Annotated in this window: 42 protein-coding genes (1 of these 42 running past the window's edge); 23 read left to right on the top strand and 19 right to left on the bottom strand. The window is 43.3% G+C overall.

The features are described 5' to 3' along the window. The first annotated feature begins 212 nt into the window (after positions 1-212). From lepA to typA, 8 genes are all read left to right on the top strand, one after another. A complete protein-coding gene (lepA, locus tag R0123_RS06095; protein WP_323841872.1) occupies positions 213-2,012 on the top strand; it encodes a translation elongation factor 4 in 1,800 nt (599 codons plus the stop codon). 56 nt (positions 2,013-2,068) lie between these two features. Further along, positions 2,069-3,169, top strand: a complete 1,101-nt coding sequence (gene lepB, locus R0123_RS06100; RefSeq protein ID WP_323841873.1) for a signal peptidase I — start codon at positions 2,069-2,071, stop codon at positions 3,167-3,169. A 38-nt stretch (positions 3,170-3,207) separates the two neighbouring features. Further along, entirely contained in the window at positions 3,208-3,984 is a 777-nt protein-coding gene (gene rnc / locus R0123_RS06105; protein ID WP_323841874.1) for a ribonuclease III, read from the top strand. A gap of 132 nt (positions 3,985-4,116) precedes the next feature. Next, a complete protein-coding gene (gene era, locus R0123_RS06110) occupies positions 4,117-5,112 on the top strand; it encodes a GTPase Era (protein ID WP_323843450.1) in 996 nt (331 codons plus the stop codon). Positions 5,113-5,245: 133 nt separating this feature from the next. Next, the gene (gene recO, locus R0123_RS06115; RefSeq protein WP_323843451.1) at positions 5,246-6,013 is read left to right on the top strand and encodes a DNA repair protein RecO; all 768 of its coding nucleotides are present in this window, start codon (positions 5,246-5,248) and stop codon (positions 6,011-6,013) included. 24 nt (positions 6,014-6,037) lie between these two features. After that, positions 6,038-6,790: a pyridoxine 5'-phosphate synthase gene (locus tag R0123_RS06120; protein WP_323843452.1), complete on the top strand. Its 753-nt coding sequence runs from the start codon at positions 6,038-6,040 to the stop codon at positions 6,788-6,790. Positions 6,791-7,077: 287 nt separating this feature from the next. Beyond that, positions 7,078-8,304, top strand: coding sequence for an OmpA family protein (locus tag R0123_RS06125; protein ID WP_323843453.1), 1,227 nt, complete (start codon positions 7,078-7,080; stop codon positions 8,302-8,304). A 283-nt stretch (positions 8,305-8,587) separates the two neighbouring features. Continuing rightward, positions 8,588-10,432 (top strand): translational GTPase TypA, encoded by a 1,845-nt coding sequence (typA, locus tag R0123_RS06130; RefSeq protein WP_323841879.1) that lies wholly within the window; start codon positions 8,588-8,590, stop codon positions 10,430-10,432. A gap of 48 nt (positions 10,433-10,480) precedes the next feature. Here typA and mutM read toward each other — a convergent pair whose 3' ends face one another. Further along, positions 10,481-11,377, bottom strand: a complete 897-nt coding sequence (mutM, locus tag R0123_RS06135; RefSeq protein ID WP_323841880.1) for a bifunctional DNA-formamidopyrimidine glycosylase/DNA-(apurinic or apyrimidinic site) lyase — start codon at positions 11,375-11,377, stop codon at positions 10,481-10,483. Positions 11,378-11,402: 25 nt separating this feature from the next. Continuing rightward, positions 11,403-13,775, bottom strand: coding sequence for a bifunctional (p)ppGpp synthetase/guanosine-3',5'-bis(diphosphate) 3'-pyrophosphohydrolase (locus R0123_RS06140; RefSeq protein ID WP_323843454.1), 2,373 nt, complete (start codon positions 13,773-13,775; stop codon positions 11,403-11,405). Between the two features lie 531 nt (positions 13,776-14,306). Between R0123_RS06140 and R0123_RS06145 the strand changes: the two genes are divergently transcribed. Then, on the top strand, positions 14,307-16,031 hold the full coding sequence (locus tag R0123_RS06145; protein WP_323843600.1) for a DEAD/DEAH box helicase: 1,725 nt from the start codon (positions 14,307-14,309) through the stop codon (positions 16,029-16,031). 60 nt (positions 16,032-16,091) lie between these two features. On the opposite strand, the gene rlmD is transcribed toward R0123_RS06145, so the two are convergent. From rlmD to R0123_RS06165, 4 genes are all read right to left on the bottom strand, one after another. Next, positions 16,092-17,507 (bottom strand): 23S rRNA (uracil(1939)-C(5))-methyltransferase RlmD, encoded by a 1,416-nt coding sequence (gene rlmD, locus R0123_RS06150; protein ID WP_323843455.1) that lies wholly within the window; start codon positions 17,505-17,507, stop codon positions 16,092-16,094. 142 nt (positions 17,508-17,649) lie between these two features. Continuing rightward, entirely contained in the window at positions 17,650-19,152 is a 1,503-nt protein-coding gene (locus R0123_RS06155) for a tripartite tricarboxylate transporter permease (protein WP_323841883.1), read from the bottom strand. 10 nt (positions 19,153-19,162) lie between these two features. Continuing rightward, on the bottom strand, positions 19,163-19,615 hold the full coding sequence (locus R0123_RS06160) for a tripartite tricarboxylate transporter TctB family protein (RefSeq protein ID WP_323841884.1): 453 nt from the start codon (positions 19,613-19,615) through the stop codon (positions 19,163-19,165). A gap of 72 nt (positions 19,616-19,687) precedes the next feature. Beyond that, complete coding sequence (locus tag R0123_RS06165; protein WP_323841885.1) at positions 19,688-20,710, bottom strand: tripartite tricarboxylate transporter substrate binding protein; 1,023 nt, start codon at positions 20,708-20,710, stop codon at positions 19,688-19,690. Between the two features lie 375 nt (positions 20,711-21,085). Between R0123_RS06165 and R0123_RS06170 the strand changes: the two genes are divergently transcribed. Further along, complete coding sequence (locus tag R0123_RS06170) at positions 21,086-21,820, top strand: sulfite exporter TauE/SafE family protein (protein WP_323843456.1); 735 nt, start codon at positions 21,086-21,088, stop codon at positions 21,818-21,820. Between the two features lie 141 nt (positions 21,821-21,961). Here the strand turns inward: R0123_RS06170 and R0123_RS06175 are convergent, their stop codons facing one another. Together R0123_RS06175 and cysM are read right to left on the bottom strand one after the other, a co-directional pair. Beyond that, positions 21,962-22,738 carry a 3'-5' exonuclease gene (locus tag R0123_RS06175; protein WP_323841887.1) on the bottom strand — a complete coding sequence of 259 codons (777 nt, stop codon included), beginning with the start codon at positions 22,736-22,738 and terminating at the stop codon, positions 21,962-21,964. Positions 22,739-22,819: 81 nt separating this feature from the next. Next, positions 22,820-23,743 carry a cysteine synthase CysM gene (cysM, locus tag R0123_RS06180; RefSeq protein ID WP_323843457.1) on the bottom strand — a complete coding sequence of 308 codons (924 nt, stop codon included), beginning with the start codon at positions 23,741-23,743 and terminating at the stop codon, positions 22,820-22,822. Between the two features lie 126 nt (positions 23,744-23,869). On the opposite strand from cysM, the gene R0123_RS06185 reads away from it, so the two are divergent. From R0123_RS06185 to R0123_RS06205, 5 genes are all read left to right on the top strand, one after another. Then, on the top strand, positions 23,870-26,827 hold the full coding sequence (locus R0123_RS06185; protein WP_323843458.1) for an ATP-binding protein: 2,958 nt from the start codon (positions 23,870-23,872) through the stop codon (positions 26,825-26,827). A gap of 123 nt (positions 26,828-26,950) precedes the next feature. After that, a complete protein-coding gene (gene purL, locus R0123_RS06190; protein WP_323843459.1) occupies positions 26,951-30,895 on the top strand; it encodes a phosphoribosylformylglycinamidine synthase in 3,945 nt (1,314 codons plus the stop codon). Between the two features lie 233 nt (positions 30,896-31,128). Further along, positions 31,129-32,382: a sodium/glutamate symporter gene (gltS, locus tag R0123_RS06195; protein WP_323843460.1), complete on the top strand. Its 1,254-nt coding sequence runs from the start codon at positions 31,129-31,131 to the stop codon at positions 32,380-32,382. Positions 32,383-32,685: 303 nt separating this feature from the next. Continuing rightward, positions 32,686-35,550: an excinuclease ABC subunit UvrA gene (gene uvrA / locus R0123_RS06200; protein ID WP_323841892.1), complete on the top strand. Its 2,865-nt coding sequence runs from the start codon at positions 32,686-32,688 to the stop codon at positions 35,548-35,550. 163 nt (positions 35,551-35,713) lie between these two features. Then, positions 35,714-36,424, top strand: coding sequence for a single-stranded DNA-binding protein (locus R0123_RS06205; RefSeq protein WP_323843461.1), 711 nt, complete (start codon positions 35,714-35,716; stop codon positions 36,422-36,424). Positions 36,425-36,557: 133 nt separating this feature from the next. Here R0123_RS06205 and R0123_RS06210 read toward each other — a convergent pair whose 3' ends face one another. Then, positions 36,558-37,709, bottom strand: a complete 1,152-nt coding sequence (locus R0123_RS06210; protein WP_323843462.1) for a glutathionylspermidine synthase family protein — start codon at positions 37,707-37,709, stop codon at positions 36,558-36,560. Then, the gene (locus R0123_RS06215) at positions 37,706-38,317 is read right to left on the bottom strand and encodes a hypothetical protein (RefSeq protein WP_323843463.1); all 612 of its coding nucleotides are present in this window, start codon (positions 38,315-38,317) and stop codon (positions 37,706-37,708) included. Before R0123_RS06215 ends, R0123_RS06210 begins: the two co-directional genes overlap by 4 nt. A gap of 212 nt (positions 38,318-38,529) precedes the next feature. Here R0123_RS06215 and R0123_RS06220 point away from each other — a divergent pair, with 212 nt between their 5' ends. From R0123_RS06220 to ccmE, 3 genes are read left to right on the top strand one after another with little or no spacing between them, the layout of a single operon-like run. Beyond that, positions 38,530-39,312, top strand: coding sequence for a heme ABC transporter permease (locus R0123_RS06220; RefSeq protein ID WP_323843464.1), 783 nt, complete (start codon positions 38,530-38,532; stop codon positions 39,310-39,312). 33 nt (positions 39,313-39,345) lie between these two features. Beyond that, positions 39,346-39,567, top strand: coding sequence for a heme exporter protein CcmD (gene ccmD, locus R0123_RS06225; RefSeq protein WP_323841897.1), 222 nt, complete (start codon positions 39,346-39,348; stop codon positions 39,565-39,567). A gap of 42 nt (positions 39,568-39,609) precedes the next feature. Then, positions 39,610-40,101, top strand: a complete 492-nt coding sequence (gene ccmE, locus R0123_RS06230) for a cytochrome c maturation protein CcmE (RefSeq protein WP_323843465.1) — start codon at positions 39,610-39,612, stop codon at positions 40,099-40,101. 161 nt (positions 40,102-40,262) lie between these two features. On the opposite strand, the gene betA is transcribed toward ccmE, so the two are convergent. Further along, on the bottom strand, positions 40,263-41,978 hold the full coding sequence (gene betA, locus R0123_RS06235) for a choline dehydrogenase (RefSeq protein ID WP_323843466.1): 1,716 nt from the start codon (positions 41,976-41,978) through the stop codon (positions 40,263-40,265). 38 nt (positions 41,979-42,016) lie between these two features. Next, complete coding sequence (gene betB / locus R0123_RS06240) at positions 42,017-43,498, bottom strand: betaine-aldehyde dehydrogenase (protein ID WP_323843467.1); 1,482 nt, start codon at positions 43,496-43,498, stop codon at positions 42,017-42,019. 349 nt (positions 43,499-43,847) lie between these two features. On the opposite strand from betB, the gene betT reads away from it, so the two are divergent. After that, the gene (gene betT, locus R0123_RS06245; RefSeq protein WP_323843468.1) at positions 43,848-45,869 is read left to right on the top strand and encodes a choline BCCT transporter BetT; all 2,022 of its coding nucleotides are present in this window, start codon (positions 43,848-43,850) and stop codon (positions 45,867-45,869) included. Positions 45,870-46,021: 152 nt separating this feature from the next. On the opposite strand, the gene R0123_RS06250 is transcribed toward betT, so the two are convergent. From R0123_RS06250 to R0123_RS06270, 5 genes are all read right to left on the bottom strand, one after another. Beyond that, on the bottom strand, positions 46,022-46,453 hold the full coding sequence (locus R0123_RS06250; protein WP_323843469.1) for a hypothetical protein: 432 nt from the start codon (positions 46,451-46,453) through the stop codon (positions 46,022-46,024). 157 nt (positions 46,454-46,610) lie between these two features. Continuing rightward, positions 46,611-47,450, bottom strand: a complete 840-nt coding sequence (locus R0123_RS06255; protein ID WP_323841903.1) for a MetQ/NlpA family lipoprotein — start codon at positions 47,448-47,450, stop codon at positions 46,611-46,613. Positions 47,451-47,662: 212 nt separating this feature from the next. Continuing rightward, positions 47,663-48,352, bottom strand: a complete 690-nt coding sequence (locus R0123_RS06260; RefSeq protein WP_323843470.1) for a methionine ABC transporter permease — start codon at positions 48,350-48,352, stop codon at positions 47,663-47,665. Next, positions 48,342-49,403 (bottom strand): methionine ABC transporter ATP-binding protein MetN, encoded by a 1,062-nt coding sequence (metN, locus tag R0123_RS06265; RefSeq protein ID WP_323843471.1) that lies wholly within the window; start codon positions 49,401-49,403, stop codon positions 48,342-48,344. The genes R0123_RS06260 and metN overlap by 11 nt, the downstream gene beginning before the upstream one ends. 162 nt (positions 49,404-49,565) lie before the next feature. Continuing rightward, a complete protein-coding gene (locus tag R0123_RS06270) occupies positions 49,566-50,519 on the bottom strand; it encodes a D-2-hydroxyacid dehydrogenase (protein WP_323843472.1) in 954 nt (317 codons plus the stop codon). 267 nt (positions 50,520-50,786) lie between these two features. Between R0123_RS06270 and rapA the strand changes: the two genes are divergently transcribed. From rapA to R0123_RS06285, 3 genes are all read left to right on the top strand, one after another. Further along, a complete protein-coding gene (rapA, locus tag R0123_RS06275; RefSeq protein ID WP_323843473.1) occupies positions 50,787-53,648 on the top strand; it encodes an RNA polymerase-associated protein RapA in 2,862 nt (953 codons plus the stop codon). Positions 53,649-53,681: 33 nt separating this feature from the next. Beyond that, complete coding sequence (locus R0123_RS06280) at positions 53,682-54,032, top strand: hypothetical protein (protein WP_323843474.1); 351 nt, start codon at positions 53,682-53,684, stop codon at positions 54,030-54,032. 66 nt (positions 54,033-54,098) lie between these two features. Further along, entirely contained in the window at positions 54,099-55,607 is a 1,509-nt protein-coding gene (locus tag R0123_RS06285) for a YifB family Mg chelatase-like AAA ATPase (RefSeq protein WP_323843475.1), read from the top strand. An 80-nt stretch (positions 55,608-55,687) separates the two neighbouring features. Here the strand turns inward: R0123_RS06285 and R0123_RS06290 are convergent, their stop codons facing one another. Beyond that, the gene (locus R0123_RS06290) at positions 55,688-56,368 is read right to left on the bottom strand and encodes a phosphoglycolate phosphatase (RefSeq protein WP_323843476.1); all 681 of its coding nucleotides are present in this window, start codon (positions 56,366-56,368) and stop codon (positions 55,688-55,690) included. A 433-nt stretch (positions 56,369-56,801) separates the two neighbouring features. Between R0123_RS06290 and R0123_RS06295 the strand changes: the two genes are divergently transcribed. Continuing rightward, positions 56,802-57,344, top strand: a complete 543-nt coding sequence (locus R0123_RS06295) for a porin family protein (RefSeq protein WP_323841911.1) — start codon at positions 56,802-56,804, stop codon at positions 57,342-57,344. Positions 57,345-57,407: 63 nt separating this feature from the next. Here R0123_RS06295 and minE read toward each other — a convergent pair whose 3' ends face one another. Next, positions 57,408-57,671, bottom strand: partial view of a cell division topological specificity factor MinE gene (gene minE, locus R0123_RS06300; RefSeq protein ID WP_323841912.1) — the 3' portion only. Its footprint extends 12 nt past the window's final position; the window shows 264 of its 276 coding nt (coding positions 13-276); its start codon lies beyond the right edge, outside the window; its stop codon occupies positions 57,408-57,410.

A 57,671-nucleotide genomic window follows, 5' to 3' on the forward strand; every position in this document is an offset into this window, starting at 1 on the left:
CCTTCCCGAACTCAGAAGTGAAACGTCTTAGCGCCGATGGTAGTGTGGTTCGCCCATGTGAGAGTAGGTCATCGTCAGCACCTTATTTAGCCCCCTTCAACGGTTGTTGGAGGGGGTTTTTGGGGGTGGGGTTGATCTTTTTGAAATGACTGTGCTTTTTTATTAAAAAGCTGCTACAATATTCCATTACCATTCTTAGATTTTTTTATATCATGACAGACCTTTCTCACATTCGTAATTTTTCGATTATTGCTCATATTGACCATGGAAAATCAACCCTTGCCGATCGCTTTATTCAGGTGTGTGGTGGACTCTCTGACCGTGAAATGCAGGCTCAGGTGCTTGATAGCATGGATATTGAGAGAGAGCGTGGTATCACTATTAAAGCACAATCAGTGACCTTGTGTTATCATCATCCTAACGGACAAAAGTACCAGCTTAATTTTATTGATACGCCTGGCCATGTGGATTTTAGTTATGAGGTATCTCGTAGTTTGGCGGCGTGTGAAGGAGCGTTGCTTGTCGTGGATGCGGCACAGGGTGTGGAAGCACAATCAGTGGCCAACTGCTATACAGCTGTTGAGCAAGGACTGGAGGTTTTGCCTGTTTTAAATAAAATTGATTTGCCACAAGTTGAGCCTGAACGAGTTATTGAAGAGATTGAGGATATTATTGGTATTGAGGCAGTTGAGGCACCACGAGTATCAGCAAAGACAGGCCTGGGTATAGATGAATTGTTGCAAACCTTGGTAGAAAAAATACCTGCACCAATAGGTGATAGAGATGCACCACTACAAGCTTTGATTATTGATTCTTGGTTTGATAATTATCTTGGGGTGGTCTCCCTTGTCCGTGTGCGCGAAGGCGAGGTGCGTACTGGTGATAAAATTTTTGTCAAGTCAACAGGTGAGAGTCATCAGGTAGCAAGTATTGGCGTGTTTACACCAAAGCGTCTTGAAACGGGTATCTTGCAAGCTGGAGAAGTTGGATTTATTATTGCGGGCATTAAAGACATTCAGGGTGCACCTGTAGGTGATACCATTACACTGGCAAAAACTCCAGAGGTGAAAAATATTCCTGGTTTTCAAAAGATAACGCCTCAGGTTTATGCAGGAATGTTTCCAATTGACTCAAGTGATTTTGAAAAATTTCGTGAGGCTTTGCAAAAACTACAAATTAATGATGCAGCATTGTTCTTTGAGCCTGATACTTCTGATGCACTTGGCTTTGGTTTTCGTTGTGGTTTTTTAGGAATGCTACACATGGAAATCATTCAAGAGCGATTGGAAAGAGAATACGGTCTTGATTTGATCACCACCGCACCATCAGTTATTTATGAAGTAATGAAGAAAAGTGGTGAAATCGTTTATGTTGATAATCCATCTCGATTGCCTGATGTTGGGATAATTCAAGAATTTCGTGAACCAATTGCTCGTTGTCATATTTTGGTGCCACAAGAGTATTTGGGTAATGTGATGACACTTGCTATTGAGCGTCGTGGTGTTCAGGTGGATATGAAATTTATGGCACGCCAAGTGCAAGTTGTCTTTGATATTCCGATGGGCGAAGTGGTCATGGATTTTTTTGATAAATTAAAATCTGCCAGCCGTGGTTTTGCCTCTCTTGATTACGGTTTTGAGCGTTATCAGGCAGATAAACTATCTCGTGTAGATGTATTGATTAATGGTGAGAAAGTAGATGCTTTGGCGATGATTTGCCATCAAGAGCACGCGCGTCGCCGTGGCAATCAACTTGTTGAAAAGATGAAAGAGTTGATTCCTCGCCAAATGTTTGATGTGGCGATTCAGGCAGCGATTGGCTCACAAATCATTGCCCGTTCAACTGTCAAAGCGATGCGTAAGGATGTTTTGGCTAAGTGTTATGGCGGTGATGTCAGCCGTAAGAAAAAACTGCTTGAAAAACAAAAAGCAGGTAAAAAGCGTATGAAGCAAGTTGGTTCGGTAGAAATTCCGCAAGAGGCATTCTTGGCGGTGTTGAAAGTTGATAGTTAATTTGGTTTATTATTGTGTTGAATGCTAAAAGCATTTAAAGTAAAAGGGGTGATTTTGTGGATTTTGACATTAATTTGATACTTGTGCCTGTTACGCTGGTTTTTTTGTTGGTGTGGCTTGTGGACAAGTTTATGTTAAAACAGCATGGTGCAGCTAAGGCTATCGATGATCGAGCTAAATTTGTTCAAAATCAGCTTGCATTGAGCAAAAAAACTTTGCAAGATGTCTTAAATCAGCAAGGCATTGTGACTGATGCTGATGATTTTATGCCGAATGAAAATGCCTCTCAGGATGTCATCAAAGCTCACCAGTCTTATCAAATTGCCAAACGAGATGCGTTACTCATCAAGGCTGACCAAGAGGTGGTTGGTGAGAACGCATTGGTTCGTTGGGCGTATGAATTTTTGCCGATCTTACTGGCGATCGTTGTTGTCCGTTCTTTTATTATTGAGCCGTTTAGTATTCCATCAAGCTCAATGGTGCCAAGCCTGCATACAGGAGATTTTATTATAGTAAATAAGGCATCTTATGGGCTGCGTCTGCCACTCATCCACACTAAGATTTTAGATACAGGCACGCCTAAGCATGGCGATGTGGCAGTATTTCGTTATCCAGCTCAGCCAAATATTTATTATATTAAACGGGTTATTGGGCTGCCAAACGATACCGTTTCTTACAAAAATGGTGTATTGAGCATTAATGGAGAGGTGGTTGCTACAGAAAAAACAACGCATCAAATGAATGAGCAATTTATTGCTAAGTTATTGCCTGCTAGAATCAATAATCATACATTTACTGATGAAGAGCGTATTAGATTTGGGCACGAAGAAGAGCAATATGCCCACTATTATCAAGAAAAATTGGGCAATCATCAGTATCTGGTTCGCTATCTTGGTGATATCAATGCTTCATTAGGTGGTACATTTTTACAGCAAAACTCTCCAGAGCTTATTGCATCTGAAGGCCGTGAATGGACAATCCGTGTGCCAGAGGGGCAGTATTTTGTCATGGGCGATAACCGTGATAGTAGTCAGGATTCCCGTTATTGGGGCTTTGTGCCAGAAGCGAATTTGTCAGGGAAGGCGACTTATATTTGGATGCATAAAGATGCGGGTCTAAAATTGCCAAGTTTTGATAGAATGGGTGCGATTGACTGATGGCTGGGTTTTATTTGATGGATAATAATGGGTAGTAAATGACCGACTTAACCAAACCAAATGATAAGGCGTATAAATGTAGCATACTAGATAGGCAGCCGCATTTTGCTAATTTTGAGCAAGGGTTGCCCATCTTGTGTCAAAAGCTCGGTTATGTATTCAAGAATACCGATCATCTAAGAAGAGCTTTAACACATCGGTCTTATAATCCAAAAGTGAGTTATGAGCGTTTGGAGTTTCTTGGCGATGCACTGCTTGGCATGGTGATTGCTGAGGCGTTGTTTTTGCATTTTCCACATCATGACGAAGGCAAACTGACCCGAATGCGTGCGACTTTGGTACGCCAAGAGACTTTGGTGCAGATTGCTGAACGGCTTGAATTGTCTCGGCATTTGATTTTGGGAGTGGGAGAACGCAAAGGTGGCGGTCGTCATCGTGCGTCCATTTTAGCGGATGTGGTAGAGGCGATTGTAGCGGCGGTGTATCTAGATAGCGGTGGTGATATCAATTTAATCAAAGAAATGACAACAACTTGGTATGAATCGCTGATTTTGGAAGTTGGTGAAGAAAAAATACTCAAAGATGCCAAATCTCGCCTCCAAGAGTGGTTGCAAGGCAATCGCATGGCACTGCCAACCTATGAGCTTGATGAAATTATTGGCAACGCTCCTAGCCAGACCTTTGTTGTATCTTGTCATGTGCAATTAGATGGCATCAACCCGATTACACAAATGGGTGAATCTCGCAGAATCGCAGAACAAAAATGTGCCGAGTTGATGATTAACCAGCTCAATAAAGCCAAAAATTCTTCTTAGATCTACCATCATTTATGAGCGTTAACAAAATCCGCCTTTTAAAACAGGCGGTTTCGTGCTTTAATAGACTTGATATAAAACAATGATATGCCAGTTGCTTTTATAGATTGAAATTTAATAATAAGGAAAAATATGACTGATAACAACTCAATCGTAACTAATCATGATTTGATTGCATCATTTTTTGATCATCAAACACCGACCATTGCTGATGATTTTAAATCTGGCTTTGTGGCAATTATTGGTAGACCTAATGTTGGCAAATCCACCCTGATGAATCATTTGCTTGGTCAAAAACTCTCTATCACCAGCCGTAAGCCACAGACCACACGCCACCGAATTCATGGCATTTTGACCGATGAGCAGATGCAAATTGTATTTGTTGATACCCCTGGTATTCACGCCAAAGAGGTTAAAGCAATCAATGAACGCATGAATAAAGCGGCAGTGTCTGCTTTGTCCGATGTAGATTTGGTGCTATTTGTGGTTGATGGCCTGCAATGGCGAGAAGATGACCTGCTGACATTAGAAAAGCTGTCAGCAACGAGCTTGCCTGTGTTGCTGGTGATTAATAAGTCTGACACGATCAAAGAAAAATCGCAAATGTTGCCTGTGATTGAAAGTTTTAGTGAAAGTTTTGATTTTGCTGACATTGTGCCTGTTTCTGCACTGCGTGGGCATAATTTGGATAGACTAAAAGAAGTCATCGGTCGATTTTTACCTGTGCGCCCACCGATTTTTGATTCAGAACAGATTACCGATCGTTCTGAGCGTTTTTTAGCAAGTGAAATCATTCGTGAAAAAATCATGCGTCAATCAGGTGATGAAGTGCCATATGATCTAACTGTGCAGATTGATACTTTTAAAGATGAGCCTGCCCACAAAGACCCAGAAACAGGCAAATGGCGTAAGGCGGTAACTTTTATTGATGCGACCATTTTTGTAGAGCGTGCAGGTCAAAAAACCATTGTTATTGGCGATAGGGGCAGTCGTATTAAACAGGTTGGTATTGAAGCACGACAAGATATGGAAAAATTATTTGATCGTAAAATCATGCTCACGCTTTGGGTGAAGGTTAAAAAGGGCTGGTCAGATGATGAGCGAGCCTTGACCAGCTTGGGGTACTGACGCAAAAATATGGACGGTCAAGAAAACCATCAAACATAAAACAGCCACAAGTGTGTACTGCCATCACCATTAGGGTCGATGGCAGATGGCTTATTGATGATGAGTTTTTCATTTAAGAGATGCTAAAACTATAATGAGAAATGAAAAATTGATGGGTTATGTCCTGCACGCCAAACCTTATCAGGAAAAACGCGCGATTTATCAGTTATTTAGCCTTGAATATGGCTTGATGCAAGGTGTGGGTGTGCGCAGCATACCATCTTTTGTGCCACTTGAACTGTTTGTGACAGGCAAGAGTGCCTTAAAGACTTTTGCTCAAATTCAGCCCTCAGCAGATTTTGCCATGCTGTCTGTGGTGGGGCGTGTACAATACGCACTGCTTTATATGAACGAGGTGTTGCTTCGATTGCTTGCCATTGAAAACGCTTGCCCAATGCTTTGGCAGGTATACCACAATGAGGTGCAAAGTCTGCGTACACTTGGTAAGAAGGTGTGCATAGATAATGATGAGATGAAGGCTTCACTCAGACGCTTTGAGCGTGCATTATTTGATGAACTGGGTGTGGCGATAGATTGTCATCGTGATGGTTTGGGCGTGCCGATAAAGCCTGATGCGTATTATCGTTTTGTGCCTGAGCTTGGTTTTGTACTTGTATCATCAACGCTTATTCATCAAGCCAAGCATGATGGTAAAAGAGTTGGTCGCTTGGCGTATTTGGGTGCAGATTTATTACGCATGGGGCAAGCAGATGCTGATGTGCTGATTTATCATGAAAAATTAGATGAATTCGGCCAATTACAACGAGATGTGATGGATTATCTATTGGACTATAAGCCTTTGCACAGTCGTAAACTGTGGCAACAGAGTCTGATGTATCAAAATTCACAACCTATTGATTGATCAATTAATATATAAGGAATATTTATGGCGAATTCACCGCTATTAGGAGTAAACATTGACCATGTTGCAACAATAAGAAATGCTCGTGGTGTGAATTATCCATGCCCAATCCAGGCGGCACTTATCTGTGAACAGGTGGGGGCAGATGGCATTACTTTGCATTTAAGAGAAGATCGTCGTCATATCAAAGACGCTGATGTTTATGCAATGAAATCTTTACTTAAAACTCGCATGAATCTTGAAATGGCGGTTACAGACGAAATGCTTGCCATTGCCTTAGATGTCAAACCCGCTTGGGTGTGTCTGGTTCCAGAAAAACGCGAAGAGGTTACTACCGAGGGCGGGCTTGATGTGGTTAATTTGCCCAATTTGCTAGATTTTGTGAAAAAATTACAGTCGGCTGGGATATTGGTATCGTTATTCATTGACCCAGATTTGCATCAGATTGATATGGCAATAGCACTTAATGTTGATGCGATTGAATTGCACACAGGAGCATATGCACATGCAGATTTGGCTGATGATAAAAATGCCTTTGAAAGTGAATTGGCACGCATTAAAAAAGCTGTTAAATACGCCAAAAGCAAAACTGATAAAATGCTCATCAACGCAGGGCATGGCCTGACTCGTGATAATGTAGCACGCATTGCTCAGATTGATGGTATCCACGAGCTTAATATTGGTCATGCACTCATTGCTGATGCGGTATTCGTGGGTCTTGACCAAGCAGTCAGAGAAATGAAATCAGCCTTTGTGCGGGCGGTGGGGCATTCTTAAAAAAATGATGTGATCATGAAATGAGCGTTGATGATTTTAATCTTATTTATAGTTAAATAAACCAATCTGTTTGTAAATAATTGGCATATTTATGTAACATTGTGTATGAACAACTAAAAAAAAGTTGTTTTTTCTTAAAAATGTCGTTAAGCTAAGCATATCTACCAAAAAATTAGGGATTTTGGCACTAAATTTTGTTGGCATATTGAGCAACTTAGTGGTAGAATATGGCACAGTAATGTTGTGTTACATGATTGATGAAACTAACCATTCCTTTGGAGGAAGTTATGAAACTAAATAAAATTGCTCTTGCAGTACTTGCTACTGTTGCGACCGCTGCATCTGCTGGTGTAACTGTTAGCCCACTACTACTGGGCTATCAATACAATGACAAAGCTCAAGAAAAACAGCGTTTGGCTTTCCCTATTAATGCTGATAAGACTCAAGGTGGTGTTGCACTTGACAACAATCTATGGGTTGGTGCTGCATTGGGCGTTGAGCTAACTCCATCTTCTCAAATTCAAGTAGAGTATGGTGTTTCTAACACTGATGGAAAAGTATCACCAAATGATGCAAGAGCCTATGATGTAGAACAACAAACCATCAGTGGTAACCTTATCGTTGGTAGCAGCTACAACCCAAATACTAAGCTAAAACCATATGTATTGGTTGGTGCTGGTCAACAAAAAACCAAAGTTGAAGATCCAAAAGATAAAAGCAAAAAAATTCCTGAAGCCAAGGATACTATTGGTAATATTGGTCTAGGTGCTCGCTATCTGATTAATGATGCATTGGCTCTTCGTGGCGAAGTTCGTGGCGTTCACAATTTTGATAACAAATTCTGGCAAGGTTTGGCAACAGCTGGCCTTGAAGTAACCCTAGGCGGTCGCTTGGCACCAGCTCCTGTAGTTATCCCAGTTGTTCAGCCTGCCCCTGTTGTTGCAAAACCAGCTGCCCCTGTGCCTTTGGAAGATACTAAAGAAGATGTCCGTGTTGATGTTGATGCTGACGGTGTTTTGGATCATCTAGATGCTTGCGTAGGTGCGCCTGGCTCACAAATGAATTTGGTTGTTGACGCTCGTGGTTGCCCACAAAAAGTTAATGTAAATAAACCGCTTAATATCGCTCCACGCGTATTCTTTGATCGTGATAAATCTGAAATCAAAGCGCAGTATCGTGATGAAGTAGCAAAAGTTGCTCTAGCAATGCGTGAATTCCCAAATGCAACAGCTGTTGTTGAAGGTCATGCATCTAAAGACAGCAACCGTTCAAGTGCTAAATATAACCAACGCCTATCAGAAGCTCGTGCGAATGCTGTTAAATCAATGTTGGTAACCCAATTTGGTGTAGCACCAAGCCGCCTAAGTGCTGTTGGTTATGGCTTTAGCCAACCAATCGAGCCTAATTCTAATGATACCGAAGCAGGTCGTGTATTGAACCGTCGTGTGGTTGTAAAAACTACTGGTAACAAAACGACTACTGTTGAACAAACCAAAGATATGGTAATTCGTTAATCAATCTTTTGATTGGTAGTATCAAAAAAGAGCCGTTACTTATGACGGTTCTTTTTATTTTTTGATCAATCTTTCACTAAACAAAAAAGCATGGTATAATTGACGGCTTATTTTATTGTGATGAGCGGTTTAATTGATGTGTTTTTTCGCCATTTATCGCAATATTCGCTTTCTTTCAGTTTTATCACTTAGGTTATATGACTTAGCAAGTAATATAACCATCATGAAGGTTGGCTTTCCTACCATTTTTGCAATCAGCAACCCTATTTAAAAACGAGTATTTATGGCAGACAACATTAAGAATTTACGCAATATCGCCATCATTGCACATGTTGACCATGGTAAAACTACCTTGGTTGACAAGTTACTACAACAATCTGGTGCATTGGGCGAACGCTCTGGCGAGATTGAACGGGTGATGGATTCTAACGCCCTAGAAAGTGAGCGTGGCATCACCATCTTGGCAAAGAATACCGCAATCCGTTGGACAGACTCACGCACAGGTACTGAATACCGCATCAATATTGTAGATACTCCTGGCCATGCTGACTTTGGAGGTGAGGTTGAGCGTGTGATGAGCATGGTGGACTGTGTTTTGCTTTTGGTGGATAGCCAAGAAGGCCCAATGCCGCAGACACGATTTGTTACTCAAAAGGCATTCGCACGCGGATTAAAACCAATTGTCATCATCAATAAAATTGATAAGCCTGCCGCTCGTGCTGACTGGGTTATCGATCAGGTATTCGATTTGTTTGACAGTTTGGGGGCAACTGATGAACAGCTTGATTTTCCAATTGTCTATGCATCAGGTATTAATGGTATTGCAGGTCTTGAGCCAGACAACTTAGCAGATGACATGACGCCATTGTTTGAGACAATTGTGGATATTGTTGAGTCGCCAAAGGTTGATGTTGATGGGCCGTTCCAAATGCAAATTTCAAGTTTGGACTATAACAGCTTTGTGGGTGTGATTGGTGTGGGGCGTATTCAGCGTGGCTCGGTGAAAACAAACACTCCTGTTACTGTGATTGATAAAGATGGTAATAAACGCAATGGTCGTATCTTAAAAATCATGGGTTATCACGGTCTTGAGCGTGTTGATGTGGATTTTGCCCAAGCTGGCGATATTGTGTGTATTACTGGTCTTGATGGCTTAAATATTTCAGACACCATATGTGAACCCTCTAATGTTGAGGCGTTGCCTGCATTATCAGTTGATGAGCCTACGGTGTCAATGACTTTTCAGGTAAATGACAGTCCATTTGCGGGCAAAGAAGGTAAATTTGTTACTTCTCGAAATATTCGTGAACGCCTTGATCGTGAATTGATTCACAATGTGGCATTGCGTGTAGAAGACACCGACAGCCCAGAAAAGTTTAAGGTTTCTGGTCGTGGTGAGTTGCATTTATCGGTATTGATTGAAAATATGCGTCGTGAAGGCTTTGAGCTTGGTGTATCTCGTCCACAGGTCATCATGAAAGAGATTGATGGCGTGATGTGCGAGCCTTATGAAAATGTGACTTTCGATGTTGAGGAGCAACACCAAGGTTCGGTCATGCAAGAGATGGGTGAGCGAAAAGGCGAATTGACCAATATGGAGGTTGATGGCAAGGGTCGTATTCGTATTGAGGCGACTGTGCCGTCTCGTGGTTTGATTGGTTTTCGTTCAGCATTTTTGACCATGACATCTGGGACAGGCATCATGACATCAAGTTTTTCGCACTATGGTCCTGCCAAAGAAGGTGCGGTGGCAAAACGCCAAAATGGCGTGTTGGTATCAATGGTGACAGGTACTTGTTTGGGCTATGCACTGTTTAGCTTGCAAGAGCGTGGTCGTCTTTTTGCCAAGCCGCAGCTTGAAGTTTATGAAGGCATGATTGTTGGTATTAATTCTCGCTCTGACGATATGGTTGTTAACCCAACCAAGGCCAAACAACTGACCAACATTCGTGCGTCTGGCTCAGATGATGCAATCATCTTAACGCCTGCATTAGATTACACCCTAGAACAGGCTTTGGAATTTATTGAAGATGATGAGTTGGTGGAGGTAACACCAAAGTCAATCCGTATTCGCAAGCGTTATTTGACAGAAAATGAGCGTAAGCGTTTTGGTCGCAAAAAAGACTGACTGTTAAAAAACACCTTGTTTTATGCAAGGTGTTTTTTTATACCATGCTTATAGAGGCTGACAAACTGGGCAATAGACGCTTGCTCGTCCGCCAATTTTTTGATTTTCTAAAATTGTACCACAAGCAGTGCAGGGTTTGCCATGATGACTGTAGGCGAGCAAGGTCTGCTGAAAATAGCCTGTTTTGCCACTACCTACGGTAAAATCTTTTAAGGTGGAGCCACCTTTTTTGATGGCTTTTGCCAAGATGGTCTTGATATGAACAACCAAATCATTCAGCTGATCTTTATTGATTTGATTGGCAGGCTTGGCTGGGTGAATGCCTGCTAAAAACAGACTTTCGGTAGCGTAAATATTGCCCACACCAACTACCACCGCCTGATCCATGATGAGCGTTTTGATGGGTTTTGTGATGGCTTTGCCAAGCTTGGTATTGGAGCTGTTAATGTCATCAAGCCTGTGGATATATTGATAGAGGTAATCAGTATTAAAAGTGTCCTCCAGAGGCTCAGGCCCTAGGTGGTTTAAAAATTTCTCACGCATGCTGTCTTGATTATCAAGATGCGTGTCATTGTCCGCCCAAAGTATGATGCCAAAACGGCGAGGGTCGTGATAATGTAGAGCGACATCACCAAAACTGATGATGAGGTGGTCGTGCTTTCTGGGGGAGGGTTTGTTGTTAATCAAGTGTTGTTGTAGGCTGCCTGACATTCCTAAATGAATAAGTAGCACCTTATGGCTATTATCCGTATCATGGTGAAAATGCAAGAGCAGATACTTGGCACGGCGTTCAAGTTCATCAAGACGAAAGCCAATAAGGCTATCTAAATCGTGTGGCATCATGTAGCGTAGCTTTGGCTGATAGACATGAACAGCGGTGATGACCTGATTTAGTAGCGGTTCTAGACTTTTTTTGGTGGTTTCAACTTCTGGTAATTCTGGCATATCTAAACTTATTAATTGATGCTACTTAACTGATGCTGCGTCTGGCGTGTAAGACATTGGGCTGCTGTTCAATCTTGGCAAGCAGGCGTGATAAATGGGCGAGCCCTGCGACTTCAACATAAAATTTCATATGGCTGACCAATTCATCTGATGAGATGGTTTCGGCACGATGAATGTTGACTTTTTCTTTGTCAATGATGTTTACCAAATCTCGCAAAATTCCACGCTGATTATGAGCCTCTACAATGATTGTTACAGGTTGATATCGTCCAAAGCTCTCTTGCCAACTGGCTTTGACTTGGCGTTTTGGCTCTTTTTTGATGAGTCGTAGATATTCAGGACAAGCAGATTGGTGGATGCTTACGCCATTGGATAAGGTAACAAAACCTGCGATTGGTTCTCCATGTACAGGAGCACAACACGCTGCCAAGTGGATGGCAACATTATCTAACCCTTCAATTTCAATGCGATATTTATTGGGGCGAGCTGGCATTTTGATACTGATGCTGTCTTCATCAATCAGTGGCGTGCCAAGACTCAGACGGCTGATGATTTTGCCCATCAACTGCACTGTGCCAATATCTCCCATGACAAGTGAAATGTATAAATCGTCTTCGCTTTTGGCATTAAACTCTGCCAGATAATCGGTCAGCTTGACTTGACTTGGGTTGATGGATAGGCGGTCAAGCTCACGCAAAAGCATGGCACGACCCATCTCTATGTTTTTGTCTCGGTCTTGGCGGTTGAACCACAAGCGGAGTTTTGACTTGGCACGAGCGGTATGAATGTAGCCAAGTGATGCCACCAACCAATCACGATTTGGCTCACGGCTAGACTTGGTAATGATTTCAACTTGGTCGCCTGTCTTGGGTTGATGCGTCAATGGCACATAGCGACCATTGACACGAGCACCTTGGGCTCGGTTGCCCACTTCGGTATGCACATAATAAGCAAAATCTAAGACGGTAGCACCTTTTGGCAGTTCAGTAATGTCGCCATCACGACTAAACACATAGATATGCTCAGAATTGTCCAGATCTAGCTCTTCTTCGGTGTCGGTACCGCTTTCAATTTTATCATTGCTAAGTAGCTGGCGAAGTGAGCTGATTTTTTGAGTCAGGTAATCGTTTTTTTTGGCTTTTAGACCTTCTTTATAATTGACATGAGCTGCCTTGCCAAGCTCGGCCTCAAAGTGCATATCCATCGTACGAATCTGTACTTCTAGCGTACGATGGTTGGCAATGACAGCGGTGTGTAGACTTTTATAGCCGTTGGGTTTTGGGTTGGTGATGTAGTCATCAAATTGCTCTGGAATGTGTCGCCACAATCCATGTATAACACCAAGCGTATGGTAACATTCAGCATTGGTATCAACCAACACTCGTAAAGCCCGAATATCGTAAAGTTGGTCAAATGATAAATTCTTTTTTTTCATCTTTCGCCAGATGGAGTAGATGTGCTTGACTCGCCCAGAAACTTCCGCTTTAATCCCTGACTTAAAAAGTGCTTGGCTGAGTTCTTCTTGGACGGTCTTGATATAACTTTCTCGTTCGCTGCGTTTTTCAGACAGTAGATTGGCGATTTTTTTGTATTCTTCGGGGGCAAGGTAGCGAAAAGCAAGGTCTTCTAACTCCCATTTTAATTGGGCGATGCTTAGACGGTGGGCTAACGGTGCGTAAATGGTCATCACTTCACGAGCGACGCGTTTTTGGCGGTCTGGTGGGGCGAATGACAGCTCACGCATGGCGAAAGTACGCTCGGCAAGTTTAATCAGTACAGCACGCACATCGTTGGTGGTGCTAATGAGCATACTATAAATACTTGATAGCTGATCTCTTTGCTCACTCTCAAAGTAATCTTCAAGTCGCTTATTTTCTTCAATACTCTCAGAAAGTCGCCCCATTGCCAGTGTGTCTTCAATCAGATGAGCAATGTCTTGTCCAAAATGCTGACCGATGGTCTCAATGCTGACCAATTCTCGGCGTGCGGTGCGATATAGCATGGCAGCAACAAGTGCGTTTTCGTCTTGAAATAAATACGCCAAAATGTCCGCCATGCCAATCCCTGTGGCGTATGCACCAGAACGGCTGGCGTGAGGCTTGTTGGATTGGGTTCTTACAAAATCACAAGCTTGTTGAAGTAGGGGCAACTCTTGTTTGCCGATGCGTGCTGCTACGGCTGATAGCCATGTTTTAACATCAATGTCAGACTCACTGATGGTAGATGGAGTTTGTGTTTCGTCAGAATGATCCAGTGCGGTTTGTAATTTTGGGTGGGCAAGCTGAGCTTTAAAATCGGGGTGTAACTTTTGAGCCACTAGGCATGCTGCCAAAGTTGCACTATCGGTGTCTGTATTTTCGCCGTTTAACAGTGGTAGGGCTTCACGAATTTGTACCACAGCATGTCCTTTTTTGGGCTGGTTTTGATTGGAATTTTAAATTTCCGATGGGTATTATGGCATTTTCTGACCACTTTTTCAAAGCAAAATCCAAAAAAATGCACAGATTTTTCACAATTTATTTTGCTTAAAAATCACTTCTAAAATCTGTATTGTTGTGTTATAATCTTCGGCTACAACCTTGATACGCAAGGTTGTAATTTTAAAAAGATGACATCGCATTGTTTGATTTGAGTTGTATGCTTGTGTTTGGGCGTTTTTGGTTGCAAATCCGTCAGAAAAACACCTTTATCCGTGCCGTGTGGCAAATTCCTTTCCTACCGCGATGATTTTGATAGGCGAAACGCCCAATTCTACCCCGACAAAATGCCAAGGCATTCAGCCTTAAACTTGCCAGTTTTTTGGTGGCTTGTGTCTTTCTCATCTCGTGGTTTTAAAATATAAAGGTAAATAATGACTCAATCTTTCGATGCAGGCGTTCAAGACGCAATTCTTGGTGCGTCTAATGCCCAAGACAACCCTCAAGAAAATATGCAAAAGTCGCACAGTGAAGATGATTTGCTGACTTTTGAGCAACTCTCTCTTAGCAAGCCGATTTTAAAGGCTTTGACCAAAAGTGGTTATTCCAACCCCACGCCCATTCAGGCAGGTGCAATTCCGCACGCCTTAAATGGCCGTGATTTGCTATTGTCTGCCCAGACAGGCTCCGGTAAAACCGCTGCATTCGTACTGCCAATTTTGGATAAATTAAGCCGTGTAGAGCGTCTTGATAAGCATATTTATGCTTTGATTTTAACGCCAACTCGTGAGCTTGCTCAGCAGGTACATGAGAGCGTGCGTCGCTATGGAGACGGTTTGCGTGGTTTGTATAGCATTCCTTTGGTCGGCGGAGCTCCGTATAGCGGCCAGATTCGTGCACTTCGCAAAGGTGTGCAAATCGTCATCGCCACGCCAGGTCGTCTGATTGATCATATGAATGAAGGGCGTGTGGATTTGTCCAAGCTGGATATGCTTGTGCTTGATGAGGCTGACCGCATGCTTGATATGGGTTTTGCTGATGACATCAAAACCATTTTAGAGAACGCTCCTGAATCTCGCCAAACAGTGATGTCATCTGCTACATGGGACGGTGCAGTGGGCAAAATTGCTGAGAGTTTTACGACCAATCCTGAAAAAGTTGCCATTAAGGTGGAATCTGCTCATATTGAGGAGAGTGTGTATTTTTGTGATGATTTTCATCATAAGAATAAAATTTTACTTGAACTGCTTAATGATAAAGAGATTAATCAGGCGGTGATTTTTACGGCCACCAAGCGTAGTACTGAACAGCTGACAGATACTTTGGTTGATGCAGGACTAAAAGCTCGCTATTTGCACGGTGATTTGCCACAAGGTAAACGCAACCGTATCATCAGTGATGTTAAATCTGGCAAGTGTGATTTTTTGATTGCGACTGATGTGGCAGCTCGTGGCATTGACATTTCTGCCATCAGTCATGTGGTCAATTATGATTTGCCACGCCAAGTTGAGGACTATGTGCATCGTATCGGACGCTGTGGGCGTGCTGGGCGTACTGGTGTGGCGATGAACTTGTGTAGCTTTGATGACCGTGGACAGCTGCGTAACATTAACCGCTATCTAAAACGCACCATGAATGAATCGGTGGTGGAAGGGCTTGAGCCAAAGCGTGCATCATTTGAGCAAGAAGAGCGTCGAGCAAAAGGTGGTAGAGATGGGCGTGAGCGTCGTCGTGGCGGTCGAGATGGCCATCGCACTGAGCGTGGCTTTGGTCGTCGCAATGACCGTTCTGAGCGTAGTTTCGACCGTGAAAGTCGTGCTGACAGAAGTGCTGAGCGACCAGAACGCAAAGAGCCAAGATTTGAACACAAAGAACGCAACTTTGACCGCCCAGAGCGTCGTTTTGATAACAGTGGGCGTGGCTATTATCGCCAAGACCGTCAGGACCGCCCAGAGCGTGGCCATCGTGATGGCGAGCGTTCAGAGCGTTCTTTTGGTCGTGATGACAAGCCTCGTTTTGACCGTCAGCGTGATTTTGACCGCCCAGAGCGTCGCACCGAGCAGAAAAAAGAGCGTTTTGGTGCACAAAATGAACGCTTTGGCGAACATAAACGCAGTGAAAAATCGTTTGGTGGTAATGACAAGCCGTATTTTAAAAAGTCAAAGCCAGTTGAAGAAGTTTTTTTTGCCAAGCGACAAGCAAAAAAAGAGAAGCGTCGTTTTGGCAATGTGAATTGATATTTTGTTTATCCAAAAAAAGTACGCCTTGATGTGGGCGTATTTTTTTATGGATAAAACTTAAGTTTTCTCAAACCGTGCAATGCTTTCTACATGACTGGTATGACAAAACATATCCATGACACCTGCGTGTGTCAATCGGTAACCTTGCGTGACAATCAATGCGGTGTCTCGGGCGAGAGTGGCAGGATCACAAGAGACATAAACAATGCGTTTTGCATTGAACTTGCCTAAATATTTTACAACATCAATCGCTCCTGCTCGTGGTGGATCAATCAGTATGGCATCAACATCTTGTACCCATGGTTGTTCTGAGAAATCTTGGGTTAAATCTTGGGTGTAGAATGTGGCGTGGCAAATGCCATTGGCCTTGGCGTTCATGCTGGCACGCTCTACCATCTTTGTGCTACCTTCTACACCAATAACCTTTCCTGTTTTTCCCACATAAAGAGCCATTGGTAGGCTAAAATTTCCTAATCCACAAAATAAATCCAACACCTTTTCGCCTTGCTTTAAGTTAAGCAGTTTGCAGGCGAGTAAAATCATTTGGCGATTGACAGACAAATTAACCTGTGTAAAATCAAGTGGCGAGCATTCTAATGTCAGGTTCAATGATGGCAATTCATAAAATAGACCGCCTATGGGTGGCACGGTCTGAGAATTTGGCAAATCTTTGCCATCAATACGATGCACACTATTAATATCATTTGGTTGTAAGTACAGTTGCCAGCCGACGCTTTGACAAAAGGCAACCAAGATGGCTTTGTCTTTTTTGTTCAGTGGCTTGACATGGCGAAGAATCATCGCAACTTGTGATGTTGCATCGCCTGTGGTAAATTCTAGGTGCGTAATGCTACCTTTGCCAGCCAGCTCTTTGAGCGTGTGCTTTAAACTTGCCAAATGCTGATTGATGCGAATGTCTAAAATGGGGCAGTCGTTAATATTGGTCAGAAAGTTACTTGTGCGTTCACGAAATCCGACAATCAGTGTGTCATTTTTTGGTAAATATCGTACACCAAGCCGAGCTTTTGTGCGATAGGCGACACGCTCTCCTATCAGTGGTTGTAGCCAGTTGTCAGGCTGGGTATTGGCATGATGGCGTAAGTGATTAGCAAGGACAGATTGCTTGTGAGAGATTTGTTTATCTGCATCTAAATGCTGTAAGCTACAACCACCGCATACGCCAAAATGCTGACAAATCGGTGTTTGTCTGTCATTGCTTGCCTTGATGATGGCAACCGCTTTGCCTTCATCAAAAGACTTTTTGGTGTTGGTGATGACAGACTGTACGATTTCATTTGGCAAAGCAAAGTCGATGAATACTTTTTTTCCACGCTTGTCTGGCTGGTGTGATTCGTCATAACTGGCAATGCCTCGGCCATCATGCGTGAGTGCTGTGATGTGAAAACAAACGGCCGCCTCTGGCGTGTTGCTTGGTCTTTTTGGATAAGATTTTGAGTGGTGTTTGGGTTGCATATGCCTTGTTGGAATCAATTGAATCAAAATTTGTATTGAGGTGAATTATAGCACAAAAAGATTTTGCTAAAAATGACATAAATAAACAAGCCACCTCAAAGGTATGAAGTGGCTTGTTGAATCATTGCTAAGATGATAGCGTCTAGGCAATACTTTTTACTTTTTTCCCTGTTATGGCACGATAGATGGGCAGAGCAACCATAAGGGCTGCTAGCACCCAAAGCGTCATAGAAATCGGGCTTTGCCATAATATGCCTATCTCTCCTTGAGAGATGGATAGGGCACGGCGTAAATTTGATTCCATCAGTTCGCCTAAAACATAGCCTAAAATCAATGCTGATAAAGGAAAGTGTAATTTGCGTAAGAAATAGCCAAATACACCCAATCCAATCATAAGCACTAAATCAAAGATGGTGCTGTGAATCGAATACACTCCGACAAAACTGACGGCTGCGATGGCAGGAATCAAAATATAGTTTGGAATGTCTAATAATTTAGCAAAAAACTTCACCAAGGGAAGGTTCATTGCCAGCAAAATGATGTTGCCGATGAATAAAGAGGCGATCAATCCCCAAACAATATCGGGCTGTTCAGCAAAAAGCTGTGGGCCTGGTGTGATGTTATAAAGGGTTAATGCACCCATCATTACGGCAGTTGTTCCAGAGCCAGGCACGCCAAGTGTCAGCATGGGAATGAATGAGCCACAAGCCGATGCGTTGTTAGCAGCTTCTGGAGCAGCGATACCACGCAAATCACCATCGCCAAATTTGCCCGTGTTGCCCGCAATTTTGCGTTCATTAGAATAAGTCATTGCACTGGCTATGGTTGCTCCTGCCCCTGGCAAAATGCCAACAACAAAACCTGTAAGACCACTTCTGATGATGGAGCCTAAGCTGAACATGAACTCTTTGACATTGACCATGCTGCGTTTGCCTTGTTCTAAGGCCTTTTGTCCAGCACTGGTGTTTTCTAGCATGATGAGTATTTCACTGACACTAAAAAAACCAATCACAATCGTGGTAAATTGTATGCCATCTGCCAGATTGACTGAATCAAAAGTAAAGCGATAGACGCCTGTTACCGCATCAACGCCGACGGTTGCTAATGTCAAGCCAATCAAAGCAGCAATGCCTGTTTTGAGTGGAGCATCGCCCACCAAGCCACTTAAACAAGTGATGGCAAAAACCATCAAGGCAAAATATTCAGCAGGACCAAAAGAAATTGCCCAGTTTGCCAAGATGGGAGCAAATAACACCACACCAATGATGGCAAGCGTGGAGCCGATAAAAGAGCTGAGAGCTGATAACGATAAGGCAATGCCTGCTTTGCCTTGCTTGGCAAGGGGGTAGCCGTCAAGTGTGGACATGATGGCGGCGGCATCTCCTGGTACATTGATTAAGATGGCGGAGATTCTCCCGCCATATTCGCAGCCTAAATAAACCGCTGCCAGCAGTATCAACGCACTCTCAGGGGGTAGTCCTAATGCGTAGGCAATCGGCAACAAAATCGCCACACCATTAATAGGTCCCAATCCAGGCAACATACCTACGATGGTACCAATGAATGCGCCAAATAAAGCGATGAGTAGGTTTTGAGGTGTGGTTGCAATCTCAAAGCCGTGCATTAGAAAATTGAATGTATCCATATTAACTCCTTTATCCTAATATCGGCTCAAGTATGCCTGCAGGCAAACTGACTTCAAGTGGACCATTGAATAAAAAGTAGGTTGCAATTGCCATGATGGCTGATGCAACTAAGGCTTTTATCCAGTGGCCACCAAACAAAATACCAACAACCCAAGCCATCAAGGTGGTTGTGATGATATAACCTAATATTTCGAATAAGGTAGCGTATAATGTTAATACAATGGTGCATAAAACCAGATTTTTGATGATGGGTCGTGTCAGTCCTAGCCCACTTGGTTCACTCAATTTGCTTGGTTGTAATGTGATGGTGAGTGTTAAGATGATTAACAAAGCTAATAACAAGACAGGGTAAGGGCGTGGTCCAATGGGGTCATAAGCAATCGGTGCGTGATAGCCCCAAGCCATATATAAAAGCACCAATGCTACCAATGCCATCAAACCAGAAAAAATACGATTTGCCATAAAGATTCCTTATAAAAACCAATCTGGTTAAGATTGGTTTTTAGATATACTAATAATTGATCTGTTTTGGCGTTATTTGGCTGGTGTATCAACCAAGTGGAACTCTTTTGAAAGCTTACGGAGCTCTTCGGTGTTTTTATAGACATACTGGGTCAGTTCATCGCCAGTCATAGCAAACGGTAGCAACTCTCTTTGTGTACGCAACTCGGCAAACTTAGGATCTTGCAACATGCTATCAAACTGAGCCTTCCACCATTGATAAGAAGAGTCAGAGGCTTCAGGTGCCATGTAGTAGCCACGAATGACAGGCCATTGAATGTCATAGCCTTGTTCTTTGGCGGTTGGAATGTCTTTTAGGCCCTCACCTTCTAGGCGGTCTGAAGCAAAGACTGCCAAGACGCGTAGCTTGCCTGCTTTAACATGAGGCATGACCTCTGCCAAGCCTGCTGATACCACCTGAATATGATTACCCAAAACAGCGGTTACTGCTTCACCGCCACCTTCCATAGCGACATAGCCCATGTTGTTTGGATCGATTCCAGCAGATTTTGCCAACAAAGCAGTCTGCATCCAATCTTGCCCACCAACACTACCGCCTGCACCAAAGGTAACAGATTTTGGATCTTTTTTCAGTGCCTCTACCAGATCATTAAGATTTTGGTAAGGAGAATCAGCATTCACAGCAACCATGCCATAGTCTGTGCCAACAGCTGCCAGCCATTTAACATCTTTTTCGGTGAATTGGCCAAATTTGCCTTGAGCAAGATTTAGGATAGAACCTGTGGAAAATGCCACAATGGCATCGCCATTTTTACGGTCATTGGCAACAATTTTATTATAAGCAACCGCTCCTACACCACCTGGCATATAGGTAACACGCATTGGCTTGTCAATGAGTTTTAAATCTTGCAGGCCTGATTGTGCCAGTTTACAGGTCAAATCAAAACCACCACCTGGTTTGGCAGGGGCGATACATTCTGGGCGTTTTGGTGCTTGGACCGTGTCTGTGCTTTCTGCTTTTTTGTCGCCGCCGCATGCTGCAAGTAGCGATACTGATAAGGCAATCATGCCACATTTTAATGCTGTATTATTCATATTTTTGTCTATGACCTATTTATTTTTGCCAAGTCTTTATAAAATAAAGACGAAAAAACCCAACAAACAAAATCCATTACCTGTTTGGTTTGCTGGGCAATATCCATATTAGCTCCATCGTATGTACACACAAATGTTAGCTACATTTGTCAGATACATTTTGAAACTTTCAATATCATAACAGAAAGAAAAAAGCATTTGCAATGATAAATTGCAAAATTGTTTAAAATCATTTGCTTTTTGCTTGATTTGTCATTGGGGCTAAAAAATCAAGCAAGATTAGTAGAGCTTTTGGTGTTAGAATACTTGTATTGTCAGGTCATGAACCAAGTCATGAACTGTGGTAAGTTTGTTAAGTCAAAATGGGGGTATTTTATGCCAGAACACATATTCATGATACCTATTAACTTTTTCACATCAACAATGACTGCGATTACAGGTCTTGGTGGTGGTATGATTTTGGTGGGTTTGATGCCGATGTTTTTGCCAGCAGTGGCCATCATCCCTGTGCATGGTGCAACTCAGCTTGCCAGCAATATCAGTCGTGCATGGTTTGGGCGACAATATATTGATAAAACTTATCTTAGATCCTATATCATTGGCACGATTTTGGGGGCGGTAGTTTTTGGCGTGGCGGTGTATTTTGTGCATTTGGATTTGATTCCGCTGTTCATTGGTCTTTATATATTATTGACACAGTGGTCAAGCAAGTTCAATGAACTTTTAAAAGGTTTTGAAAATTTTTATGTGATTGGTTTTTTGCAAACGGGTATTGGATTGTTTGTTGGTGCACCTGGTCCCATGCACATGCCATTGCTCATGAAAAAGTATGGCGATAATCATGTTGTGGTGTCCACCGCTTCACTCATGGTGTCGTTTGTACATCTTATAAAAGTCATCATGTATGTACTGATGGGATTTGTGTTTTTTGATTATTGGCAGGTGGTTTTGATGATGATTGTCAGTGCCATCATTGGTTCATGGGTGGGGACTTGTTTGCGTCATCGTTTGCCGATGGTTTGGTTGAAAAGGGCGTTGCCTTGGATTTTGACCATCATTGCTGTCAAGATCATCATTGATAATGTGTTAAAATTGGGGTGGCTTGTTTGACCTTAATAAATGATTGCGTAAAGTTTGTAATTAAAGTTAAATTTTGTAAGAAATTTGCCATAAAACAACACTAAAAAAATAGCGGACAATACGCCCATACTTTTAAACGCTTGTACTTTTTAAGATAAAAACTTGCCTAATTTAATCTTGCCAAGACGCCAAAAATTGCTGATGGCGAACGCTTCCATCTTCGTTGGTCAGATTTGCTACAAAATTTTTGGTGTGCTGACTGAGCATCTCAACGCTCTCAATGTCGGTTTTTCCTGTTAAAATCAGCCACCTTAGATAAATCAGCCAAGTATTGAGCACATCGGATTCACAGTAGGTGGTCAGCCTTGTCCATTCGCCAGCTTGTACCATGGGCACGACTTGCGAACCGTCTGTATCACCCTTGCCAGCAAAACCACATAAGGCGGCAATGGTATCAAGTTTTTGCTTATTATAATTATTATGTAGTGACATTTTGTCCATCAAATCAATGTGCATTTCGCCATAGCGATACAGATAATCAGGCTTGTAGGCAGAGTTAAAAAGAGTGGGAGCACTGATTTTATGGTGCAAAGCACGATATAATAAGACAGGAATATCAAAACCTGATCCATTCCAACTAACCAAGGTTGGTTTTTTGGCAAAAGCACGGAAAAAGGTCGTTAAAATCTGTGCTTCACTCATCTCATTAAGCGATAAGGATTTAAGAGTAAGCTGACCATGCTCAATCCACAAAAATGACAAGCAGGCAATTTTATGCAAAGGCAACTGCATGAACTCATTGCCCACCTCTGCATAACGCAAGGCCGTGAGTGCGGTCAAAGCGTCATTATCGGATAATGCCTTTAACTCTGGATACAGCCGTCTGCCTGTGGAGACATCGGCGATGGTCTCAATGTCAAAAACTAAAACAGGGTTGGTTTGGTTCATATTATTCCTTTTGATTTGGTCATTGGCATTAAGCTTGGTTTGGTTTTATGGGTGTATCTTATGCTGTAAACACACCATCAATCATTCATCAGCCATGCCAAACAGCCCTGTGGACAAATAGCGGTCGCCACGGTCGCAGACAATAAAGGCAATGACGGCATTTGGATTTTCTTTGGCGATTTGGTGGGCTGCCCACGCAGCACCGCCTGACGATACCCCACAAAATATCCCTTCTTCTTTGGCAAGCCTTCGCATATATGTCTCTGCATTTTTTTGGTTGATATCCATGGTTAAATCAACCAAGGACGGCTCAAAAATCCCTGGTAGATACTCAGTAGGCCACCTACGAATGCCTGGAATGCTTGAATTTTCATCAGGTTGAAGTCCAATGACTTGTATGGCAGGGTTTTTTTCTTTTAAGAATCTACCAACGCCCATGATCGTACCAGTCGTTCCCATGCTACTGACAAAGTGTGTGATCCTACCTTGTGTTTGCTCCCAAATTTCAGGACCAGTGGTCAAATAGTGAGCCTCTTTGTTGTCATCATTATTAAACTGGTCAAGCACCACGCCCAATCCATCTGCTTGCATTTGTAGGGCTAAGTCTCGTGCCTCTTCCATGCCTTGTTCAACTTCAATTAAGGTCGCTCCATAAGCTGTCATGGCGTCTTTACGCTCTTGGGTAGAGTTTTTTGGCATGATCAAGGTCATCTTATAGCCTTTCATGGCAGCAACCATCGCCAAAGCAATGCCCGTATTGCCAGAAGTTGCCTCAATCAGTGTGTCGCCTGCTTTAATTTGTCCTCGTTGTTCAGCCTTGTCAATCATATTAAAGGCGGGGCGGTCCTTGACAGAGCCTGCTGGGTTATTGCCTTCTAGTTTGGCAAGTAAAGTTGCGTTTGTGTCATTAGCTAATCGTGAGAGCTTGACAAGTGGTGTTTTGCCAACACAATCAGCAAGGGTTGTGGTAGTAAGGGTTGTGGTGTGGGTAATCGGATTTGTCATAGAATTTTTTCGTATCTTAACAAGAAATTATACCAATTATAACACACTCTTTTTTTAAAAATCGCTCAAAAACCACCCAGAAATTGTGCTAAACTAAATTGGGCATTTTAAGCGTGATGATTTTTAATGAATAAATTACGATTTGGTTTAAAAAGTGCGTACGGACAGCTGATTTTGTTGGTGTTTTTGCCGATCGTGGTGCTGGCGATGGTTGGTGGCTATTTGGTGTTTAGCGAGGTGCGTCGTGCGGTCTTATCCGAGCAAGATGTATTAGCACAGGCGGTGCTTTTGCGTTATGAAAGTGCGGTTGAATCTAGTCTGGCTTGGCTTGGCACAGAGAATGAGTCGCTTGAAATTGATGCGATGATTGCCGATAAAGTGCTGTCGGTTGATGGTCAAAATCGTCAAGGTTTAGGTACGCTCAGTGGCGTGCTTGAAGGCATTCAACAAATGCGAAAACAACGAGTGCAACGCATCGCTGTGATGAATGATAAAGGCGAAATATTACAAGAATTGGGCGTGCAAGTGGGCATGCCTTGGGTGGATTTTAATGTCAATGCCGAGCATCAGCTACGCCTTAAAACCAATTTTGGTACAGCGTATGCCAAGCCTGTGATATCTGGCGGTAAGCGTTTTTGGCTATTTGTTGAGATGGATGATGAACCGTTATCCATCACTTATTATCATGTGTGGCTGGCGTTATCCATCACAGGTCTGATTACTGTTTTGCTATTGTTATTGATTTTAAACAGCTATTCAAAGCGTTGGATTGCTCCGATTTATGAAATGCGTCTGTATTTACAGCGTTTAGACGCTGACAATCTGTCCAGCCCTGTGCCAGTTCGTACCAATGGTGAGTTTTTGTTGTTACAACGAGATTTTTTGCAAGCATTAAAACGACTAGAAAATAGCTTTGCTGAGCTTAAAAACCACGCCGATGAGACAGAAAGAGACTTGCAGCAAGCCTTTGATGAGATGGAAATGCAAAACATCTCAATCCGTAATGCAAGAGATGCTGCTGTTTTAGCCAATCAGGCCAAATCAGCTTTTTTGGCAAACATTAGCCATGAGCTTCGGACACCCTTAAATAGCATTGATGGTTTTATTAATTTGCTGGCACGCAAACAAGGTCTGACCAGCGAGCAAAATTTGTATGTGCAAACCATCAAAAAATCATCAGCACACCTGCTGGCTTTGGTCAATGATGTGCTTGATTTTTCAAAAATAGAAGCAGGCAAGCTCATTCTTGACCGTCATGAGTTTGATTTGTATGCCACAATTTATGATGTGGTGGATATGTTGTCGCCTGCTGGGCTTGAAAAGCATCTACGCTTGGCGGTGTTATTTTATCATGATGTACCCACCAAAGTGGTGGGTGACAGTCTAAGAATTAAACAGATTTTGACCAATCTTGTGGGCAATGCCATTAAATTTACCGATACAGGTGGTGTGGTGGTACGAGTGAGCTTATCAGAGACTAAGGAAAACTGTCTGCATATTGCTGTGGAGGATACAGGAAAGGGCATTAGTGATGCTGATAAACACCAGCTGTTCAAAAGTTTTAGCCAAGGTGATTTGTCAGTAACGCGTCGCTATGGTGGCACAGGTTTGGGACTGGTCATCTCTAAACAATTAACCATGATGATGGGTGGTGATATTGGCTTTTTTGATAATAACAGTGAAAATATTGCACCAAGCGGAGCGACTTTTTGGTTTGAAATGCCAATGGAAACAGAGTACGCCTCAATCGATGAGGTGGCGAATTCGGTACTTGCCATTCATACCAATATTTTGGTGTGGATTAATCATGCACCTGCCATGCAAGTACTAAAAGCAAGTCTGGCTGACACCAAAGCAAGTATTACCGAAGCGATAGGTTTGGCGGATTTGCTAGAACAGCTGGACGGTAATCATGACTTTGATTGGGTGATTGTTGATAATTTTGGACAAGATGCAGCACAGGACGATATTGGGGCGATTTTACGCCAAATTCGCTTGCGTTATCAGGGGCGACTGGCGGCATATGGCTATCAGGTTGGTATGGATGGTGCATTATTGGAGCGTTATCATGCCAATGCATTGTATGAGCCGATGGACAAACGCCAGCTGTACGAGCTTTTGTCTAATCAGGTCGCCACCAAGTCCATAAGACAGCAAAGATTTTCAGGCGTGAGAGTCTTGGCGGTAGATGATCATCAGCCGAATTTATTGGTGCTAGAGGCTTTGCTTGGCGAGCTTGGTGTGGAAGTCATTACGGCAAGCAGTGGCTTTGATGCTATTGAAATCATGACAAAAATGGTAACAGGCATGAGTGCAGCGATTGATTTGGTTTTTATGGACATTCAAATGCCCAGAATGTCAGGGCTTGAAGCGAGTATTCAGATTCGCAAGATTGAGCAGAACCATGCCAAAAAACCCACACCAATCATTGCCTTGACCGCACACGGCTTATCCGATGAAAAAGACCGCTTGGTCGCTGTGGGGCTAAACGACTACATAGGCAAGCCAATCGGCCATATGCAATTGGTTCAGACGCTAGAACGCTGGCTAAATCGTGATGAGCGTGATGACATGGCAGATTTAAATGAACTTGCCATGATGGCTGATGGTAAAGGGAGTGATGAAAAAGACCGTAGTGATACAAAAAGCCATGATGTTACGGTGGTGCCTGCTGATGAGTTGGCTGATGTTGATTGGCAAGATGCGTTAAATCGTGCAGCCAACAAGGTGGATTTGGCAGAAAAGCTACTCACGATGTTTATTGATAATGCTGAAACTGAAAAGCAAGCACTCGAACGAGCATGGGCAGATAGAAATAGAAAGGCGTTGGCGGATTTGACCCATCGCATGGTGGGTGCATCTCGCTATACAGGCGTACCACGATTGCGTCAGGCGGCAGAGACTTTTGAAAAAAAATGTTTGGCAGATGTGGTTGCTGTAAACGCCAGTCAGTTTGTTGCCATGCGTCCAAGTTATCGTGCAGTGATTGATGCACTCGATGCACTTGATGCGATAGACCTGACTGCCTATTTTGCCCAAGAAACAAGAATGCTCGATGAAAGCAAAATGTATTGGAAAATGTAATTAGAAGCAACTTGTGCGGTGGTTGAGATTTTCTCTAAAAATTCGTGCGATTAGCCATTAAAAAAAGCTGATATCTGTTATAATACCAAGTATTTATTTTTAATTTTGACAAGGGTATCCTTCATGATTAGTACCATTGCAGGCCATCGTTTTTTAACGGACTTTCAAGCCAAAAAATTGGCAACTCAGCTTGAACAAAAAGCTGGGCTAAACATTGATGCGCTAGACAGCCAACAGGTTTATGTTTTTGATGATGTCATCGCAACTAAGGACTATCAACAGGCTCTAAATCTACTCAATCAAGGTGAAAAAGTTGCCCTAAAAACCGCCCAAGACGGTCAGGTTCAGGTCATCGTTGCACCTCGTTTTGGTACCATCAGCCCATGGGCATCAAAGGCGACCGATATTTTTAATAACTGCGGCATTCAAATAAATCGTCTAGAGCGAGTGGTGATATTCACATTAACAGGTGAAAATTTACCCGCCAAACTCTCAGCAATGGCAGAGGCGATTTTACACGACCGCATGACCCAAAGCCTTGTGTATGATTTGGACGATGTGGCAGCATTGTTCATTGATGGTGAACCAGCGCACCTTGAACAAGTGGACATCATGGGACAAGGTCGTGATGCTTTGGTGCGAGCTAATGATGAGTTTGGTTTTGCGTTGTCGGTAGATGATATTGACTATCTGGTAGAAAATTTTACCAAGCTAGGACGCAACCCAACTGATGTTGAGCTGATGATGTTTGCCCAAGCTAATTCAGAGCATTGTCGTCATAAGATTTTTAATGCTGAGTGGACCATTGATGGTGAAGTACAGCCAAAATCACTGTTTAAAATGATTAAAAATACTCATGAGACAAACTCAGAAGGCATCTTGTCTGCCTATAAAGATAATGCTGCGGTTATGGCTGGTTTTAAGGCGGTGCGTTTTTATCCTACCAAAAATGATGCAGGACAGGCACAGTACGATTTTCATGATGAGCAGATTGACATTTTGATGAAAGTTGAGACGCACAACCATCCAACGGCGATTGCTCCATTTGCAGGTGCAGCAACTGGTGCTGGGGGCGAGATTCGTGATGAGGGTGCAACAGGTCGTGGTGGCAAGCCAAAAGCAGGCTTGGCAGGTTTTTCTGTATCACACCTACACTTGCCAAATATGCCAGAAAAGTGGGAGCATTCAGGTAAAGTCTCTGCCAAGCAATACGGAAAACCTGAGCGTATGGCATCTGCCTTAGACATTATGATTGATGGGCCATTGGGAAGTGCGGCATTTGCCAATGAATTTGGCCGCCCAAATTTGAATGGCTATTTTCGCACCTTTCAGCTTGATACATCGGCCGAACAAGATGGCAGTCAAATGCGTGGCTATCATAAGCCAATCATGATTGCAGGTGGTTATGGCAATATCAAGCGTAGCTTGGTACAAAAAAATGCCATCAGCGAGGGGGATTTGCTCATCGTTCTTGGTGGTCCTGCCATGCAGATTGGTTTAGGTGGTGGTGCAGCAAGCTCTGTGGATAGTGGCGAGCTTGATGAGGGGTTGGACTTTGCATCGGTGCAACGAGACAATGCTGAGATGGAGCGTCGCTGCCAAGAAGTCATTGATGCTTGCTGGGCAATGGCACAAGAAGGTAATGATAACAACCCCATCATCTCAATTCACGATGTGGGTGCAGGCGGACTGTCAAATGCCATGCCAGAATTGGTAGATGATCACGAGCTGGGTGCACATCTAAATCTGCGTAAAGTACCATCGCTAGAAAAAGGTATGTCTCCGATGGCAATTTGGTCAAATGAGGCACAAGAGCGTTATGTGCTTGCCATCTCGCCAAAGAGTGAAAAGCTCTTTGATGAAATTTGTGCCAGAGAGCGTTGTCCATACGCCGTATTGGGTACAGCAACTTTGGTGCGTGAATTAAAGGTTGATGATGGTTTGTTGCCAGAACAGCCTGTGGATATGCCAATGCAGGTATTGCTTGGTGGCACTCCAAAGATGAAGCGGGGGTTTGACCGCACCGATAATCACTTGCGTCCATTGAATGTTGCAGGCGTGGATTTGCGTGAGAGCATCAAAGATGTGTTGCGTCATCCAACAGTGGCGAGCAAATCATTTCTAATCAGTATTGGCGACCGTTCAATTACTGGCATGGTAACTCAAGATCAATATGTTGGTCGTTATCAAGTGCCTGTGGCAGATTGTGCGGTAACAATGACAGGTCTGCTTGCCAAGACTGGTGAGGCGATGGCGATGGGGGAGCGTGCCCCTGTGGCACTCATCAATCCTAAGGCTTCGGCACGCTTGGCGGTAGGTGAGGCTCTGACAAATATTGCATCAGCTTATATTGCCAAAGTGTCTGATGTTACACTTTCGGCAAACTGGATGGCAGCTTGTGGCGACGAAAAAGAAGATGCGGCCTTGTTTGATGCAGTTCATGCTATTGGCGAGGAGCTTTGTCCTGCACTTGGCATTACCATTCCTGTGGGCAAAGACAGCTTATCCATGAAAGCAAACTGGCAAGATGATGGCATGGACAAATCGGTCAGCTCGCCAATGAGCTTGATCATTACGGCATTTGCCCCTGTGCAAGAGGTCGCTAAGACCATCACGCCAGAGCTTGTCAATACAGATGCCAAATTGTATCGTCTGGATTTGTCCTGTGGCAGACTGCGTTTGGGTGCGTCTATTTTTGCCCAGACACTCAGCCAGCTTGGTGATGAATGTCCTGATGTGGAACAACCAGCTGATCTTGCCAATTTCTTTGCCTTTATTCAAGCAGCAAATGAAGCGGGGCTGATTTGTGCATATCATGACATCAGTGATGGTGGTATGGTAGCAACAGTGGCAGAGATGCAGTTTGCCAGTCGTCTCAAACTTATTTTAAAACTTGGTGATGATAATCTATTGGGTCAGTTGTTTGCAGAAGAGCTGGGTGCGGTCATTCAAGTATTGCCAGAGCATGAAGTGGCCATCAATGAGCTTGCCAAAGCACATCGTGTAGAGGGTATGCTGAGCGTGGTGGGTCAGACTTTTGCTACCCCAGCAGGCGGTGCCAATCAAGACATGCTGACCATCATCACGCCAAGCCAAAACTTATCATTCTCTCGTAGTGAGCTACAACAAGAATGGACAAAAGTCAGCCATGCCATTGCCTCCATGCGTGATAATCCAGAATGCGTTAATCAAGAATTTGCCCTAATCGCTGATGAAAAACATCACGGCTTGATTGCTAAGGCAAATTTTGAGTTGGATTTGGCGGTGGAAGCACCATATGTGAACAGTCGCACCACCCAACCCAAAGTGGCGATTTTGCGTGAGCAGGGGGTGAACGGTCATTTGGAGATGGCGGCAGGATTTGTGCGTGCAGGCTTTGATGCTGTTGATGTACACATGAGTGATTTGATGAGTGGACGCATTAACCTTAGGGATTTTGAGGGCTTGGTGGCCTGCGGTGGTTTTAGTTATGGTGATGTGCTGGGTGCTGGCTCTGGTTGGGCAAATTCAGTCTTGTTTCATGACGAATTGCGTATGCAGTTTGCCAGATTTTTCCACCGACCAGAAACTTTTGCACTCGGTGTGTGCAATGGCTGTCAGATGATGAGTCAGCTAAAAGAGCTGATGATGGGTGCAGAGCACTTCCCACGATTTATCGCTAATAAATCAGCACGCTTTGAGGCTCGTACGGTCAATGTGCGAGTAGAACGCACCAAATCTGTGTTATTAAAAGGTATGCAAGACAGTATTTTACCGATTGCCGTGGCTCATGGTGAAGGTTATGCACAGATGAGCGATGAGTCAATGAATGAGCTGGCTCGCCACGGTCAAATTGCCCTTCGTTATGTAGATAGCCAAGGTTATCCAACCGAGCACTATCCGCTCAACCCAAATGGCTCACCACAAGGCATTACAGGTGTATGTAGTACAGATGGCCGTGTTACCTTGATGATGCCACACCCAGAGCGTACTTTGCGTGCAGTCAACCATTCATGGAAGCCTGATGAGTGGGCAAATGATGGTGCTTGGATGCGTCTATTTCGCAATGCTCGAGCATTTTTGCGTTAATCTTTGTGTTAGTCTAAAAAAAAAGAACATCTTAGGGTGTTCTTTTTTTTTGTAGGGCGAATGGATTGACTCTGGTATGTATTTTGCAATAAAAGTGTAAACTTGCTACAATATCCGCCACCAAAAAATACTTAGATTTTAAGCATTGATATGGGCATTGAATGAACGACATCTTGCTGGCGATTGTTGTTTTTTTGCACTACTTTTAATTTTGTTTTGATTGTGGGGTTGTGATGGAAATTGTGTTAAATGGCTATTATACATTGATTTTAGCCACGCTGGTCTTGCTACTTGGCAAGCTATTGGTTAAAAAAATTAAGTTTTTAGAAGATTTTAACATTCCTGAGCCTGTGGCAGGCGGTCTGGTGGCGGCAGCCGTTATTTATTCATTGCACGCCTTTTTTGGCTACTCTTTTGTCTTTCAAAAAGAATTACAAACCGCCTGTATGTTGATGTTTTTTGCCTCCATTGGTCTTTCGGCTGATTTTAGTCGTCTAAGAGCAGGTGGTACGCCATTATTGTTATTGTCTGTTTTGGTTTCGGCATTCATCATTGTGCAAAATGCAGTGGGTGTGGGCTCGGCAATCTTGCTTGATGTTGATCCAATGCTTGGGTTGGTGGCAGGTTCTATTGCATTGACTGGTGGTCATGGCACAGCAGGTGCGTGGGGTGCTACGCTGGAACAAACCTATGGGGTGGCAGCAGCAACCACGCTTGGCATTGCCTGTGCAACTTATGGCTTGGTGGCAGGCGGTGTGATTGGTGGCCCTGTAGCACAAAAGCTCATCAATCGTCTGGGCGTTAAGACTGAAATACCAAGCACCAAAGTGAGCTTATCAGGCAATCGGTCAGATGATGATTTGGCCAACCAAGAGGACGCCAATGATGAGGTTTTTGAGCATTCTGACAGCACTCGCCTTATCACAGCAACTTCTGCGATTGAAACTTTGGCATTGTTTGCGGCGTGTTTGGCATTTGCTGACATTGTAACAGGTGTTGCCAAAGGCACTTGGTTTGAGCTACCAACTTTTGTGTGGGCGTTGTTTGGCGGTGTGGTCATTCGAAATGTATTGACCACGATGTTTGACTTTGATATGTTTGACCGTGCTATTGATGTGTTTGGTAACGCTGCTTTGTCGCTATTTTTGGCGATGGCACTATTATCACTAAAACTGTGGGAACTTGCAGAGTTAGGATTGCCGATTTTTATCATTTTGCTCATACAAACGGTGGTGATGGTGCTGTATGCGATGTTTGTTACTTTTACTGTGATGGGTCGTGATTATGATGCAGCGGTGTTGGCAGCAGGTCATTGTGGCTTTGGGCTGGGGGCAACACCTACCGCCATCGCCAATATGCAGGCGATTACTGATCGTTATATGCCATCGCATAAGGCCTTTTTGATTGTACCAATGGTGGGGGCGTTTTTTGTTGATATTGTTAACGCAATTGTCCTGCAAGTATTTACCAAATTACCATTCATGTGATTGCATTGATCTAAAATTTCTATTCTATAACCTACACCCCAAAAGATAACACTAATTTTTTGGGGTGTTTTCTATGGTTGTGTGAAAGCCAAGTTGGGAAAATTATGCTACAATAATTATCATCATGGCGATGATTGTGATTGTACCCAAAAGGTTTTTAAGGCATTTGTAAAATGCAAGCGACTTGTTTTATTGGGCATGAATGCTCATCTTTTAAAAGCACATCATTTGCCCCATTACGATTTATTATATATGATTGATTGTATGATATAAAAAAACACAGAGATTAACAAAAGGCAACTTATGGCACACGAATACATCAGCATTAAAGGGGCAAGAACCCACAATCTAAAAGACATCAATGTCGATATTCCTCGTGACAAACTTGTGGTTATCACGGGCTTATCAGGCTCTGGCAAGTCTTCTCTTGCTTTTGATACGCTCTATGCTGAGGGGCAAAGACGCTATGTAGAGAGCTTGTCGGCTTATGCTCGTCAATTTTTATCGCAGATGGATAAGCCTGAGGTGGACAGCATTGAGGGTTTGTCGCCTGCCATTGCCATTGAGCAAAAATCTACCAATCACAACCCACGCTCCACTGTTGGTACGATTACCGAAGTTTATGATTATTTAAGACTTTTGTTTGCTCGTGTCGGTACTCCTTATTGCCCAGAACATGACCTACCCATGGTGGCACAGACAGTCAGTGAAATGGTAGATGATATTTTGGCAAAACCAGAGGGTACAAAGCTGATGCTACTGGCTCCTGTGGTGCGTGAACGCAAAGGAGAGCATATCGCCTTACTTGAAAACCTAAAAGCACAAGGTTTTACTAAGGTGCGTATTGATGGTGCGGTGCATGATATGGACGAGTTGCCTACTTTGGCAAAGACGCATAAACACACCATTGAGGTGGTGGTTGATAGATTTAAAGTGCGAGATGATTTGGGTAATCGTGTTGCCGAAAGTTTGGAGACTGCCTTGCGATTGGGCGGGGATATCGCCATTTTAAATGACATGGAAAATAATAGTGAGACAGTACTGTCTGCCAAGCACTCTTGTCCTGCCTGTGATAGGGCGGTCAGTGAGCTAGAACCACGCCTATTTAGTTTTAATAATCCTGCTGGTGCGTGTCCATCTTGTGATGGTCTGGGAAAACGCCAGTATTTTAGTGCCGACCGCATTGTTACCGAGCCTGCCAAATCCATCAATCAAGGGGCGATACACGGCTGGGATAAAAGGCATGCTTATTATTTTGGGCTTTTGACCACAGTTTGTCAGCATTTTGGCATTGATATGGATAGCCCTTGGCAGGATTTACCCAAAAAAGCCCAAAACATCATTTTAAACGGTTCTGGCAAAGATAAACTTACCTTTAATTTTACTGATGAGCGAGGGCGTAAGACAACCAAGTCTGTGCCATTTGAAGGGATTTTGCCTTATCTAGAACGCCGTTATCACAGTACAACCAGTAACATTGTACGAGATGAGCTTGCCCAGTATTTATCTGACACCACTTGTAATGTGTGTGATGGTGTGCGATTAAATGACATCGCTCGCAATGTTAAGGTAGATGGTCGTGGCGTGGGTGATATCATTCATCTGCCAATTGGGCAGGCATGGCAATATTACGAAAACTTACACATTGGTGGTCATAAGGGCGAAGTGGCGGATAAGATTTTTAAAGAAATTCGTGAACGCTTGGGGTTTTTGACCAAAGTTGGTCTAGAATACTTAACTCTTGCTCGTTCTGCTGAGACCTTATCAGGGGGTGAGGCACAGCGTATCAGGCTTGCCAGTCAGATTGGGGCAGGTCTTATGGGGGTCATGTATGTGCTAGATGAACCATCTATTGGTCTGCATCAAAGAGATAATGATCGTTTATTATCCACATTGATTCATTTGCGAGATTTGGGCAATACTGTGATAGTTGTGGAGCATGATGAAGATGCCATTCGCTCTGCTGATTATATCATTGATATTGGTGTGGGAGCAGGCGTGCATGGTGGTCGAGTAATGGCAACAGGCACGGCAGATGAAATTGCTAAAAACGAACAGTCATTAACAGGGCAATATTTATCAGGTAAAAAACGCATTGAAATCCCCAAAGTTCGCCATACTGCCAAGGTGGCTGAGATCAAAAAAGGCAAAAAAGTAGTTGCAGAGCCGTTATTTATCCGTCTAGATGGTGCTAGAGGCAATAATTTAAAAAATGTCAATCTTGAAATCCCAATTGGTGTGATGACCTGCATTACAGGCGTTTCAGGCTCTGGTAAAAGCACGCTCATCAATCGCACACTGATGCCATTATCTGCCACACAACTAAACAATGCCACCACACTTGTGCCTGAAGCGTATGACAAAATTACAGGCCTAGAACATCTAGACAAGATGGTAGATATTGACCAAAGTCCTATTGGGCGTACACCCAGAAGCAATCCTGCCACTTATACAGGCGTGTTTACGCTGATAAGAGACCTATTCACCCAAACGCCAGAGGCAAGAGCAAGAGGCTATAAAGCAGGGCGATTTTCTTTTAATGTCAAGGGCGGACGCTGTGAGGCGTGCCAAGGCGATGGCATGATTAAGGTGGAAATGCATTTTTTGCCTGATATGTATGTTCCGTGCGATGTTTGCCATGGCAAACGCTATAATCGTGAGACTCTAGAAGTCCACTATAAGGGCAAATCCATCAGCGATGTGCTGGACATGACGGTAGAGGACGCACTTGTTTTTTTTGAGGCAATTCCTGCCATACATCGTAAATTAGAAGCGCTCATGCAAGTGGGGCTGGGGTACATTACGCTGGGTCAGTCTGCCACAACCTTATCAGGGGGCGAGGCACAGCGGGTCAAACTTGCCAAAGAGCTTGCCAAGCGAGATACAGGACAAACCCTGTATATTCTAGATGAGCCTACCACAGGGCTACATTTTGAGGACATTGCCAAACTGCTTGACATTTTGCATGCGTTAAGAGACAAGGGCAATACTGTCATCGTTATTGAGCATAATCTTGATGTCATTAAAACTGCTGATCACATTGTGGATTTAGGTTATGAAGGTGGTGATGGCGGTGGGCAGATTGTCGCTGTTGGTACGCCAGAACAAGTAGCACAAGATGAAAAATCACACACAGGCAGGTTCTTGCGTCCCATGCTTGCATCATAAATCCAAAAGATTATCTGGATAATTGGGCATTATTTTGTACAAATCTGATAAAAAAATACTGGCATTTTTTATCATTTTTCGTTAAAGTAGGCGTGCAGACTTAGTTGAATAACAAGAGCGGTCTGTATTTTGTTTAAAAATTAATTAAAGTGTTGAGAATTTTATGAGTAGTGTTAATAAAGTAATTATTGTTGGTCGTTTGGGCAATGATCCAGAGGTGCGTTCTTTTCAAAATGGTGGCGGAGTAACAAATATTTCTGTGGCCACAAGCGAACGATGGACAGATAAAAATACAGGCGAGCGTCGTGAGCAAACAGAATGGCATCGCATCAGCCTATTTAACCGATTGGGTGAGATTGCTGCCCAGTACCTACGCAAGGGTAGCATGGTCTATGTTGAAGGCAGTTTGCAAACTCGCAAGTACACCGACCAGCAAGGGATAGAACGCTACTCAACCGAGATTCGTGCGTCAGAAATGCGTATGCTTAGCTCTAATAGTGAAAATAACAATGGTGGCTTTGGTGGTAATGGCGGCTATCAAAATCAAAATAACCAACAATGGGGTAATAACCAAAACCGTAATTTTAACAATAATTATGGCAATGACTACAACCAAGGTGGTTTTGGTAATCAAGGCGGATTTAATAGCAATCAAGGCTATGGCAATCAAAGCAATCCGAATGCACAGTTCCAAAATGGGTTTGTTAATCAGCAGAATCAAAATTCTATGTCGTCTGCCACGCAAGATACTCAAAGCAATGTGCAGAACAATGCCTTTGGTATGCCACCAGCCACGACACAAAAATCAGACACGCCACCATCTGTCAAATCGCCAGCACCATCTGTGGTCGCCGATGACGATATTCCTTTTTAATGGCAGGTCTGACCTGACTTTAAGCAGTCCAATCTTGGGCTGTTTTTATTTTATAAAACCAATGAATATCTAAACATGTTTGATGTATTTGGCTTTGGCAATCATGTTAGAACGATGATGGGTTGCAATCTGATTAGTGAAAAATGTGTGGCACAAACACACTGTCATCATCTGTGATGGCGGTACGACTTTCACGAATGCCAATACCTGCCGCACCATGTCCGATGATCCAACTGCCGATGATGGTATGGACGATTTGTGCATTTTGCTTGGTAAAGGTGGGTGGTTGCTTAGCTTGTTGATATACAAAACCTTTTGTATTATGGGGATTTTCCGCCTGTGTCAAATCACATTCTGTGTGCAAGGTGATATTGGCTCCTTGCCGAGAGAAAAAAGGTTTTTGGATAAAATCGCCCTTTAGCTTGTTTGGTTCAAGATGGGCAGGTAAAAGGTTGGGGTGGTTGGGAAAAAGTTCCCAAAGTATGGCGAGTAGGGCTTTGTTTTCATAAAGCAATTTATAAGCAGGCTCAATAAAAACTGTATTGGCATTAGAAATGTATTGACCAAATTCTTCTTGTAATAGCCATTCCCAAGGATACAATTTAAACAGCGTGCGAATGGTCGTGTTGTACAGATCAACAAAATTGCCAGATGTTTGGTCATGGCCAATATCGCCAACATCAATAAAGCAGGTGTTGAGCCCTGCTTGTCTGGCGGTATCCTGCAAGTAGCGTGTGGCGATAAAATCTTCGGTCTCATCAGCCATTGCAGCAAAATACATTGGACTGTTGGTTTTTAGGGCTTTGAATTCTACCAGCAAGCACTCGTGAATGCGATTAAATTGCTTGGCATGATTTAGACTGCTTTGTGAATTAAGCCAATGCCATTGAGCCAAACCGCTTTCTAGAATTAGTGTAGGCGTATCGGCATTGTATTCGTAGAGTTTGGGCGGACTGATGCCATCATAGCATAAATCAAAGCGACCGTAGAGTGTGGGCGTGTCAGGGTGAAAACTCTGCTCAATCAGATCGGCTGCCACATTGTCAATACCAAGGCGTGTGTAATCACCCGTCTTAATGACATGACATGCAGCAGTAAAATACATTTGATGTAGCTCTTCGGTTGTGCGTTTTAGCTCATCAATCTGAGACTCATCAAAGACATAGCAAACACCATCTTGCCAGTTTTTGTGCCAATAAGATGGGTCGATGGCTTGATAGTCAAAGCCTGTGCGTGCTAAGCTGTTTTGCCAGTTTTGGTGTGATGAAACAGCAATGCGTTTCATGAACGACCACCACCTGAGCGTTTGCCTATGCCACCAAACCCTTTGCGTTTTGTGCTTTTTTGAGTATTTTGAGTTTGATTGCTTTGATAATTTTTTGTGCTTTGAGCGGCACTTTGGCGTTGTCCTGCCGCTTGCCCACTTTGTACGGCTTGGGCGGAATTATGATTGGTGGTCGGCTGTTGTGTGGTGGTTGGTGTTTGAGCGGTTTTAGATGCGTCTGCCACTCGACCATTACTGGCTTTATTGGCAAGATAACCTGCCGCTGCACCAGCTGCTGCCCCAGCCAGCAGTGTGCCAGCCACACCCATACCATCACTGGCTTGGTCGGCATCACTTGTTACTTGCTCATTTGGTTGTTCGCCATCATTTGTCTGTGCTTCTAATTGTGCGGCTGCTTCATTGGTGGCGTCAGCCTGAGCCTTGGCTTGGGCGGCAGCAAGGCGTGCCTGTGCTTCGGCAAGTTGACGCTCGGCATCTGCTAAGGCTTGTTCACTGTTGGTCTGAGTTTGTGGAGCAGGTGAACAAGCAGTCAGACCAAGTATGCCCATGCCAAGCAGTGCTAACGAAACGGTTTTTGGTGATTTGCGAGTTTTTTGAAAGATTGACATGACTTTCCTTATTTGAAAAAATGAAATAAAAGAATTAATAAAGATTATTATGTGGTTAGATGAGTGATTTTACAAGATTTTTTGCACCAAAATTTGTACCAAAAACTGGATTGTTTTTTGGTGTATATTCCCCAAATGATGAAGTCGTGCTATAATTTATCGTAACAGCTTTATGATAATCAACTTTTTTCATCCGTAATGCGGTAATTACCATGCCTGATAAAATCCCCAACTCAACTAAGCAAGCAGGTTTTTTTAACCGTCTTTGGCAAGTTTTTTTGACGACAGTTGGCACGGAGCGATTTTTTCACATCTTTTCACCGTGGGTAAGGTGGCTTGCGACCATCGCAACAATTCTACTGACAATTGGTACGGTTTGGGGCTTGGGTTTTGCACCACCTGACTATTTGCAAGGCAACAGCTATCGCATTATTTTCATTCATGTGCCAGCGGCAAGTCTTGCAATGAGTGTTTACCTTGCGTTGGCTGTGCTGGGTGTGATTTTTTTGGTATGGAAGATTAAAACCGCCAATATTGTCGCCCAAGCGATTGCACCAATCGGCTTTATTTTTTGTGTACTTAGTCTTTTGACAGGCTCAATCTGGGCCAAGCCAACTTGGGGGACTTATTGGGTTTGGGACGCACGCCTAACAAGTATGCTGATTTTGGCGTTTTTGTATGTGGGCGTAATGGCATTATTTTCTGCCTTTGAGCATAGCCAAAACCGTGGTAAGGCTGCAGCGATTTTATCCATTGTAGGTGCGGTCAATTTGCCCATCATCAAATATTCGGTAGAATGGTGGAATACGCTGCATCAGGGGGCGACTTTCACCGTAACTAACGCCCCAAAAATGTCTGCAAGTATGTGGGTGCCTTTGCTCATCATGCTTTTAGGAATGTATTTCTTGGTGGCAGCAATTGCTATTTATCGTACCAATTCTTTAATTTTAGCTCGTGATCACAACAAACTGTGGGTACAAAAGTTACTTGATTAGCCAGCGAACCATCAACAAAAAAGGTAGCAAGCGATGACTCCGTATTTTCCGACTTTTGGTGAATTTATTGACATGCAAGGGCACGGTGTGTTTGTGTGGGTGTGTTATGCCATTACTTTTGTTGCACTGTTTGCGCTTATTATGTATGCTGCGAGCGAACGCAAATCAACAATTGCTAGGTTGCAACATCAAAAAAGTAATAAGCAAAAATCTGACCGCCTAACCAATAAACAGCGTAAAGAGCTGGCCAAATAGGTGTATCACGCCAATTGAAATGAAAAATCACTGAGTGCTAATATGAATAACGCCAGACAAAAAAAACTGATGTGGGTCATTGCCATGCTTATTGGGGCTGTGATTGCTGTGGGTTTGATTTTATACGCCATTCGTCAGCAGACTGACTATTATTTTGACCCTACGGCCATCACGCAGGGCAAGGCCCCAGAAGCAAAGCGTATCCGTGCAGGTGGCATGGTGGTGGCAGGTTCGGTCAAGCGTGACCCTGATGATCAATTGAAGGTGCAGTTTCAAATCACTGATTACAAAGAGGTTGTACCTGTCAGCTATCGAGGCGTACTGCCCGACTTGTTTGCTGAGAACTCTGGTGTGGTGGCGACTGGCGAATTAAAAGATGGCGTATTTGTGGCGTCTGAGGTCCTTGCCAAGCATGATGAAAACTATATGCCACCAGAGGTTGCTAAGTCATTAAAGCAAGATCATGCTCAGCGTGGTACAGATGTGAGTGGTGAACAATTCACGCCTGCTGTGCCAATTTCTAATCAAAATTGATATGGTTAAAAAAATAAAAAAATGAGCAACCAAAGTGTTGTTGCTCATTTTAAAAATATGTGACCAGTTGACCAGTAAGGTCATTTGGTCTAGATAGCCAACCTAAAAAAGCAATCTCAGCACACTTATTTGGGTGTGATTGTGCATTCTTTAAATATCATTTACCCAAGCATACTCTCATCAAAAGCAAGCACAGGCGTACCACGCACGACATTGGGGTCGGCTTTATAATATGGCACATCAGACTTTGGCAGTTTTTTGCCACGAATGCTATCAGCGATTTTTTCGCCAATCATAATCGTGGTGGCATTAAGATTGCCTGTAATAATGAGTGGCATAATAGACGCATCAACCACTCGCAAGCCTTCTACACCGTGTACACGCCCTTGGCTGTCCACCACCGCCATATCGTCTTCGCCCATTTTACAGCTACACGACGGGTGATAAGCGGTTTCGGCGTGATTACGCACAAATTCATCAAGCTCGGCATCGGTTTTGGCACTGGCACTTGGGCTAATCTCTCGCCCACGATAAGGATTAAGTGCTGGCTGGTGCATAATTTCTCGTGTGATACGAATACCGTCTCTAAACTCTTGCCAGTCTTGCTCGTGCGACATATAGTTGAACAAAATGCTTGGGTGGTCGTGCGGATTTAAAGATTTGATACGAATGCGTCCACGAGACGGCGACCGCATAGAACCCACGTGTGCCTGAAAGCCGTGTTCTTCTACGGCATTAGAGCCATTGTAGTTAATCGCCACAGGCAAAAAGTGGTATTGAATGTTAGGCCATTCAAATTCAGGACGGCTTCTAATAAACCCACCTGCTTCAAATTGATTGCTTGCGCCAATGCCTGTCCCCATAAATAGCCACTCGGCGCCAATCATCGGCTGATTGTACCATTTTAGAGCAGGATACAGCGACACAGGTTTTTTGCATTCGTATTGTAAATACATCTCCAAATGGTCTTGTAAGTTTTCGCCCACGCCTGCCAAATCGCACACCACAGGGATATTAAATTCATCAAGTAATGACTTAGCACCCACCCCAGAACGCTGTAAAATCTGTGGCGACGCAATCGCCCCTGCCGAGACGATGACTTCACGGTTGGCGTGAACCACAATCGGATTTTTGTCATTGCCTTGCAAATATTGCACGCCAATGGCTTTTTTGCCAGAAAATAAAACTTTATCGGTAACGGCGTGGGTTTTGATGGTCAAATTGGGGCGGTGTTTTGCCATATCCAAGTAGCCCCTTGCGGTGGACGAACGCCTACCATTTGGGGTAACAGTTCTATCCATAGGTCCAAAGCCTTCTTGCTGATAGCCATTTAAATCATCGGTGCGTGGATAGCCAGCCTGCACGCCAGCTTCCACCATAGGATTAAACAGCTCGTTGTTGCCGATTTTTTGTCCACGCTGTGAAGTGGTTACGCTCACAGGCCCAGAACCGCCGTGATAGTCGTTTTCGCCCACATCACGGGTCTCAGACTTTTTGTAATAAGGCAAACAATCAGCATAGCTCCAATCAGTCAAGCCACCTAATGTTGCCCAATTATCCAAATCCATTGCATTGCCACGAACGTAGCACATACCGTTAATCAAGGACGAACCGCCCAAACCCTTGCCACGACCGCACTCCATACGCCGATTGTTCATATAAGGCTCAGGGTCGGTCAGATACGCCCAATTGTAACGTTTGCCTTGTAACGGATAGGCAAGTGCAGCAGGCATTTGCGTACGAAAATCCAAGCGGTAATCAGGGCCACCAGCTTCTAATAACAGCACGCTGACATCAGCGTCTTCGGTCAAACGAGTTGCCAACACATTGCCTGCCGAACCTGCACCGATGATGATATAGTCATAAGTTTGGGTCATAGTTTATCCTTTTAAAATGTATAAAAATTATCGGTTTTTTATTCGCTAAACACAGAGACAAACTGCCCCATTTCCACCTGCACCGATTTGATTTGGGTGTAATGCGTCAAAGTGCTGATACCGTTTTCACGCCCTACGCCAGACTGCTTATAACCGCCCACAGGCATTTTGGCGTCCGACTCACCCCAAGTGTTAATCCAGCAAATGCCAGCTTGTAATTTGTGAATGACGCTGTGTGCTTTGGCAATGTCTTTGCTAACCACGCCTGCCGCCAAGCCATAATCGGTATCGTTGGCACGCTGTATGGCTTCATCAAGGCTATCATAAGCCAAAATACTCATCACAGGCCCAAAAATCTCATCACGCACAATGCTCATATCGTCTGTGCAATTGGTGAATACAGTCGGCATAACATACGCCCCTTGACCGCAGTCAAAGCCATTTACCGTCTCGGTAAAGCGTTCGCCCCCTGCCAACAATGTCGCCCCTGCTTGTTTGCCTTGTTCAATATAATCAAGCACTTTATCCATATGACCAAAACTTGCCAAAGGCCCCATATTGGTGGCAGGGTCGGTGGGGTCGCCCAATTTAACAAACTGCAAACGGTGGATAATCGCTTGCTCAAATTTATCTTTTAAGGTGTTTGGCACAAACACTCGTGTGCCGTTGGTACACACCTGTCCTGTACTATAAAAATTTGCCATCATCGCAATGTCGGCTGCCAAATTCACATCAGCGTCATCACAAATAATCAGTGGCGATTTACCCCCAAGCTCCATTGTTACTTCTTTTAAAGACGAGTTGCCTGCCGATGCCATTACCTTTTTGCCTGTTGGCACACTGCCTGTAAACGATACTTTGGCAATGTCAGGGTGTTCGGTTAGCCAGCCACCGACATCGCCACCGCCTTGCACCACATTAAACACGCCATTTGGCACGCCCGCTTCTGTGTAAATTTCAGCAAGTTTTAAAGCCGTTAAAGGGGTCACTTCGCTGGGTTTAAAAATCATTGCATTGCCTGCTGCTAAGGCAGGAGCAGATTTCCAAAGGGCGATTTGAATGGGATAATTCCACGCCCCAATGCCTGCTACCACCCCCAAAGGTTCACGGCGTGTATAAAAAAAGCTGGTCTCACGGAGTGGCACTTGCACGCCTTCTACCGCTGTGGCAAGCCCTGCATAATATTCAAGCACATCAGCCCCTGTAACAATATCCACCGCCTGCGTCTCAGCATACGCCTTGCCTGTGTCCGCCGTTTCAAGGCGTGCAAGCTCATCATTACGCTCACGCAAAATCGCCACCGCTTTTAACAAAATACGACTACGCTCACTGGCTGTCATACCTGCCCAGATTTTTTGACCTGCCTTGGCACTTTTGACTGCCTTGTCAATGTCGGTTTGACTGGCACTTTGCACCACCGCCAACACTTCGCCTGTGGCAGGATTGACCGTCTCAAAGGTTTGACCACTGGTGGCATTGACATACTCGCCGTGAATGTACAACTGTCTGGTGTTTGACATAAAATCTCCAAAATTACGCTAAAATCAAAAACTCAATCAAATAAACAAAAGCGAAACAAAATAAATCTACGCCAAATCAATGGCTTATTTATCACATCAACTTTATCACATCAACATTGCTAATTATCAAAAAAACTCATAAATAAATAAAATTCATTCTCAAATAAACAAGTCTTTATCAAAAAACATCAATAAAAACAAAGCCAAGCAATCATACCAAAAATTGTCAAAATTCGCAAATCATTGATTTAAATTATCAATTTTGTTATGATTGAGTGATTTTGCATTACATTTTATGGTCAGTGTACCATTTTTAACAACAACTTTTCACAACAATAATGGATTTTTTATGAGCAAAGACAAACAGCCGACCAGCGAATTAAACAAAGGCGTGTTTTTTGTGTCGGCAGCAATCATTGTGTTTTTTAGCCTATATACGATGTTGTTTAACCAAAGTGCGTCAGCCATTTTGGATAGCGTACTGGGCTGGGTGAGCCATACTTTTGGTTGGTATTACTTTTTTACCGCCAGTTTGTGCATTATTTTTGTGCTATTTATTGCCTGCTCTCGTTATGGCGATGTCAAGCTTGGGCCCAAGCACGCTGTGCCAGAGTTTAGCTTGCTTACTTGGTCGGCAATGCTGTTTGCCGCAGGCATTGGCATTGATTTGATGTTCTTTTCGGTGGCAGAACCGATTATGCAATATATGGCACCGCCCATCAGCGAGCCACAAACGGCGGCGGCTGCCAAAGAAGCCTTGATGTGGACGATTTTTCACTACGGTATGACAGGCTGGTCTATGTATGCCTTGATTGGCATTGCTTTGGGCTATTTTTCATATCGCTACAATTTGCCATTGTCCATTCGCTCGGCACTTTATCCGATTATCGGCAAAAAAATCTACGGCAAAACAGGCGATGCGGTAGATGTGGCGGCGATTTTGGGGGCGATTTTTGGTATTGCCACCACCTGCGGTATCGGTGTGGTGCAATTAAATTATGGCTTGCATATTATTTTGGGCGTACCAGAAAGCCTAATGTGGCAACTGATTTTGATTGTACTGGCGGTGATTTTGACCATTATTTCAGTAACCACAGGCGTTGCCAAAGGCATTAAAATCTTATCAGAATTAAACATTTATTTTGCCATTGGGCTTATGCTGTTTGTGCTGTTTTTGGGTAATACCGAGTTTTTGTTAAATGCGATGGTGCAAAATGTGGGCGATTATTTGGCACAATTTCCCAATTTAACACTCAATACTTTTGCTTATGAACAATCCACCGAAGTCAAACAATGGGTGCAAGATTGGACGCTGTTTTTTTGGGCGTGGTGGATTGCGTGGTCGCCATTTGTGGGGCTGTTTTTGGCACAAATCTCCAAAGGTCGCACCATTCGCCAATTTGTGGTAGGCGTATTGTCTATTCCATTTATGTTTACGCTGGCGTGGCTATCCATTATGGGTAATTCTGCCCTAGACCAAGTTATCAATGGCAATTTGGCTTTTGCCCAAAAAGTAACGGCACGCCCAGAAGTGGGATTTTTTGAGCTGTTGTCGTTTTATCCGTGGTTTGAATTTACAGCGGTATTGGCGTTTGTGTCAGGCTTTTTGTTTTATGTCACATCGGCAGACTCTGGGGCGTTGGTTTTGGGTAATTTTAGCTGTAAAACCAGCGACAGCAACAACAATCCGCCCATTTGGAACCGCATTTTTTGGTCGCTTGCCATTGCAGGACTGACGGTGGCTATGCTGATGACAGACGGCATCACCGCCCTACAAAAAGCCACCATTATTATGGGCTTGCCATTTAGTTTTGTCATCTTTTTTGTGATGACAGGGCTGTATAAATCGCTTAGATTAGAAGATTTTCGTGAAGCGTCCACCAAACTGCACGCCGCCCCTGTGGCAGGCAATGTGGATATTGACAACTGGCAAGAGCGTCTTGACCGTGTTACCGCCTACCCCAATCACACAACCACCAAGCAAAGTCTAGATAGTGTGTGCTTGCCTGCATTGCAAAGGGTTGCCGATGAGTTTGCCAAAAAAGGCTTGACCACCGACATTAAATTAAACGAGCTGGACAACAAGCTATACCAAATTGAACTGTCTGTTGTCTACCAAAATGAGCATAATTTTGTGTATGGCATTTGCCCTGTGGCGTATCCTGTGCCAATCCGTCCGATTGTGCCTGATGCCCAAAACGATTATTATCGCTTGGAGACTTTGTTGTTTGACGGCTTGCAAGGCAACGATTTGTCAGGCTACAACCAAGCACAAATCATCAATGATGTGCTAGACAAATACGAACGCCACCGTGCCTTTTTGCACATCAATCGTGAGACACCGGGGGAGCGACCGCTTTATAGTGAGTAGTTGAGATTTAAGACTGATTAAAAAGCCAGTTTGAGATGAACTGGCTTTTTTGTTGTATGCTAAAAATGGCAAGTTTTTCCTTTGTGATTGTTGGCTTTTTACTCAAAAAATGAATGATGTTTCGATCATAGTTAGAGTAAAAGTCAGCAAATTTAATAATGTGGAGACACCAAGGCTGATCTAACCCAGCCTTCGCCTTTGTCTGTTGCTACATACAAAAAACCTTGTTGTTCTTGACCAAGATACACCAAAGCGTCTGTTTGTGTGAGTTTGGCAATCGGTTTGTCCTGATTGGCATTTTTGTACAAAGTCAGCGTCGATAACTTACTCATCAACAAAGAACCTTCTGTGAGCGTGGCTTGTGTTGACTTGGTTTTAGATTGTATATTAATGCCTACATCGTTGACAAGTTGTTCGGTGGCTTGTTTGCTGTAAAGCACAGAATTGGCTGTATTTCCAATGCTATTTGCTAGTTCGCTGATATTGCGTATGCCATCAAGCAAACCTGCTTGTGCCACGGTTGTTGTTAAAAAAGCCAACAAAACAACCGCCGCCATGATGGGCCGGGGAAGCTTAAATTTCATCGCAAAAGATTTCCTTATTTAAAATTAAGAGTTCATACAATAATAAAGCCATCATATAAATAAGCGATGGCTTTTTTAACAGTATGACAAAAAAATACTGATATATTAAAAAGCCCCTGAGGTTTTTAAGGGGCTTTTTTGAATGATAAAGACCTAATTACCAGCCTTTAACCACGCCATCTTTAAACTGTTTTTTTGCTTCAGCTTCTACTTCGTCAGTTTGGTAAGCTTTGACGAAGTTTTGAATGGCTTGTGAGTCTTTATTGTCGCTACGAGCCACAATGATGTTCACATATGGTGATTCTTTGGACTCTACAAATACGCCATCTTGTGCGGTTAAGCCTGCTTGACCTGCGTAGTTATTGTTCACAACTGCCAAATCTACATCATCAAGTGCACGCGCCGCTACTGAAGTGTCCACTTCTTTGATGATAAGATTTTTTGGATTTTCAACAATGTCAATTGAGGTTGATAGCAGGTTCTTATTATCTTTTAGTTTGATAAGACCTTGGTTTTCAAGCAAAATTAAGGCACGAGCTAGGTTTGATGGGTCGTTAGGGACGGCGATGGTGGCACCGTCTTTTAGCTCTTCAAGGCTTTTGATTTTTTTAGAATAACCAGCCAATGGATATACAAAGGTATTACCCACGATGACTAAGTTGCTCAAGCCTTTTTTAGCACTGTCTTCGTCTAAATATGGCTTATGTTGCATGGCGTTGGCATCTAAGTCACCTTTGGATACCGCTTCGTTTGGTAAAGCATAGTCATTGAACTCAACATATTCTACGGTCAGTCCGTATTTTTCTTTGGCGACTTTTGCAGCGACTTCTGCTACTGCGTGTTCAGGACCGCTCATCACGCCAACTTTGATGGTTTGGGCAATTTTATCAGTGTCAGCAGGGGCGGCCACTTGTTCAGCTTTCTTATCACCACCACAACCAGCTAGGGCGATGCCAGATGCCAGTACGCAAAGGCCAAAAAATTTATTTAGTTTCATAGAGCTACTCTTTTATTAACTTAAAAATGGATTTAGCTAACTTATGTATTCATAAATGTAGTCATAAATTAACCAATAGATACAAATGTTGCACACTAGTAACACTTTTGCATATTAAACCATAAAGACCAGTGCAGTTCAATATGTACATATAAAAGTTTTTGCAATTTTGATATGCCAAATTTGAATATAAAAATGATGGCAATATGTGCCTAGCGGTGATCGCTGCGTTTGGCGATGACATCGCCAGCTTTTTGGCAAATCATGACAATTGCGACAATGATGATGGTAGCAATCCATTTGACATATACCATGCCACGGTGTTCACCATAGCTGATGGCAAGATTGCCCAATCCACCACCACCAACCACACCTGCCATCGCAGAATAGCCTATTAAAGTAACCAAAGTTAGTGTGATGGCGTTAATAATCATTGGCAGACTTTCGGGCAGATAGTATTTGCTAATGACTTGCCAATTGGTCGCACCCATTGATTGTGCCGCTTCAGTCAAGCCAATGGGAATCTCTGCCAAAGCATTGGCAGTTAGGCGGGCAACGAATGGAATGGCAGCAACACTGAGCGGTACAACGGCCGCTGTTGTACCAAGTGTTGTACCAACAAGCAAGCGAGTGATGGGCATTAAAATGATGAGTAGAATGATAAATGGTATGGAACGACCAATATTGATGATTGCGTCTAAGATTTTAAAAAGTGATGTGCTTTCTAAAATACGCCCCTTACCAGTTAAAAATGCCACAAAACCAAACGGCACGCCAAAAAGAACCGCAATCGCTGTTGCTGCTAGCCCCATGTAGATGGTTTCGTAGGTTGATTGAGCGACCATTTGCCACATTTTTGGGTGCAACTCGGTCATAAAGTCGGTATAAAGTTTATCCCACATAACCCAATATCTCCAAGTTTACCCCATGTCTTTCTAAGTATTGGTTGGCTTGTGCGATGGTGTTTGAGTCGCCAATTACCTCGGCAATGGTAAAGCCAAATTTTACACCGCCCACATAATCCATTTGCGATGTTAAAATGCTAAATTCTACACCAAATTGCTTGCTTGCCTGTGAAAATAATGGCAAATCTACCGAATTGCCTGTAAATTCATATTTTACGATTGGGTAGGATTTGTCATTTGTGGCAGTGTGATATAGCTTTGCGACAAATTCATCGGGCAAACCAATGTCAAAGGTTGAGTTGATAAAAGTGCGTGCGATGTCGGTTTGGGGATTGGCAAAAATATCACTGACTTTTCCTTGTTCAACCAACTCGCCTTTATCAATAACCGCCACTTTATCACAGATATTTTTAACCACATCCATCTCGTGCGTGATGAGCAAAATGGTGATGCCAAGTGTTTTGTTAATTTGTTTTAGTAGGCTAAGAATGGACTGTGTGGTGGCAGGGTCAAGCGCACTGGTTGCTTCATCGCATAACAGCACTTTGGGGTTGGACGCCAAGGAGCGAGCGATGGCAACCCGTTGTTTTTGTCCGCCTGAGAGATTGGCAGGATAAACATCGTGTTTATCATCTAGCCCAACCAGCTTGGTCAGTTCGCTTACCCGTTGTTTGATTTGTGCTTTTGGCGTGCCAGATAATTCAAGCGGTAAGGAGATATTATCAAACACTGTACGAGAGTGTAGTAGGTTAAAATGCTGAAAAATCATACCGATGCTACGGCGTGCTTTAATAAGGTCGTTGTGTGATAGGGCGGTTAATTCAATGCCATCAACCGTAACGGTGCCTGTGGTGGGGGTTTCTAGCAGATTGACACAGCGTATGAGTGTGGATTTTCCTGCCCCAGATGAGCCAATAATGCCAAAAATCTCGCCTTGACCGACTGTCAAATCGGTTGGCTGTACGGCGGTAAATTTGATAGATTTACCGTCTTTTTGTGTGTGAAATACTTTGCTGATTTGATTCAGCTGTATCATGGGTGTTGTCATGGGCATATCAAATAAAAAATTGTGCAGACTTTATAGTATGGTAGTATAACACAGTTTTTGAGTTTGTTTTGATGTAACGATTGTTCCAATATTGATCAATCAATTGATCAATCATTGATTAAAATGATTGTTAAGAGTTAATGGTCATTGGCCTTGGCAGTCTTAATGGTTTTTGTTTTGGTTATTAACAAAGTCATTTATCTGCGAGCATAAAATTTCCCAAAGGCGTGCTTGGGCGTGCAGACTGCCCCATGCATTATGTGGGGTAAATGATACTCGTGGATGGTCTTTTAAAGTTAATAGTGGATCGTTATTTGCAAAAGGTTCTTGTTCAAAAACATCGGAACCATAGCCTAAAAGTTGTCCATTGTTTATGGCGTTTACGACTGCCATGCCATCTACCACGCCACCACGGGCAACATTGATGATGATGGGGCGTTTTGTCATTTTGCTGATGGTTTTATCGTTGATAAGATGGGTGGTGTCTTGAGTGAGTGGGCAGTGCAGGCTGATGATGTCCGATGTTGCCAATACTGTATCAAAGTCGGTGTAGCGGTCATTTCGTGGGGTTTTGCCTTGATGTTCGGCGTACAGCACCTGCATACCAAAGGCGGTGGCAATACGCCCTACGCTTTGACCGATGTTGCCAGCACCAATAATACCTAAGGTTTTGCCTGATAAGTCAAAAATTGGCTCATCAATTAGGCAAAATCTACCATCACTTTGCCAAGTGCCATCGGTTGCTTTGTGATGATAAAAAATCCCTGCACGCATGATGTTTAAAATAAGCATAAAAGTATGTTCTGGTACGCTTACGGTTGAATAGCCTGCAACATTTTTCCATATTACGCCATGTGTCTGACACGCCTGAATGTCAATGTTATTAATGCCCGTGGCTGTTACATGGATCAATTTGAGTTTGGGCAAGTGTGCGATGGCATCGGCAGTTAGCTCAACTTTATTGGTAATGACGATGTCAGCATCTAGACAGCGTGTTATGATGATATCTGTGTCATTTGGCGTACTGTCGTATTTGATATAATCTGTGATGCAATCTGGCAAAGAAAGATCAGTTTTGGCAGAAAAAGTATTGGCATCTAAAAATACAGCTTTCATTAGGTTATCCAGATTGATAAGGTAAAAATTTGGTCAACTATATCACATTTGGGTAAAATTTTTACAACAGTTTTTACAATATAAGCGGTCATTTTTGTCTGACTTTCCTTATTTGACATACCTTGAAAGTCATGAAAATCACCAGTCATGCAAGAGTGAATACAAAAACTGATGATAAATTCGTGTTTTTTTAGTAGAATAGAAAGTTTTAACAGTAAATAAATTCAATTTTATACGGTATTTATATACATTAGCAAAGAGTGTTTTATGAGTCAGTTTGCCATTGGTCAGCGTTATTTGTCGGATTCTGAGAGTAATCTTGGACTCGGAGTGGTCATTGATGTTGATGATCGTTGTGTGTCGGTGCTTTTTCCCCAGTCTGAGGAGACACGCATTTATGCCAAAGCATCTGCTTTGTTGTCTCGTGTGGTTTTTTGTGCAGGTGATACCATCAGTGATCAAGATGGCAATCAGTACACGGTGGCACGATTTGAGGAAGTCTCAGGGGTCATGCGTTATCATCTGACTTGTGGTAAGTCTCTCATGGAGACTCGCTTGGCGGCCAATATCACACTGGCAAAGCCACTTGAAAGACTGCTGGCTGGACGCATTGAAAATGGCGAATGGTATGACCTGCGTCAAGATGCCTTAAGGTTGCAAGTCATGCTGTCCCGCCACCCTTTGCGTGGGCTGATTGGTGCAAGAGTGGACATCATTCGTCATCAGCTATACATCGCTCACGAGGTGGGTAAACGCCTAGCACCAAGAGTACTGTTGGCAGATGAGGTGGGTCTTGGTAAGACCATTGAGGCAGGTCTTATCATTCATCAGCAAATCATTGCAGGTAAGGCAAATCGTGTGTTAATACTGGTGCCTGATAGCCTGCAATATCAGTGGATGATTGAGTTAAAACGCCGATTTAATTTAAACTTTTCAATTTTTGATTTGGTGCGTACAGCATCAATAAAAGAACACAACCCTGACCAAAATGTCTTTGCTACCGAGCAGTTTATTATTGCAGGTATTGACCTTTTGCTTGATCATCATGACTTGTATGAGCAGGCGTTTGCTGCTGGCTTTGATTTGCTTGTGGTGGACGAAGCTCATCATTTGCAATGGGACGAGGTGCAAGGTGGTAATGATAAATATGACCTAGTGGCTGACTTTGCTGCTCATACAGCAGGCGTGTTGTTGCTGACGGCAACGCCTGAGCAACTTGGTGTGGAGAGTCATTTTGCTCGTCTAAGATTACTTGATCCACATCGTTTTGATGATTTGGATGATTTTATCGCATCTCAAGAGGCTTTTGTTGATGTGGCGATGGTGGCAACCTTGTTGATTGAAGGAAAATCTTTATCCGACAAGCAAATCAAGGCAGTTGCAGGCTTGCTTGGGTTTGGTGTAGAGCAGGTGGCAGGCATCAACGATGATGATAAGCTTCGAATGCATGTGATTAATGAGTTGCTTGACCGTCATGGCACAGGGCGTGTGTTGTTTCGCAATACTCGTGATAGTGTTAATGGCTTTTATGGGCGTATGAGTATTCCATATCCGTTGCCATTGCCGTCTGCTTGGCAAGGCATACACTATACGCATGGCAAACTGCGTGAACAACTGTGGGGTGAGGAAAACCATCCAGATGGTGCATGGCTTGAAACTGACCCAAGAGTCAATTGGTTAATCAACCTGCTAAAAGAACCACTTAAGCATAAAAAAGTACTACTCATTGCCAGAAGTGGAGCAACTGTTGAGAGCTTGGAGGCGGTGCTACGCTTGCACGCTGGTATCCGTACGGCAATTTTTACAGAGCAGATGAATCTTTTAGAACGAGATCAGGCAGCGGCGTATTTTGCTGATGTGAATGGGGCACAGATTTTATTGTGTAGTGAGATTGGTTCAGAGGGTCGCAATTTCCAATTTGTCCAAGACTTGGTGTTGTTTGATTTGCCTGCCAATCCTGATACGCTAGAGCAACGAATTGGCCGACTTGATCGTATTGGGCAAATTGCTAAGATTAATCTGCATGTGCCTTTTGTCGTAGGAACAGCACAAGAACGCCTGTATAATTGGTATGATGGGGCGTTAAATATTTTTAATCAAATCAGCCCAACCGCACAATCGGTGCAAGAACATTTTATCGCCGAACTAAAACCGCTGTTGGAGGGTGAAAATACCGATGAAAATCGTGAAGCTTTGGCGCATCTGATTGCACAAGGTTCAATCTTGCGTGCTGAGTTGGAAGAGAATCTGCAAGCAGGGCGGGACAGATTGTTAGAATACAATTCTTGCCGTCCAAATGTCGCTAGTCGCATTGCACAGGCGATGACGGATTTGGATAATGACAAGCTATTGCCAATATTTTTGGACCGCTATTTTGAGGCGGTGAATATTGATTATAGCATTCAGCGTGATCATTCTTGGGTTGTTCATCCGATTGACGCACAAGAAGCGGACATTGATGGCATCGAGTCTCTGCCTTTTGGCGAAGATGGCATGACTTTGACTTTTAGTCGCAGTCAGGCGTTATCTCGTGAGGACATGGATTATATGACTTATGAGCACCCGCTTGTTACTAGTATTCTTGAAATGGTAATTTCTGGCACATTTGGCAATACACAAGTTGCTTTGCTCAAATCTGCTGCCATGCCACAGGGCATGATTTTACTAGAAAGCCATTTTCGTATTGAGGCGATTGCCCCCAGATATTTTAATTTGTCCGCTTATCTGCCCCAGCAAATACTTAGAGTGCTTTTGACTGAAAGAGGCGATGATTTGACTAAAGTTGCCACCAGTGAAAAACTTCTGCCATTGATTGAACGCCTTGATAAATCCAAAGCCAGACAGGTGGTAAAGGCTCGTGCGTCTGTCATTGAAGCTCGGGCGAATGAGGCAAAACAAATTGCTCAAAATCAGCTTAAGGACATCAGTCAAGAGGCGATGGTGCAGTTTGGTGATCATCTTAATAAAGAAATCAGCCGTTTAAAACGCCTACAATCCATCAATCCAAATGTGCGAGATGGTGAGATTATTGAGCTTGAAAGCATGCTGGCACAGGGCATGGAGGCACTTGCTAATCTATCACTTATCCCTGATAGTATTCGTGTGTTGATATGCGTCAAACCGTCATGATATTTTAAGAATAATAAGAATGAGGAAGAGGTGATGCCACATTTAACCTTAGAACTTAGCCAAGGCGTGCAAGTTGATGACATGGCGTTATTGTCTGCCATCAATCAAGCCTTATTTGATACAGGGCGCTTTGAAGTGTCTAAAGACATTAAAAGTCGCATTCATCGGACTGATTGTAGTTTGATTGGATTTGTGGGTGATGGCGAAAATTTTGTTGTAGGGCATCTTGCCATTATGGCAGGAAGAGATGAAGCTACTAAGCATGCCTTGGTGGCTACCATCTTAAAGGTTTTGCAAGATATTGTTGGTTTAGACAACACAGGCGTGCAGTATGCGGTGGATTTGGTGGAGTTATCGCCTTATTATCAAAAGGCAATGACATAGATTGTTGTCAATCGCCACCTACACCACAAATCATTATTGATGCTCAAGATATCATAAGAGGCTACCATGTCATTTGCTCAGGTTTTAACTCGTTCAGTCGTTGGTTTACACGCACCGTCTGTTACTGTTGAGGTGCACCTTTCTCAGGGTATGCCAGCTTTGACGATTGTGGGATTGGCGGAGGCTGCGGTGCGTGAGAGTAAGGACCGTGTGCGTTCAGCACTCATCAACAGCGACTTTGATTTTCCCAGTCGTAGACTGACCATTAATCTTGCTCCTGCTGATTTGCCAAAAGACGGTTCACGCCTTGATTTGCCGATAGCCATAGGAATTTTGGCGGCGAGTGGACAAATTGATGAATGCGTGCTTGATAAATTTGAGTTTGTGGGTGAGCTTGCTTTAAATGGAGAGCTTCGTCCTATCTCTGGAGCACTGTCTGTTGCCCTTGCGATTAAAAATACCAGCGAAAAACGCACGCTTGTTGTGCCCAAGGCGAATGCCCAAGAGGCAGCAAGGGTTTCTGGGGTTACTGTGCTTGGGGTAGATAGCCTACAAGCATTATGTCGCCACCTTGATGTGATCGGTGGCATCAGTCAAAATCAAGCCGACCTAATTGCACCAACCACACTTGACAATCATCATGTTGAGGCAACTTATCAGCTTGATTTGTCTGATGTTAAAGGTCAGCACCATGCACGCAGGGCATTGGAAATTGCAGCAGCAGGAGGGCATTCGCTACTTTTTAAGGGTCCGCCAGGTTCAGGCAAAACCTTGATGGCAAGCCGTTTGCCAGGTGTTTTACCTCCATTAACTGATAATGAAGCATTGGAGGTGGCAAGCATTTATTCAGTGGCAGGTGTGTCATGTGATTATGGGGTGAGGCCATTTCGTCAGGTTCATCATACAGTATCTGGTGTGGCACTTGTTGGTGGTGGTTCTCGCCCCAAACCAGGTGAAATTTCGCTGGCTCACAAAGGCGTGATTTTCTTAGATGAATTGCCAGAATTTGACAAAAAGGTTTTGGAAGTATTAAGACAGCCCATTGAATCCAAAGAAATTATCGTCAGTAGAGCCAGTGGTCAGGTTGCTTTTCCTGCTGATTTTCAACTCATTGCTGCCATGAATCCGTGTCCGTGTGGTTATCATGGCGATGGTACAAACCGTTGCCATTGCAAGGCGGATCAGGTTCGCCGTTATCAAGATAAAATCTCAGGACCACTGCTTGATCGTATTGACTTGCATATTCATGTGCCAGCCTTACCACTTGATGACCTGCAAAATGCTCCGCAGGGCGAATCTTCTGCTGGTGTGCGTCTTCGTGTGGCAAAGGCTCGCCAAATTGCCCTGAGCCGTCAGGGTAAAGCCAATAGTGAACTCACCCCAAGCGAGATTGATCAACTCATCAAATTGGGCGATAGTGAACAGAATCTCATCAAAACCGCCCAAGCACGACTGAATCTTTCTGCTCGTAGCTATCACCGCATTTTAAAGGTGGCTCGTACCATTGCTGATTTGGCAGGCGTGAATGAGATTGGCATGGCTCATGTGGCAGAGGCACTGAGCTATCGTGGCTAAATTATCTTGGCTAAATTAATGACTCAATGAACCAGACCTACCTAGAAAAATGGGTGGCAAAATAGATTGATTTTGCACATCTAAAAGTTTTTGATCATAAAATCTACCAATGCTCCAAAGTCATCAAATGTCGCATCAGGATGGCTGGTGGCTATTGATTCGCCATAATTATAACCGTAAGTCAACGCTAAGGTGGTCATGCCTGCGTTTTGCCCTGCTAAGATGTCGTTTTTAGAGTCGCCTACCATGACAGTATGATGTCTGTCTATGTTTAATGCTTGGCAAATGTGTAGCAGTGGCATTGGGTTTGGCTTTTTTGCTTCTAAACTATCACCGCCTAATATGCAGGCAAATTGATGTGTCCAGCCCATGTTGCTAAGAATTTTTGGCAAAAACTGTACGGGTTTATTGGTGCAAATAGCAAGCATGAATCCATGATTTGCCAAACGATGCAACCCGTCGGTTACACCCTTATATTCGATTGTTTGGTCGTGGCAGTCGGCATACTTGGTTAAGAACAGTTCATGTGCTTCATGAAGTTTTTCATTTGGTAAATTTGCCCAATTAAGTGCACGCTCAATCAGTTTTAATGAGCCATTGCCCACCCAAGTGCGTACATTGTCCACGCCAGCTGGACCTGCTCCAAGCGTCAACAATGTTGCATCAACTGCAATTGCCAAGTCAGGTACACTGTCTATTAAAGTGCCATCTAGATCAAAGATGATTAACGATTTTTGTGAAAATTGAATTTGTGATTGCATGACTTTCCTTCGTGATGGATTGCATATAATGATTGGTTTGGTTCATCATATAAAACACAAAATGTCTAAAATTTTTTTATTGTAGCATGATTTGCTGTTTTTCAAATATTTCTATGTCATTTTTGCAAAAATCAAAAGCAAAAAAGCAATTACTAACGAAAAATTGCAAAATCCAATTAATGCGATGAATGAGTAGCAATTTTTGCAAAACTTTACATTTTTCTCCACAAATACGCACAATTTTTAAGAAGTATTTTGTTATCATGACCTCAATAACTTACCTAAGCATAAGAGCAATCTAAAGTTTTGTTCTTGGTTGGTTCAGTTGGTCTAAATATATCTTTAAAAGACATATTGAATTGAAAAGACACATTGAAAAAAAGGTAAGTTTTAAAAAGCAAGCGGTGCTTAACCGCATTTTAGGAGAAAATACATGAAAACTTTAAACAAAACAATTTTGGCATTGGGTGCTTCATCACTACTGGCCATGAGTGCCAATGCTGATATTACCTATGGTTCAATGGCAGCAGGTCAGCCTTATGTGGGCGTAAAAGTTGGTCAGGTGAATGTAAAAGATGTACCTACCAAAGCAACAGCATATGGCGTATATGGTGGCTATAAGTTTGATCAAAATATTGGTGCAGAAGTTGAATATCTGGGTTCTGATGCAACGACTTATAGCAAAGATGCCAATAATTATAAGTATGATGTCAAAACTTTTGGTGCCTATGGCACTTATAACTATCATCTTAACAATACCCCAGCTTATGCCAAAGGTAGATTGGGCTTAGCAAAAACTGAGGTAAAAAACAAGGGTACGAATGTAGATTCTTCGTACAAATCTGGCAAGTTTGGTGTTGCTGGTGGTGTGGCAGTAGGTTATGATGTAACACCAAATTTTGGTCTAGAAGCTGGCTATAACTATCTAAGCTCTGATGCTTCTATGTTCAATGTGGGTGCACACCTAAAATTCTAATCTTAATGCTGATTGGAATAAAAAACAGCCGTCATTTGATGGCTGTTTTTTATTTTTAGATCATCATTTGCGATCGGGCAGGCTGATGCTCATTTCTAACATATCAATATTATCTTCGTGATGATGATTGATATTGACATCGTTGAGCTGTACACCATTAACATATTTATTGACTACCTGCAAAATCTCTCGTTTCATCTGTTCGATTCGGTCAGTGGTCAGGCGTGTATTTAGTCGGTTGGAGCTTGCCACAATAACCTTTAAGCGGTCTTTGGCAATGTCGGCACTGCTCGGCGTGTCGTTATTGCTAAATAATGATGCCCAGAA

This window comes from Moraxella sp. Pampa (assembly GCF_035181385.1).
Taxonomy (GTDB): Bacteria; Pseudomonadota; Gammaproteobacteria; order Pseudomonadales; family Moraxellaceae; genus Moraxella.

Bases quoted from the DNA above. Each gene is read 5' to 3' on its own strand.
- R0123_RS06145 (WP_323843600.1), top strand. From the start codon at position 14,307: ATGCAAAAGTCGCACAGTGAAGATGATTTGCTGACTTTTGAGCAACTC.
- R0123_RS06285 (WP_323843475.1), top strand. From the start codon at position 54,099: ATGTCATTTGCTCAGGTTTTAACTCGTTCAGTCGTTGGTTTACACGCA.
- R0123_RS06165 (WP_323841885.1), bottom strand. From the start codon at position 20,710: ATGAATAATACAGCATTAAAATGTGGCATGATTGCCTTATCAGTATCG.
- R0123_RS06260 (WP_323843470.1), bottom strand. From the start codon at position 48,352: ATGTGGGATAAACTTTATACCGACTTTATGACCGAGTTGCACCCAAAA.
- R0123_RS06280 (WP_323843474.1), top strand. From the start codon at position 53,682: ATGCCACATTTAACCTTAGAACTTAGCCAAGGCGTGCAAGTTGATGAC.
- recO (WP_323843451.1), top strand. From the start codon at position 5,246: ATGAGAAATGAAAAATTGATGGGTTATGTCCTGCACGCCAAACCTTAT.
- betT (WP_323843468.1), top strand. From the start codon at position 43,848: ATGAGCAAAGACAAACAGCCGACCAGCGAATTAAACAAAGGCGTGTTT.
- R0123_RS06120 (WP_323843452.1), top strand. From the start codon at position 6,038: ATGGCGAATTCACCGCTATTAGGAGTAAACATTGACCATGTTGCAACA.
- R0123_RS06160 (WP_323841884.1), bottom strand. From the start codon at position 19,615: ATGGCAAATCGTATTTTTTCTGGTTTGATGGCATTGGTAGCATTGGTG.
- R0123_RS06215 (WP_323843463.1), bottom strand. From the start codon at position 38,317: ATGTCAATCTTTCAAAAAACTCGCAAATCACCAAAAACCGTTTCGTTA.
- R0123_RS06220 (WP_323843464.1), top strand. From the start codon at position 38,530: ATGCCTGATAAAATCCCCAACTCAACTAAGCAAGCAGGTTTTTTTAAC.
- betA (WP_323843466.1), bottom strand. From the start codon at position 41,978: ATGACCCAAACTTATGACTATATCATCATCGGTGCAGGTTCGGCAGGC.
- rnc (WP_323841874.1), top strand. From the start codon at position 3,208: ATGACCGACTTAACCAAACCAAATGATAAGGCGTATAAATGTAGCATA.
- R0123_RS06185 (WP_323843458.1), top strand. From the start codon at position 23,870: ATGAATAAATTACGATTTGGTTTAAAAAGTGCGTACGGACAGCTGATT.
- R0123_RS06255 (WP_323841903.1), bottom strand. From the start codon at position 47,450: ATGAAACTAAATAAATTTTTTGGCCTTTGCGTACTGGCATCTGGCATC.
- R0123_RS06205 (WP_323843461.1), top strand. From the start codon at position 35,714: ATGAGTAGTGTTAATAAAGTAATTATTGTTGGTCGTTTGGGCAATGAT.
- R0123_RS06250 (WP_323843469.1), bottom strand. From the start codon at position 46,453: ATGAAATTTAAGCTTCCCCGGCCCATCATGGCGGCGGTTGTTTTGTTG.
- purL (WP_323843459.1), top strand. From the start codon at position 26,951: ATGATTAGTACCATTGCAGGCCATCGTTTTTTAACGGACTTTCAAGCC.
- gltS (WP_323843460.1), top strand. From the start codon at position 31,129: ATGGAAATTGTGTTAAATGGCTATTATACATTGATTTTAGCCACGCTG.
- lepA (WP_323841872.1), top strand. From the start codon at position 213: ATGACAGACCTTTCTCACATTCGTAATTTTTCGATTATTGCTCATATT.
- R0123_RS06125 (WP_323843453.1), top strand. From the start codon at position 7,078: ATGAAACTAAATAAAATTGCTCTTGCAGTACTTGCTACTGTTGCGACC.
- R0123_RS06210 (WP_323843462.1), bottom strand. From the start codon at position 37,709: ATGAAACGCATTGCTGTTTCATCACACCAAAACTGGCAAAACAGCTTA.
- ccmD (WP_323841897.1), top strand. From the start codon at position 39,346: ATGACTCCGTATTTTCCGACTTTTGGTGAATTTATTGACATGCAAGGG.
- R0123_RS06175 (WP_323841887.1), bottom strand. From the start codon at position 22,738: ATGAACCAAACCAACCCTGTTTTAGTTTTTGACATTGAGACCATCGCC.
- R0123_RS06170 (WP_323843456.1), top strand. From the start codon at position 21,086: ATGCCAGAACACATATTCATGATACCTATTAACTTTTTCACATCAACA.
- R0123_RS06290 (WP_323843476.1), bottom strand. From the start codon at position 56,368: ATGCAATCACAAATTCAATTTTCACAAAAATCGTTAATCATCTTTGAT.
- cysM (WP_323843457.1), bottom strand. From the start codon at position 23,743: ATGACAAATCCGATTACCCACACCACAACCCTTACTACCACAACCCTT.
- R0123_RS06270 (WP_323843472.1), bottom strand. From the start codon at position 50,519: ATGAAAGCTGTATTTTTAGATGCCAATACTTTTTCTGCCAAAACTGAT.
- metN (WP_323843471.1), bottom strand. From the start codon at position 49,403: ATGACAACACCCATGATACAGCTGAATCAAATCAGCAAAGTATTTCAC.
- betB (WP_323843467.1), bottom strand. From the start codon at position 43,498: ATGTCAAACACCAGACAGTTGTACATTCACGGCGAGTATGTCAATGCC.
- era (WP_323843450.1), top strand. From the start codon at position 4,117: ATGACTGATAACAACTCAATCGTAACTAATCATGATTTGATTGCATCA.
- uvrA (WP_323841892.1), top strand. From the start codon at position 32,686: ATGGCACACGAATACATCAGCATTAAAGGGGCAAGAACCCACAATCTA.
- mutM (WP_323841880.1), bottom strand. From the start codon at position 11,377: ATGCCAGAATTACCAGAAGTTGAAACCACCAAAAAAAGTCTAGAACCG.
- R0123_RS06155 (WP_323841883.1), bottom strand. From the start codon at position 19,152: ATGGATACATTCAATTTTCTAATGCACGGCTTTGAGATTGCAACCACA.
- rapA (WP_323843473.1), top strand. From the start codon at position 50,787: ATGAGTCAGTTTGCCATTGGTCAGCGTTATTTGTCGGATTCTGAGAGT.
- R0123_RS06295 (WP_323841911.1), top strand. From the start codon at position 56,802: ATGAAAACTTTAAACAAAACAATTTTGGCATTGGGTGCTTCATCACTA.
- ccmE (WP_323843465.1), top strand. From the start codon at position 39,610: ATGAATAACGCCAGACAAAAAAAACTGATGTGGGTCATTGCCATGCTT.
- rlmD (WP_323843455.1), bottom strand. From the start codon at position 17,507: ATGCAACCCAAACACCACTCAAAATCTTATCCAAAAAGACCAAGCAAC.
- typA (WP_323841879.1), top strand. From the start codon at position 8,588: ATGGCAGACAACATTAAGAATTTACGCAATATCGCCATCATTGCACAT.